Origin of the sequence: Paenibacillus selenitireducens (assembly GCF_002021565.1) — a bacterium.
Lineage (GTDB): Bacteria > Bacillota > Bacilli > Paenibacillales > Paenibacillaceae > Paenibacillus_K > Paenibacillus_K selenitireducens.
The window spans coordinates 1-57,671 of record NZ_MSZX01000010.1 but is presented as its reverse complement, the minus strand read 5'-3'; the positions used below and the strand labels follow the sequence as shown (position 1 = coordinate 57,671).

Below are 57,671 nucleotides of genomic sequence, written 5' to 3'. Positions count from 1 at the left end.
TGTCATTCCACTCTGCGTGCTCATTCTCGTTCCCCTCGGAAAACAAATGATGAAAATTTCACGTGGATTACAAGATGAGACGGCTTCTTTTACAGCTGTGCTTACGCAAGTGTTATCTGAAATTCGACTCGTGAAGTCTTCCAATTCTGAGGCAAGAGAGTACGACAATGGGAGTCAAGGAATTAATAATTTGTTCCGTTACGGACTAAAAGAAGGACGTGTACAGGCGATGATATCTCCGCTGGTGTCCTTCGTTATGATGCTCTTATTAGTCGTTATTATCGGATATGGTGGGATGCGCGTATCTTCTGGGGTATTGTCAGCGGGTGAATTGGTCGCTTTTATACTCTATCTGTTCCAGATCGTCATTCCAATGACACAGTTGACACAGTTTTTCACGCAGTTCCAGAAGGCCATTGGGGCTACGGAACGAATTATGGGCACACTTGAAGCGGATGAAGAAGACCATACGTCTGGTGAACAGGTATCTAGTGCAAATGAACCTATTGTATTGAATGATGTAGCTTTTGGATATGATCAAGAGGAAGCGGTGTTGAAGCGGGTTAGCTTTACGATTGAGCCCGGCAAAGTCACGGCAATCGTGGGTCCGAGTGGTGGCGGTAAAACAACGTTATTCTCGCTTGTCGAAAGGTTCTACCAACCTATATCGGGATCGATCAAGTTAGGTGCAAAATCGATTGAGCAATACTCTTTACAATCTTGGAGAAATCAGATTGGGTACGTCACACAGGAAAGTCCGTTAATTGGAGGGACGATCCGTGATAATATCTGTTACGGTGTGGACCGAGACGTGACTCCGGAACAATTAAAACATGCGGCTTCTATGGCATACGCGGATCAGTTTATTGAGGAGTTACCGCAAGGTTATGATACCGAAGTAGGGGAACGAGGCGTGAAATTATCTGGCGGGCAACGGCAACGAATTGCGATTGCGAGAGCTTTGTTACGGGACCCGCAAATTTTGATGCTGGATGAAGCGACTTCGAGTTTAGATAGTAAATCGGAGATCGTCGTTCAAGAAGCACTGGATAACCTGATGCAAGGCCGTACGACGCTAGTCATTGCGCACCGCTTGTCTACGGTTGTGGATGCCGACCAGATTGTCTTTATCGAAAAAGGGACGGTGACAGGGATAGGTACGCATGAAACCTTACTTCATTCGCATCCGATGTACCATGAGTTTGCGACCCAACAATTACGGATTCAGGAACAAAGTGCATAATTTAAGCCGAGAGGTTTCGAGAGCGTCAATCTTAAGAAAGAAATCTTTAGTATTTGAAAAGGAGGTTCAATTTGCCGTTGCCTAATGTAGATCAATTTACACAAGTATTTCAAGGGTTGAAGCTTATCCTGCAGCAATACGCGCCTGAAATGGATGTAAAAACAAATACCGATGAGGTGTATTACCTCAATACGCATCAAATCAACCCCATATATAAGCAAATTACCTTCTTCGGTTCTGTACAAGTAAAGAAGAACTATGTGAGTTATTACTTGATGCCGGTGTATGCTTGCCCTGATTTGTTACAAGGAATCTCAATAGGTTTGCAGAAACGCATGCAGGGGAAGTCATGCTTTAACTTCAAAGTCGTGGATGAGGAACTATTCAAGGAATTAGCGGTACTTACGGAGAAAGGTTATCAAGCTTATCTTGCACGTGGATGGGTATGAGCAAACCTCGATCGAGGCCTTTTGAAGATGTTATGCGGTAAAGAACACACAAGGGCAACCCTGAGCGGGTTGCCCTTGTCTTTTAAACATCGGAATTTATTCAGTAATCGATACTTTAACCGGTGAATATTCAGCAATAACCGTCTGTCCATGAACAGAGACGCTGCCTTCAGGCGTTAAATCTTTTTCGGTCATGATGCCGAGAGCAATCGTGAATTGATTGAATTTAATCGGAACGTTCTTCTCACGGCGAACTTCCTCGCCATTCAGATAAAATACGACTTCATCGTTAGCGCGATTGTAAGTAATTTTGTACGTGTTGAATTCTCTAGCTTTGAAGTTGGTATCTTCTTTAAAAATACAGAAATATTTTGTCTTGTCGACGATCGGCACCGTTACGCCAGGGAAGGGAAGGACGGCATATACACTGGCATATTTGTCGTTACCTGCGAAGAAGTCCAAAGCTGCACCCGTCGTGAAATCTAACAGATTCAAGGATACGTAACCATCATATAAATCGTTTGGTGCCGTACCTTGCGTGCGTGCACGGATTTGAAGCTCGAATGTGACTTCGCCTTTTTCCGGAACAACCACGTTTTCCACAGAATAGTACATATGCTTCGCATTATCGAGAATTTGAACTTTATCGTTCTGGCGGCTTAATGGGGCACGAACATATAGGATATCATTCCGAACAATGACGACCGCTTCCGGTTCACGGTATTCCCAGAACGTACCGTCAGGCAGCTTAAATCCGCCGATGGTCCATTTGTTGCCTTCATCTAAGATCGTATGGAAATCACCAAACGTTAATTGTTGTTCTTTGGCAGCTTTTTTCGCTGTTGTAACTTGTTTGTCCATGGATATAACCTCGTTTCTCATTCGATATTATTGTAAAATTCCTTCGATAATCAGGCAAAGGATCATAATGATCCCGCAGCGCATCGATGCTTTCAAGGAAGCGCCCATGAGCGGCAAGTAGGCGTACGATTGATTGGTACTGCTTAAACGACCGTACACGTTATAGATCGGAATGACCGTTACTAAGGCGATGAGTCCATATATAGGCAGAATACCAAGGATGACACATAGGATGAGCGAACCATAGGCTAAGAATAATAGTAGACGGGAGAACTTCAATGCTCTCATTTCGCCCCACACGACAACCAAGGTGTTTTTCCCCGTAGCTTTATCCGCTTGCCAATGCAAGAAATGATGATTGAACAGCAATAATGTCGTTAACAGACCTACAGGCAAGGATAGCAAAACGGCACGGTAGTCGAAATGGCCTGTCTGTACATAATAAGCACCCGCGATGGGTAAAATCCCGAAAGATAACAGGATGGCAATTTCACTGTACCCTTTGCCACGATATCCGAATTTCAGGGGAGGCGCGACATAGAAGTAAGCGATCAGACCGCCCAAGATACCTAAGACAAAGGCCCACCAACCGCTAATCATACTCAAGATGATCCCACAGGCAAATGCGAGGCCGAAAATGCTCCAGGTAAGTCTGGCAAACGTTTTTATGGATATTGTACCGTTGGCTAGAAATCCGGAATTCGTCGTAACTAACCCTTCGGTCTGATTGGCAACGACATCGACACCATTTTTATAATCCCACAAATCATTAATCAAATTGGAGAATAAGTGCGCTGCACCAGAGCCAACCAACGTAAGTATGAGCAGTAATGGATGGAACACACCATCCCAGACATAAGCTCCGAGAGCACCTAGTAATACAGGAATCAGCATGACCGGAATCACTCGAAACCGCGCAGCTTTCATAAATAATTTGAGCTTGTCCATGCAGACGCTCCTTTCTAATAAAATGTGCATGATAAGCAATCTCAATTATAATCCAATAAAATTGATTAATCTATCTAAAGATTGATGGCTAATTATCTCAATCTTTCCAGATAAATTAGATCATTGGACATCTAATGAAACCATTTGCATAGGTAGGGGGGCTATCGTATAATAGAAGTAACATAAAGAAGAAGAGAGGCGAGAGAGTCATGGAAAAGGAACAAGTTAATCAAGAATCACATTCCCATGAAGCTTGTGCAGACGGGCATGCTCGTAAAAGTCACCATTCGGATAAAACCAAAAGCAATTTAATCAGTCGATTAAATCGGATTGAAGGTCAGGTTCGCGGTGTGAAGGGGTTAATTGAGAAGGATACGTATTGCGACGATGTGTTAAACCAAATTTCTTCAATCCAATCCGCATTAAACGGTGTAGGGAAGCTGTTACTAGAGCATCATATGAAAAGCTGTGTCGTGGAACGGATTCAAGAGGGCGATCACGATGTTCTCGATGAATTGATCACGACGATGAATAAATTAATGAAATAAGAAGAAAATAGGTGGCAGCTGCCTCCTCATTTTTTTGGAGATATAAATAGGTACAGGGGGTATCCTATTTTTTGTTGACAAATATAGTATAGGGGGGTATACTAAGTTTGTGATCGAGATGAATCACAGGATCATCCAATAAATTTCAAAGGAGATAACGAACATGGAACATGTAACATTAAAGGTTGAAGGTATGTCTTGTAATCATTGCGTACAATCTGTAGAAGGTGCGTTAAAAAATATCGGAGCAAGCGGTAAAGTCGATCTTGCGAATGGGACGGTAGCTGTTGAGTTCGATGCTCAAAAAGTGACGCCGGAGCAAATTAAAGAAGCTATTACAGATCAAGGATATGACATTGTCTAATAGAAAGTGAGAAAAGGGAGAGGTGAACATCATGGAACCAGAGAAACGATCGGATACGCAAGTGAATTTGCAAATTACAGGGATGACCTGTGCTGCATGTGCCACGCGTATTGAGAAAGGACTTAATCGGTTGGAGGGTGTCGTCGTCGCCAACGTGAATCTTGCGATGGAGACAGCGCATGTAGAGTATCGCTCGGAGGATGTATCGATAACCTCCATTCAGGAGAAAGTGGAGAAGCTGGGGTATCATGCTATGGTGCAGGAAGACCAAGTGGATCCCTCCGCAATGAGACAACAAGCGATTACGAAGCAAAAAGTGAAACTGCTCGTCTCAGCCATTCTTTCTTTGCCGTTGCTATGGTCCATGGTGAGTCACTTTTCTTTCCTATCTTGGATTTGGATGCCTGATCTATTCATGAATCCTTGGTTTCAGCTTATCCTGGCAACGCCCGTACAATTTATCATCGGGGGCCAATTCTATATTAGTGCTTACAAGGCCTTAACGAATCGCAGCGCCAATATGGACGTATTGATCTCGTTAGGTACTTCGGCAGCGTACTTTTACAGTTTATACTTAACCATTCAATGGGCGATAGCAGGAGGTTCCGTACACCACGGACCTGAGATGTACTATGAGACGAGTGCAGTACTTATCACGCTTGTCATATTAGGTAAGTTATTCGAGGCGATTGCAAAAGGTCGTTCTTCCGAGGCAATCAAGACATTAATGGGATTGCAGGCGAAGACAGCTCTTGTCGTACGCGACGGATCTGAGCTTGTGATTCCGATCGAAGCTGTCGTTCAAGGCGATATTGTCATTGTGAAGCCGGGCGAGAAAATACCGGTGGATGGAGACGTGTTAGAGGGAACTTCGTCGGTAGATGAGTCCATGATCACGGGCGAGAGTATTCCAGTCGGCAAGAAGGCAGGAGACACGGTGATTGGAGCGACGATCAATAAGAATGGACGTCTACAGATCCGTGCAACCAAGGTGGGTAAGGATTCCGCTTTAGCACAGATTATCAAAGTGGTCGAAGAAGCCCAAGGCTCAAAAGCGCCCATACAACGGGTGGCAGACGTCATTTCCGGCGTATTCGTTCCCATCGTAGTTGGGTTAGCTGTCCTGGGATTTCTCGTGTGGTATTTTATAATTACACCAGGAGATTTCTCCGGTGCGTTAGAGAAGACCATCGCCATGCTTGTCATTGCATGCCCATGTGCTTTAGGTCTGGCAACACCGACTTCGATTATGGCAGGCTCGGGCCGAGCGGCTGAATTGGGTATACTGTTCAAAAGCGGAGAACATTTGGAATCTGCGCAAAAAATTGACACGGTCATTTTAGATAAAACGGGTACGGTGACCAAAGGGAAACCAGAATTAACAGATATCCTGCTTCATCACGTAGATGAACAGCGTTTCCTTCAGCTTGTAGGGTCAGCGGAACAGAATTCGGAACATCCGTTAGCAGAAGCGATTGTAGCGGGAATCCGCGCAAAAGAAGTAGAAATGCTTGCTGTGAATGAATTTGAAGCGATCCCAGGTTACGGCATTCGTGCTGTCGTTGAGGGTCAAGAAGTACTCGCAGGAACACGTAAATTAATGGCTCAATATGATATCGATGCTACCTCTGCATGGGATCAAATGTCTCAACTCGAGGAAGCAGGGAAGACCGTGATGTTGATTGCAATCGATCGAAGCTATGCGGGAATGGTAGCTGTTGCAGATACGATCAAAGAGACATCAAGGGAAGCCGTATCCCGTTTACGAGAGATGGGCTTGGAAGTCATCATGATAACAGGTGACAACAAGCGAACTGCGCAAGCAATTGCGGCGCAAGTCGGAATTACAAGTGTTCGTGCGGAAGTCTTGCCGGAAGGCAAGGCAGAGGAAGTGAAGATGCTGCAGGCGCAAGGCCGTAAGGTTGCCATGGTAGGTGACGGGATTAATGATGCACCAGCGCTTGCGATGGCGGATGTCGGGATTGCGATTGGTACAGGGACAGATGTAGCGATGGAAGCTGCGGATGTTACGTTAATGCAGGGTGATCTCAATCGACTTGCCGATGCACTGATCATGAGCCGTAAGACGATGTCGAACATCAAACAAAATCTGTTCTGGGCACTTGGTTATAATGCGCTTGGGATTCCTATTGCAGCCCTTGGACTTTTGGCACCATGGATTGCCGGGGCAGCGATGGCACTGAGTTCTGTATCCGTTGTTCTGAATGCTTTGCGTCTGCAACGAGTGAAATTATAAGGCGAAAGACTGAATCATCTGAAAAAGGTGATTCAGTCTTTTTTTTGTTTACAGGTTAAAAAAACTATTATCATATTCAATATATTTGTTCATAAGAATGTAAATGAAGTTAGTTTCTAGTAAAGCTTTCGAAATTTTTAGGGGGGGATTCCTGTGACATGACGATGGTTCTCAGGTGCACAAGATAAGTCGTACGAAATCAAAAACTTTATTTTAGGGCAGGAGGATCATTTATGTCTTTATTCAAGAAAAGGATCGCAGCTACTATCGTAGCGTTCACACTTCTTATGCCATTTGGTATGGCACATGCGGCAAGCAATGAATACAGCACAATTGGAAGCGCTATCGCTTCAGGGCTTCAAGGATGGTATAACGAGAATACCGGATTATGGGATAGTACCGGTTGGTGGAATTCTGCGAATGCACTCGAAGCGATTATCGATTACAGCTCACAGTCAGAAAGCACTGAATTTCTTCATGTCATTTCGAATACATATGAGAAACATAAAGCCGGGAATTTCTTGAATCATTACTACGATGATGAAGGATGGTGGGCCCTTGCATGGATTAAAGCCTATGATTTAACGCAAGAGCAGCGCTATCTGGATATGGCCAAAACGATTTTCGAAGATATGAAAGGTGCATGGGATTCGACCTGCAATGGCGGGGTTTGGTGGAACAAAGACAGATCGTATAAAAATGCGATCACGAATGAACTATTTCTGACCATCGCCGCCAGATTGCACCAGCGCACTCCTGAGGATACCGGTGAAGGAAGTTTTCTGGACTGGGCGGAAAAAGAATGGGCCTGGTTCCAGAGCAGCGGGATGATGAATTCGGATAATCTGGTGAATGACGGTCTGAACAATGCCTGCAAAAATAATGGAGGTACAACCTGGACTTATAATCAAGGCGTAGTTATTGGCGGATTGATTGAGCTTTACAAAATTAAAGGGGACGAACAATATATCAATACGGCCAAATCCATCGCCGATGCAGCAATAGCTACGCTTGTCAATGCGGATGGCATATTAAAGGAACCATGTGAAGAGAACGGTTGTGGTGCTGACGGGACGTCGTTTAAGGGAATATTTATGAGAAACCTGAATTATTTGTACGATACGACCCATGATATCACTTACAGAAAATTTACAGAGAAAAACGTGGATTCCCTATGGGCGAATAAGAACAGCATGAATCAGGTCGGTGCAAAATGGTACGCTCCTGCTGATGCAATAAGCGCGTCCACTCAACATTCCGCTTTGGATGCCGTGAACGGACTCGTTAAGAAGGTTCCCAAAGGGTCCAGCGCATTGCCGAATGTGGCCAGTAGCGGATCCGTAAGCAGTTCGGAACCTTGCGACGCTGCGCATGGCCCGGATATGGCGGTTGACGGGAAAGTAAAAAAGGAGAGCAAATTTTGCTCGCAAGCGGCAAATAAATGGCTGCAGGTCGACCTTGGCTCCCAGTATAAAATAGCTAAATTTACGATTCATCATGCGGGTTCCGCAGGAGAGGACCCTGCGATAAATACAAAAAGCTACAACATTCAAATCAGCCAAGACGGAACCCAATGGATCAAAGCCGCGGAAATCGCCGGGAATACGGAAAATGTCACGAACCACGACATCCTGCTGACTTCAGCCCGGTACGTGTTGTTGAATATCACGGATACCGATTCAAATCCAGCTATTATCTACGAATTTGAAATTTATGGCGAACAGAGCTCCGATGGACCCAACTTGGCTTTGAACAAAGCAGGAACCGGTTCCAAAGCCTGTGCTGCCTCAGAAGGACCGGACAAAGCATTTGATGGAGAGATTACTCGCAACAGTAAATTTTGTTCCAGCGGCGTTACCAACCCATGGCTTCAAGTTGATTTAGGTTCCATCGTTGCAGTATCTAAAGTGGTGATCAAGCATGCGGGATTCGGCGGGGAGAACCCGAATTGGAATACGAAAGACTTCAATATTCTCGTGAGTGAAGACGGAACAACCTGGACGACAGCCGCTCAAGTGACCGGAAACACCGGTAGCGAAACAACCCATCAAATTTCGCCAGTGAGCGCTCAGTATGTGAAGTTGGATATAACCAATGCCGGAAAAGATAACGTGGCACGCATTTACGAATTAGAAGTATACGGGAAACAATAACACTCGAATTCATTCTGACCCATTCGTACGAAGGAATACAGCATAACCCCTCCACGGGTAACAGAAAAAACACCGGCCCATTCATTCAAACCGGTGTTTTTTCTATTATGATTTATAATGGATCAGCATTGTGGATACCTGTTGGCAAAAAGTTTTATCGCATCTCATTTCCACTCTACATTTGGCAGGTCCAGTTAAATCACATCTTTTAACATCTTCATAATTGTATGGGTTAATTTTTTCATATCCACGTCATCTAACTGGTAAGCAGAGGTATCTTTACGAGCAGGCTTTGGGTTGGCCGGCAATAGGTCAGCGATATGCATATCGATAAATACTGCGGGGTCTACCCCTGTTCTTTTTCTAAGCTCGCCTGTCAGCTTCGGGTTTGTGCTGTCCGCTCCGCCGCTGATTGAAATGAAACCATACTTGTGCGGATGTGTTTTCAGATACTTGAAATGTGCACGGAGCGGCGCGGCCACTTGCCCCATCCAAACCGGCCCGAAAAAGAGGATGAAATCATAGTTCCCCAGTATATCCGGCGCTGGCTGTACCAGCGGTGTCCTGCTAAAAATCATGTCCAGTATAATCGTACCCATCGTCCGGGACTTTGGTTCTGAAATTCGAATATGTTCAGCCGGCAGCTCCTTCGCCACACAGCTCGCTAATGCCTCATTGTTTCCAGTGAATGAATACGAAATGACTATAATTTTCATATGCAACCTCCTTGAATGGAATTATTCTGTCTGCGCCTGCTCCAGTGCATTTTCAAGTGCCTTAAGATGTGCTTTGGAGGTAAGTGTTGCGCCGCTGATGACGTCCACCTGAAGTGATTGCGACTTCATCACATTGCTAAATAAATCACCAATGCTTAGACCACCATTCAGTTCCGCGGGCTTTCCCTTTTTATCCAAAGCGCCTTTGAGTATTTTGATATCTGAAATCTGCCCCGCAGCTATCGATACCTGAACCTTGGTATCTCTGGAATGATCCTTTGTGCCAATGTATTCTCCCACATAGGTACCGTCGCGCAGCTTTTTGAAATCTACGGCATCGATGGTAAGCTTCTGAACTTCACGCCGCCCCGGTGCACTGGAGAGAATCCCTCCCAACGATATGACGGCAATCACGCCTAAGATGATCAGTATAACAATCCACTTTTTGATTCCTTGTTTTCTTCTTACACCTTTGCTCATTTACACGCTCCTTTCATATCATGTTTGCTTGAATACCGCTAAATCAATAGACCGCCCAAGCTTTTTCAGTTAGTTCCCTCGTTGGGGTGATATCGAACAGCCCCTGAAAGATTTTGGGAAACTGTAAGACGCCGGACAGCACTTCGCAATTCTACTTGCTGATTCTGATAGATCTTTTTCCACGGATTTTTTTGAATGAATATTTTTATATTCATTCATTTCAGGTTAAAATTTAACTGCCTCACTAGTTTTGCTAGGGGCAGTCCGTCAGACCCTTCATAATTAGTTCCGTCATACAGTCCAGGAGCTGCGGAAAATACTCCAGTCCGATTTCTTCCTTGTGGGTGTCCACGTTGATAATCGCGGTGAAAACCATCATAATCATTTTGCTGTCAATATCGCTTCGCATTTTACCTTCAGCCTGCCACTGCGTTACAATTTCAAGAAAACTGTCATAAAGGAAGTCGGACGTCTGAACGCCATTCTCCTCCCGATAAAGCTGCTCGATTTTCCCGAAAACGCTTTTGTTATACCATTCCTTTAGAATAGGATTTGCTGTCATTCCTTCCACATTGAGTAGCATCATTTGCCGTACTACTGCCAGCGGGCTTTGGCTCATGTCGAGAGATTGCATACAGCTTTTTTTAAGCTTTGCGTTTTCTTCAAGATAAATGTCCATAAAAAGCTTTTCCTTGGAGGGATAGTAGTTGTAAAAAGTCCCTACGGCCATTCCGGCCTTTTTTGTAATGTCCGAAATGTTCGTATCTTTAAAGCCTTTATTACTAAACAGCTCTTTAGCGCAATCGTAAATCAGTGTTTTTTTTTCTTCCACGTTCAACATCCTCATGAATGAATAATTATTTTTTCATTCATATCATAGTGTCTATAGTAAGATTTGTCAATACTGTCAGCACTAGACGAGATGTAGAAGTTGCCACATGGAAGTGAAGTTGGAATAGCTTGTTCAAAAAAGTGAAGGCCATGAAGATCATACAAAGCAATCCGATGGGATGTGGATATGCAATTCGTGTGGAGACGTGAATTCAAAGTCAGATGAAATAAGTCCCGATGCCATGAGGCATCGGGACTTATTTCATTACTTATTATTTTTGGACATCGCGTAAGGAAGCTTCGCAATATCGCTGACTTCTGCCGGTGGTTCACTGCTCATCTCAAAGCGGATGGTCCCGCCATTCACCAATTGATCATGTGTCAGATACAAGTTGGCAACGGATTTTTCATTCATCTGTACACCCGATACGTATTTATGATCATCAGCATTGTTTGGGGCTTCGATATGGATTTGTTGTCCGTTCTCCAAATGTACCGTCATCTTCTTGAAGTACGGTGTACCAAGAACATATTCAGGAACACCTGGCGTTAGCGGATAGAAGCCCATGGCACCGAATACATACCATGCGCAGAGACTTCCGTTATCTTCGTCCCCAGGAAGACCGTTAGGATGTGAGCTGAACAGTTCATCCATGGTCTTGCGAACCCAATGCTGCGTTAATGCCGGATATCCTAACGCCGTATAGATATACGGGAAGTGGAAGCTCGGTTGGTTGCTGATCGCGAATTGTCCAAAGTCGATCATCGCCATTTCGGACATCTCATGGATCTCGAAGCCGTAAGAACCGACCTTGAAGGCAGGTTCTGCTGCGAACAGCGCATCAAGGCGCTCTTTAGCGGCTTGGCGGCCACCCATCACTTCAGATAGGCCTAGGAAGTCATGTTGAACGGCCCAACTGCTCTGATATGCGCCGCCTTCCGTATAGGGTCCGCCCCATAGGGTTGGATCGAATGGCTCCAGCCAACTGCCATCTTGAAGCTTGCCGCGCATGAAGCCGACAGCAGGGTCATACAAATGCTTGTAATTCTCTGCCCGTTCGATGAGTTTATTGTAGTCTTCCTCACGGCCTAGATGCTTCGCAATTTGCGCAATACAGAAGTCGCCGTATACATAGTCAAGTGTGTTGCATACACTCTCATGCGTATGAATGTCGGCAGGCATGTAGTTGTACTGCAGATATTCTGTCATCCCTTTACGGCCGTACCGATTATCTGCGGATACGGTTGTTGCATGCTTAAGGAGACCTTCGTAAGCCGACTCTACATCAAATCCGGTATTTCCCTTCGCGATCGCATCAGCAAAAGAAACATCGATTAACGTACCGGGCATCATGCTGCGTTCGCCAGGAGAAGCCCATTTCGGCATCCAACCTGTCTCCCGATACGCATTGACCCAACCTTGCATCATTTCGTTCATGAAGGAAGGATACAGCAAGTTGTATAGCGGGAAGGACGTACGATACGTATCCCAGAAACCAATATCCGCATAAAGAGGGCCTTGTTCAATGCGTCCATTATAAGGACTGTAATGAATCTGCTCTCCGGTTGCATCAAATTCATGGAGTGCATGCGGGAATAGGGACGTACGGTATAAGCTTGTATAGAAGGTTTTGAGTTTCTCTACATCATCGCTCTCGACCTCAATGACGCCTAATTGTTTCTCCCATACATCCGTTGCAGCCTGACGAATTTCATCGAAGGAACGTTGTCCGATCTCCCGGTTCAAATTCGTAAATGCTTGCTCTTGACTGATAAAAGAGGTGCTTACCCGTACTTCAACGATTCCATTATCCGGCAGGGTTAATCCCACATATGCACCTAAACGCTCATCTGTACCAGAGAGTTCCTGGAGAATCTGATGTTTTTGGTCGAAAAGACCGCTGTTTTCAGTTGCAATGGGACAGTTAAATTGAACGACGAAATACATGCGGTAGTTATCCGGGGTGCCGCCAGCTTTCGCTGTTGTATACCCCTGTAATGTGTTGTTCGTCGGGTCTATCGTCATGGCAGACTCACCAGGGAAAGGAGATAGAATGAAACGTGCTTCATCCCGGCGTTCAAATGTCAGACGTATGCTTGCGCAGCGTTCTGTCGGTGCAAGCTCCATCGTGGTTCCATACCGCAATAATTGAACTTTAAAGTAATCAGGACGGACGATCATATCTTTCTGACGGAAAGAGGATGAGCGCTCTGGTGCCCATACCTTAAGCGGTCCTGTTTGCGGCATGAAGGTCATATGACCGTAATCGCCGATCCAAGGGCTTGGCTGGTGCGTAACGCGAATACCTTCAAGCCGATTATGATGAGGGCTGAACCACCATCCGCCGCCAGCTTCTGTCGTTTGCGGTGCCCAAGCATTCATGGCGAACGGCAGGGAAATGAGCGGGAGAGTATTCCCGTTCGAATAAGGGTATATGGAATCCGTTCCTTGCAACGGGTTCACGTAATCAATCCAATTCATTATAAAATCGCTCCTTTAATTCATCTGTTGCATACATCTGTATTCTTATTGTATGGAATGATCAGGACTATTCTCCTATCAATATTTCAGGATATCTCTCACTTTTCATGATAAAATATGTCTAGTGGATTCATTCACAAGTAGATTGAGCATAGAAAGAGGCTATAGCATGTTCCCGTATTATCTGCAGGGCGATGACGAAATGTATGGAGAATATCCATTTACGTTGAAAATACATCATCTAGAGACGAACATTCCTGCTCACGTCCATCACTTTGTCGAATATACCTATGCAATAAAAGGAAGAGGGACGGAAATCATAAACGGTGTCAGCAAGGAGTTAATCCCTGGCACATTCACGTTGGTATTCCCACATCAAGTTCATGAAATCAAGATTGAGCCGGGTGAGGAGTTAGTCCTGTATGTTGGAGCGATCGGATTAAAGGCTTTTTTCGGCGGCGATAAGCTGTTCGATTTCCATCAGTTGCTGAAGGGAGCAGAATTTGACTTGAATACGACGTATAAGCTAGATGCAGGAACGGCATCAATCGTGCATTCGCTGCTCGAACAGATGTATGAGGAAATTCGTGAAGTGCAGCCATGGAGCCGCATGATGTTCGTATCCAAGTTGGTTCAAGTCTTTGTACTTTTTGATCGATTTCGTCAAGGACACTTATTGTCTGATCACGCGAGCGGGCATGAGGGGGGAACGGCGAAAGGCATTCGAGAGTTAATCTCCTATGTATATCAGAATTTCAAAGAAGACATTACGCTTGAGACACTAGCCAAGCAGTTTAACTATAGTGTTTCCTATATCAGTTCGGCCTTCAAACAAATGGTGGGAGAAAATTACTACACCGTTCTGGAACGGATTCGAATTGCTCATGCATGTAACTTACTCGTTGGGACCGATTTGAAAATTACCGATATTGCTTATGAAGCAGGGTTTAAATCATATCCTACGTTCGTGCGGGTATTTCAATCCCGCATGCAGATGTCGCCCACCTCATATCGGAAGAACAAAGGCATAGAAATGGTCTAGAGAAGCACTTCAATTTATCCATTGATGCACCTGAATCAAGCCTTAACAGGCTGCTGAAACAAGAAACCCACATTCGTTGACGAATGTGGGTTTCTTGTTTTTGTATGCAAGCTAACTTAAGACTTATTCGATTCATCCGAAGCTTTGGCCGGTGGCTGAGTAAGCTTGAATTTCGTGTCATTGATGATCACAGTACTATCCTGCGGGATGTCCGTTTTGGAACCCAGCTGAATTACGAGTTGGCCTGGATAGGAGGAAGAGTCGTCTTCCCCCGCAGCAGCTGTACCCTGCGTCGTACTTGTCGAATCGGTTCCATCTCCTGGAGTTGCGTTGTTTGCCGTACCATCGCTGTTTGCCGTACCATCGTTGTTCGCGGTATCCGTTGTAGGTTGATTCGTTACGGAATCTTCACAATTGTGGATTAATTTCATGGTCTCGGTAAAATCCGTCGTTGTACCATCTGGTTTTTCAACGCGTACGGAATTAGGCAGGAATGCCGCACACTCCTTGAGATCACGGAATTGGAATACCAGCTGGGTCTGCTCTTCTTGTGGCGTTTTCCCATCCACTTGGATATTCTCTGCATGAACAATAATGTTTGGAACCTCTGCGGTCGGTGGTGTTGTAGTGACAGGTTGTTCTGCCTGCACGGTCTGTTCGGGCGCTTTCTTGCTGAATACCCCGGACCCGATCATACCTGCAGCTGCAACGGCAATAAGAAACAGAACCAATCCGAGAAGACTTGCTTTCTTATGTTTTTTTAGAATACGAATGAGTAAAGATGAATTTTCAATTGCAGCTTTATCATATACCGCCTTCAGGGCCGGTCCAGCCGTATCGAAATACTGTTTGCGATTCGCACGGTTTTTAAAGGCAGTTGGATCGACTTTCTTAAAATAAGAGAGAATCGCTGCTGAATAAGCTGCATGAAGCTTCCGAGATCGCGTGAAATAACGATGCTTTTCCGACCAATTCATGAATTGATAGACGATGGTTTTGTCTTGTGCATGTTGATAGATATAATGCAATAAACCTTGATAATCGATCACGCTTGCACCAGATTCGCGGTAGAACGCCATGATCATGCGTCCGAATTGAGCCGGTTGAATATCGTCTTGCATCCATTTTCGTCCGAGCTGTTGCATGCGATCCATTTCAATCGCGGTGAGGCCTTCGAAGATGGATTCATCCGGATTCTGCTCATGGAACCATCGATACGCAGCGAGCATAACGTTCGTCTGGGATCGTACTTTTTGATTGAAGTGGGCAGCCCATTCTTTGATTTCATCGCCGTGTTCTAAGAAATCAATTTGAAGAAGCTGATCTAGTGTGATTTCATCCAGATTTAATTCTTTAAGTAAATAGAGCTGCGCCGAATAGATGAGTTGATCGATAAAATAAGTATCTTTACTGTCGAATTGCTTCTCCACCTGGATCGCGAGCTTATCAAGTTGATCCACGATCGAATAGACTGCGGAAACAGGCTCAGATTCAATCCGTAATTTCTCGGTTAGTTCTGTCTTTGCAACCTCCAGAAAGACGTTGCTGCTGAGTACTTGCGGATGATGAATCACCCAGTGTTGAATAGCATGAACGATATCTCTGACGGAGCTCATTTCTTGGAATTGATACTGAATATACGGGTCGAACAAAGTTCTCGCGAAATTGACCTGTAAAATCGTATCGAAAAAGAGTTGCCGTAGTGACGGTACGCTCTCCGCGATCGCATAGAACGCTAGTGCCAGATCTTGTCGTTGCTCGGCATTGGCGTTATTTATTGCCCGGATCAAGAAACCAGAGAGATCCTTTTCGATCGCAGCAGGGTTCAAGCGGTCATAATCCCGGAAGCATTCAACAACTGATGGATCCGGAATTTGTCTCTGTTTGACATGCGTGTATTCCCTTGAAAATAACGAAAGGAATAGGGTGTCTAACGGCTCTTTGTTCACAATGGCGTTAGGCGGCGTTAAGTATCCAATCAAAGCACGTAAGATAGCGATGTTATTCTTGTCATATTCATGATGCTGACCTAGGATCAGCTGCACAAACAGGGTTAATTCGTGATAACTCGCGATGGACGTCTGGCGAATGGGGTCCATATCCGCCAACATAGCCTCGGCAAAACGATAGAATTCTTCCATCGTATCGGATTGATTCAGGTGGTTCCACACATAATCCATGTAGGGCTGCTTGGACCAATCAACATCGACATTGTTCACGCGCTGTGCAGGAAGATCGAACGTATAATCTTTTTCGATATTTTTATCGTTCGCGCGCAAGCTTCCTTTTTCCACGAATGTGAGGTGGATGCCTTTTTTGCTGACAGGCTCTTTGGCATACGTCACGAAGCCGAATTGCTTGCGGTAGGCATAAGGCATACTGGCATACAAGATTTCGATCAATTTTACAGCATAGATAGAGAGGTCCTCGATAGGCACATCTAATGTGACATAAACCTTCTTTTTTCCTTGAATCGATGCCATCACGGCGAACAACAGCTGCTTAAACACAGACTCCTCGATGTTCATGTGGGCCAACTGCGTTCGATAAGGAATCGAAGGGATGGTAACAGACTTCAGCGGAAGTTCGTTCAATTCAGGTAAATCATGTCCTTGTTCAATATCATACGTGGTGGCGAAAGAAGCATTCAACCACGCAGTATAGTCATACACAACGTCTGCGGCACGCTCTGCAGGAATCACATAGTTATGCATGAAGAATGCACTGCGCATGCCAGTGAAATCGGCAGGCATATACACACCTGTACCGAGTACGACTTGTCCCGATTCCGTGCGAAATAAATGCATGGCCTGTGGATACGTACTGACGTCCTTTTCTCCCCGAATGGACAGCTCCGTCGGAGCATCGTAGAAGCAGGCAGGATGGAGCACTTTTTTGATGAAATTGCTATCCAACCCGTTGGAACGAGCTACAGTATCGTAACCTTCATTCGTACGAAAAATACCACGCCGCTCTCGCGTATACATTTGTTGTTGGATGGGTTTCTGTGACGGGGTATTCAACGTTCTTCTCTCCCTTCGATGTAATTCAATTTATATAGCAGCCAGATGAACGGTTCGTCCACGCGTATGGGACTGACAACGCCCTGCATCTTCTGATTTACGGGGTTGCTTCCAAGGGCAGAAACCGCGAAGTAGGCGGTATTGGAGAAATAGACATCCATGGTTCCCTTGAAAGGCCGATCGACTTTCTCTATGAAGCGTCGAATTTCGCCGTCAATGTTCTCGAATTCGGTCAGATCAAGCCATTTGCGATGGATCATGTTATTGAAAATATTACTGTTCGGCTTCACATAATCGCCGTCTTCGTCCTTGAGCGAGTGGAGCATATCACTCTTCGTCAACACGACAGCCGTTGGGATATTCGTCTTGGTCTTCTCCTCATACGCAATGAAATCTCCGAACATCGTCAGAACGACATCGCGCGGTTCATCGTATTGCGGAATCCAATCGCCTTCCGTATCCCCGTATTTCAACCGGATCTTTTCACGAATCGAACGGATCTGGAGAGGGTCGACCATGAATAAAATTCCGGCGGAATTCTTGATATGCTGTCCATGCAAACCCAGATAGTCTTGATCGACCATGCCTTCACCCGCAACATCAAAAAATACGAGCGTAAGCGGGGGCTTGGACTCATCCTTGAACACGAATTGGAAAATAAATGGTTCCTGCATTTTCTCTTTTTGGGTGGAAGCGAGTAGGTCGCCACGTTCAAAAAGCGGTTCTTCATACATCGTACGGAATTTCCGGCTTATTTCGGCATTAAGCGGCATGCAAGCTGCGTCAAAATGATCTGCTGTCATATGCTGCAAAGTATGGATCAAGGAGGTCATATAGACCGACTTCCCGACTTGCGAAGCCCCGATGATCGAGATAATATTGCTAGGGACTTTGCCAGCCGTAATCGGCAGCTCATTATGGCAGTGCGGGCATAGCCGGTGACGCGTGACAACGCCATATCGATCGTTCAACCCAATCAGAACATGATCGGAGTAGATATGATGCTCCTCAGGAATATCGTGCGGGAAGAGAATCGCTTCCATATCGTAGACAGAATCCAATCCGAATTGCTGCCTGTAGCGATTCAGAATGTCATCTTCCTGGAGTGCATAGTTCTCATCGTCTTCACGATGATGAGCTGCCCGGAAGACCACATCTTCCGGTGAATATTTACGGAAGCAATAGGGACATACAATATCATAAAACAGCGGTCTTGGCGCTGCTTGCGGTTTCTTTTTAAATAAATCGAAAAAACTCATGGGTGCTCCTCCTATTCCGGTATTAGTGCATAGATATGCCCGTATTTCCGGCCGTCTGTAAAAAATAACCGAATAAAATCGTTCTTGCCGATTTCAATGACAGGCAAGCTCGTCTTGCCTGCAGGAAACGACTCTACGAATGGATAGACGGTCCCATCCTCTTTATGCGTCGGATACCCGCCTTGTTTCTTGACATAACAGAGTACGTCTTTCGCAAGGGGGACTTCTGAGGTGACTTGAATCTGCGCGGATTTATATTTCTGGAATAATCCGCTTTTGAGACGAATCGTGTAATAAATATTCGCTTTTCCTGTACTTACTTCAATGCGATTCCCATACTCAGGTTGTCGAATTAGTCGAGTTTCTCCATCGACGGTCGTGCTGGCGTATATCGTATAGATCCATCGGCCAACACCGTCCAATCGATCCTGATAGCCATTATTCGCTTTGAATTCATCCTTGGTATACAGCTTTAAGGCGCGAGCGTCAGGCGTATCATCAACCTGCTCGCTCGCATGTACTTTATGAATATATACCGATTGGACGTCACTTGGCCACAGCCATCGAAGCGTACAACGGTTGTCATTCACGCTTGTATGAAGGTCCCTTATGATGGGGGATGTAGCATGGGCATCCATAAACTGCATGGTTATTGCGCCTCCCTAGGTGTTAACTAAAAGCCTTTGTTGCGTTGGTCTCGAGCCTGGTTTTCGAAGCTTTGGTTCGGACGACCGGCATGAATATTCCGATGACGATCCTGACGCAGCCGTTGATGTTCCTGAATGGGAATGATCCATGTGAATAAGCCGATCACGCCTGCCAATACCAGAGCGGCAAGGAATCGTGTCAATCCATCCGTAAATGGGTGTCCAGATAATCCAAACTCTAACAATAAACCAGCTAAAAGTCCTGCAACAGACCCGCCGATCATAAAGCTCCGGGCCAGATGACGATTGTCGAAGACGAGACCTAGCGACAAGCCGATTCCTGTACCGATGAGAAGGATTGCTATGATCCGCAAAATCATGTAATACGCGTTATCCTTGGTGTTGTCAGATCTTTCGGTGACAAGGGTGCGATTCCCTAGGTTATCGTAGATTTTCTGGAACACAAGCGATAGATCATCTGCTTTCGTAACATCGTAATATTGCCCGCCTGTGCGATCAGCAATTTGTTGCAAGAGGGCGGTGCCCTCTGGATTGACGAGACTTAAACCGATCGTATTGATCGCAATTTGGTTCTGCTCATATTTGGCAAGCACCTGATTCGTATCGATTTCGCTAAAGCCGTCGGAGAGAAGAATGACCATCGTTCCTCGCTGCGCGGTTCCTTTCTCCTGAATTTGCTTCATGGCTTCATCCAAGGAAAGTGCAATATTCGTTCCCCCGTTGGTCTGCTGCAGGGCATCGATTTTCGCCATGATCTCGTCTTTTGCAGCCTGATTGTTCACTGGGGTAAACGGCTGGATGACTTCAACTTGATCATTGAACACCAAGACCGAAAGTTGATTATCGCTGTCCATTTTTTGAATTAAACGTTTGGCAGCGGCGTAGCGATCCTGATTCGGGTCCGTCTCCGTCATACTCCCTGAGTTGTCGATCACAAGCACGATATCTTTGACGGGCTTGGCCCCGCCGACATTGATATGGTAAAGAGCTTCGAGCGCAAGCCCAACAATGAATAGCAGCACAAGGGTGACCGGAACAAGTAATTTCCAAGACGTTCCGACATACCGCTGCCGCCACGACGAGCCATTAAGCCGCGGTGCAATCATTTCTGCAATGAGACAGAATAGCCCGATGAAAAAGGCGAGGGAGCCAAAGTATAACCCGATCACAACGAACGTTGGCATCGAATCAAGCAAGGTATGAAGTATGAGTTCACCGACCGCAAAACCGATGGCGCCTCCTATGATGCTGAATAACACGAGTAGTAAGTTGATCTTACGCTGCATCGACAATCATCCTCTCTATGAAACCTCTATCGGTTTGATTTAGACAAGCTCTGACAACTGATGAACATCCACACCGTGAAATTCATACTCATTTTGCAAATAGCTTTCATAGTAGATTTTACCGTTTCGATAATACATTAAATCTTCGACGTGGAAGCCGCCCATCATATTTAATTTGTCAACGCCGCTGCTTCGTTTCTCATGCACACAACCTAATTTATAGATCCGCGTGGTCTCGTCCGCACCCAAAGCGAAGCGAATAAATTCGCTTGTGTAATCACCGAAGAAATATTTCTCTTCGTAGCGATGTTCATGCGTATAATCCAGCAGTCGAATATGAATTCCTGCATGATCCTCGAGTGTACGGTAGAGCTTCTTAAATAGTTCATCCTTAGACAGCACTTGTTTGTTCTCATAGGCAATGGTCACATTCGCACGCTGCAGCAGCTCTTCTTCGAAGGTTTGTTGGAACGGTTCGGCTGTTAGAATATGTTGCCGACAGACCGCCATCAGTTTCTTCACATAGGCTTCGTTGCCTTGAAGGAGCAGCGGAGAGATGCTGCCCATATAACGATCATCGAAGAAGATTTCCTGCCCGCGTTTTGCTTCCAGGTCTTCCATGACGTTCTGCGTTACACGTTCGTAGAACTCGATAATGTTCTGACCAATATAATCATCTGCTGTACGTATGCTTTCAAGCGCTGCTCCATGAAGCGAATCACGGAGCTCCTGGATCTGCTTGACCTGACGTTGATAGATGACATGCAACTGCTCTAATGCCGTTTCAACCCGTTTCATACATGCGATTTCCACTTCAAGACGAAGCTTCTCTAGCTTTTTGCGATAGATCTTCTCGAAGAAATAGCGGATGAAACTGCGCACGTTGTGCTTATCCATAAATGGCATTCGCTTAAATGTCTGGCTATCGACATTTTCTTGATAGAGCTGTTCCAGCTCAGAGATAACGAAGTCTTTCTCAGCTTCTCGTTGTCGAATCAGGTTGCGTATCACCGGCAGGATACTCTCATGCTCGACCCATGGATTCGTCCATTGGAACAACTGCATGAATCCGACCTGCGGGAATTGCAACGCTTGTTTCTCCATTGCACGCTGCAAAAAAATATTCATATCAAGTTGGTCAACGGCTAGATTCGCTTCCTGAACAAAGTTAGCATGAAAATAAGCTTGGCAGCCTTCCCCGAAAAGTGCTTGTTCCGCTTCCTGGATGGATAGGGACTTCAACTGTGAGTAACTCATCTCACGTGACATGATCCCGCTCATATCGGCAATTTTACCCTCATCTGGAATGAGAGAATTGAGAAGTCCATCGATCGTTGAAGGATCGAGACCGAAATAAATCAGCTTTTCCGCACTGCTCACATGAAGCTCTCTTTGCAATCGATGGATCAGTTCCTTATGGAAATGGTAGAGCACCGTCAATGCGATCGATTGATTCGGCCGCTTGATTTTGGAAATGCCTGCAGATACATAACCTTGCCGTCCCGATTCCGTCATTAAATTGTTCTTGAACGAAGTGTTGTTATAGCTGTTCTGGTTCAACTCGTATGCTGCTTCTTGCTGTTTGCGGTTCTTCAGCAAGCTGATATGGCAGATGATCTCATAATTATCCTGCATATCGTTGGGTGATGAAATCCCGCGCTCATTCTTATCCGATAAGATGTACACCAGATCGAATAAGGGGGAGGCTACATGCGTAACGGGAATAGAGATGCCATCCTCTGTCACTTGCAGCGGCGCAGAGAATGAATAGTCCTTGCGCTGCATCGTATCCAACTCACGGAGAAAGGCAACGCCGAGCGAACTGCTGTAGCCGAATGTTTCGACTTGATCCCGTTCGCTGATGAGCGCATACAAATCCATCTGTACGGATTTGAAAGACTGACTCAGAATGCTGTGCGCGAGCAAGGTTACCTCCGGAATAAACACATTAAGCGGGTCCTCGACCCGCGTAATGACAGACAGATGAATACGGTCAAATGATGCGTAAATTCGACCATAATCGGCGATATGGCGACTTACCTGGCGCAGCACCCGGTTCAGTTCGAACCAGGGCTGTGTTTGTCGGGTTACGTCTTGATAAATATGTTTGCGAAGCGATTTATCATTGCGCTTTTCTGTGCATACGGGCAACACGAGGCGGCTGACGCGGGAAGGGAGTTCCGTCCCCATACCCGATGCCTTGGCGCCATCTTCGGATGCGATATGCACATACATAATGCCGGCGCTATTGACCGATTTTTTCTCATGAATCCGCATCATCGGTTCCATGGCTTCTGCAGCTTTATCCCCGACATAAATAAATACAGTAGGGTAATGGAAGCTGCTCTGATCATCGCCTTTGCCCGAGAGACGTTCTTCTTCGTAGGCATATTGTGTTGCAAATTGTTGTAATAAAAGCTTCATACTAGGACTTCAACTTTCTGCGAATCGCATGGAGTTTCGTTGTCATTTGTTTGTAAAACTGATACGCTTCTTCACCGTTCGCAAGTTCAACTTTCTCATATTCAAGGCGATCGCGGGCATCCAGGAACACTTCATATAACTCTTCGAGCTTGGATAGGAGCGGTGCAATATCCTCCGATGCCGTCATCTCGGTGCTGCGGCGGGACGCTTTGCGCATGAGCGTACTGCGGTTCTTCTCATCCAACTGGCGGAACTGCTCAAAGATTTCGAATTCGACGAAATCACGGCTTTTCATCAAATTGGCGAACGGTTCCCAAGCTTCTTCTTCCGCGTCCCGGTCGTAAACGTAGAGCGCGCCCTTTTTGCAAATCGTACCGGTATAGAAGGCTTCGATAAATTGATCTTGCAATTTCTCTTCCCCTTGGAATTGGGCAAGCACCTTCTCCAGTTCAGTTACTTTGGCTTGAATCGCTTCATACTTGGCAATCTCTTCCCGAACAAGTGTAATCAATTGCGGCGAGCGAATAAAGTTCTCTTGGGCCATGTCCTCGTTGATGCTTCCGAATATATCCTTCGCAGCCTCTTGGACCAAACCTTCATCAAGCATACGGCGAAGCTCTGCGCGTGCTCGTTGAACCTCACCGAGGTTAGGCTTGGATGTATGCAATTGCATATCAAATCCCCCGAGGATATCTGCTAGATGCAGTGGTTTGGTGAACACGACAGTATACCGGCTGCTTGTTGTCTGATCGACGTCTTTCAGCTTAATGATGTTCAGTTCCACGGCTTTGGCGAATTCACTGCGAATACGTGCGTTGTAATCGCGAACGCGAGCATTGCTGTAAGTGTCGCCCCATGACTTCTGTGGAATAGGAGATGGAAGGTACGTCCAGTTCACTTTGTCGGTCTGCACGAGGTGACGCCCAATGCCTTCCTTATCCAGAATCGTTCTCTCGTAACTTTCTTCATACACTTTTAGCGGCGTATAAACGAAGAGAGGTACGCCATTGCGTGTGTTCAACCAGAAAATCCGGTTCTTCACTTCGCTTTCTTTGACCGTAAAATGGGACTTTCCGACCGCATTGTTCTGATAATTGCGAATCCCTTTAAGAATACTCGGCGCTTGCACAGGCACAGATACGAATCCCCAAGACGGGAAGTATAAATTGCCGGCGCTATTGCTCAAATGGAACACCGGTACGGCTTCTTCGTCTAATTTGCTTGCGATATTGCGTTCAACGAACTTCTCGATCGATTCTTCGTGCCCAAATTTCATCACGAGGAATTCTTCCATCGATTGCGTGATCAAATCCCCGAATTTCTCCGAAAGGAAGTCGGAGATGGAGCTGACGATATCGAGCTCTTGCTCCTTAATCCAATGATTGGAGTGGTTCAGAAGCTCGGATGCGAAATCGCGGATGAGGTCGTCGACTTCTTTTTGCTCCATAATCTTGCTGATGACTTTCGAAATGTCCGGCACACTGACAAGATTCCAGTAGTACGTTTTATTGCCTTTGTGGTCTGCTTGTTCGTCAGCGTTGATCAAGATATCGCCATTTTTCTCGAAAATCGATTTTAGCGCGTTCAAAATCTCGGTAAAGACATGGTAAATCCGATTATTCTCGACGTTCAGCAATTCATACAGATCTTCATAGAACTCGATCATTTGCTCGGTCCGTTCTAAATCTGCATGGAGCCAGTATTCACTGATTTTCGCATCGATATAGGCATTTTTCTTCTTGTCCTTGGAGATAAAAGCACTTCTAGCATCGCTTAATGTCTCTTCTGTAAAGTCACGGGCTGCCTCAATATCGCGAGGGATTCGGACGAGACTCTCACGCAAGGTCTCGATGTAAGAGAGCAGCATTTTAAGCAGGCAGAAACCTTTTTCCGTATAGATCAGTCGAGAGACATAAATCGGACCTTGTTCCGGATGGAGGAACATGCGACGAATTTGATCTGTGAACTGCGCTACGATTTCGCCCGGCAGCTGTTTCTTAACTTTAATGTATTCTTCGCGCGCACGGGTCAGGAAAGTCTGCTCTAACTCGGTATCCATGTTAATGACTTGATGTTTTACGACATTGTTGTAGCTCAGACGCTCGCTATTCTCATAACCAGGCAAGGGTTCAGGGATACGGGATTCGAAGGTCTTCACCATGGAATCCAGATCAACCCCGATTTTGCGTGCGAATTTCTCCGTTTCTTCTTGCGATGGGGATTTTTCGAACATTTTCTCCATCTTCGTAAATAGGCGGTAGCCTAAGTAAGTCGTCATTTCTTCAATGGGAAGCACGGCGGATGAAGCCCCGATAATGTTGTATTCATAGTTCGCCGGATAAGCCTTATTCATCTGGGCGATGTTCGTCCGGATGTTGCTGATATAGTCATGGATCGCGAATTCTTCGCCGGATTGTTTCTCCTCACTCGAAATAAAGTTCGTAATATTCTCGGCAGTGACATTCATGCAATAATCATAAGCATTCTCAAGCAGCTTGCCTTCGGTATTCGTCGCCGAAATCAGATGGCACAGATTAAATGGAGGCAGCGGTGAATTTACCGTCAAGATATTGCCATATTGCTGCTGGAATCGCTCTCCGCGGCTGTCTACGTTCATCCAGTAATCCAACTCTTTTAAAGCAGCATAACCATTTTTTTTGATATATTCCCGCGTATGTTCGCTCAAGCTTTTATTCGATAAGTTGATGTCCGGTGTGAACAGGTAACCTAGCGTATTGACGCGATCGATGCCGGCAGAGCCGTGGTCACGTTCAATAATACCTCGCACGATATACGAAATATCGAGGAAACAGCCGCTGCCTGTACCGCCGGAAAGACCCGTAAGCAGGAACACCATCAGTTTCTTGTTGGTGCCGACGGATAACGTTTTGATTTTTTTGTCGATGGCTTGGACGACTTGATTGATTTTGGTGAAGAGGAGTAGACGTCCGGCTTGGCGAACCCCTGCAGCCCCGTTCATGCCATCTGTGATAGATAGTTCCGGTGACAACCAGTCAGTAATGTAAGGCTCGAGTATGCTGCGATTCTGCAGCAATCCGCCAATTTCTGCATTAGACAGCAGGACGAACTCATTCAATGGATCCAGCCCGATGCCTTTATATTTCTTCCCGCGATCTTGTTCGTTGGTCTCGAACGCAAGAAATTCGACATTGTCGGGCTTGTCGCGTTTCTTCTTGGATAGCGGATCCTCCGGTAATCTAAACCTACGGTTGATTTGGTATTTCAGGCGAAGCAATGCGTCGATTCCTGTTCCGCCAAGTCCGATGATCAGAATGGGGTTGTCGATGGTATCGACACGGATCTTTTCACTGACGATACCGCCCCCTAGGCTTACGTCTAATTGCTGTATATGCTCTCTTACGATGGGTTTCATTTATTTTCCTCCTTAAGGATCGCTGGTACGGATTTATACGAGATATTCGATAAAAATGGTTTTATCAATGCTGCTCATCGTGATCGTGATGCGATCGGAGCTCTTCAATTCCAATCCCCGGCTCGCGTCTAACGTACGGCCTGACTTCTCGATTGAGCTAGAGCCTTGGTTCTTCAAGACGATGTGATCGTTCTTGGCAGGGATAAAGATAATATTCTCGGTTTCCTTCAGCTCAGGTGCGAGCTGTAAGAGTTGATGCAAGGTGAATTTCCCTTTAAAACCTTTCAACTTCTTATACTGCGGATAGCTTTTCTCTCCGGTATTCTCGTCACGGATTTCAACGACAAGTTGACCGACAAAGCCGCGATTGGCTTTTTTCACGGCTGCTAGAATGAAATAACCTCCGGTTGCAATAGCTGCCACGATGATAACGCCTAGAATAACGGGCCAAATCGGGAATGGTTTCTCGTCTTTGGGTTCCGGTTGGCTCGGTGTGACGGCAGTTCCGCCAGATGCTTTCGCATTAATTGTCACAGGATCTGACTCGCGATAGAAGCTCTTTTCTTCCGCTTTTACGGTTAACTCATAAGCTTTCTGATCCGCGACGGTATAGGTTCCTTTGAAATGATCACCCGCGTTGGTCAGAGGCATCTCCGTTACGTTCCCGGTTCCCAGGTCTTTGACTTTGAGGACGGCTGTCATATTGCTATAGAGACCGTTGTCTTGAAGCTTCTGTCCGTTGCTCATGAGATAGGCGCCAATGTCAATGGTATCTCCCTTTTTATACGTTTTCTGGGGGATCGGGTCTAGCGCCAGTTCCAAATCGTAGTTAAAGACGAGATTGATGTCGATTTTGTTCTTGTCCGCACCTTTAACTTGCAGCTTCCAATCTCCCTGAACAGGTTTGAGCATTTTCACCAGGGTGTAGCTCTTGGACTTCGATATCAGGACTTCATTGGAAGGAACAGGAATAGAATGTCCTGAAGGATCCGTTAATTTGATGTCAACCGGTTTGGATGACATAATGGAGATATTCGCTTCAAGCACGTTCGCATTCGGGACATTTACAGTAACATCCTGATAGCTTCCGTTCCCCGTTAGGGATTTTATAGGTACAATATTAAGCTTCAAATGGCTGGCAAATATTTCGCTCAGAATTTGAGGGAGATCATCCGCCGAGCTCGTTTCGAATGATTTGGCACCCGTTCGCTTCGACAGGTCTGCAAGAGCTTCCTTGTTCAGTTTACCATCCGCATTAAGCCCAATCGTATAGATCGGAATGTTCTTGTTCTTTGCGTCTTCTACGGCTTGATTCAATTCTTGGTCTGACTGTGCTTGCGTCCGATTCGATTTCTTGTTCAAGGCATTATTGCCGTCTGCAAGGACGACGATCATCGGTTCGTGGCTTGCATCCGCGCCATCTTCTAGCACTTTAACCGCTTCGCGAACCCCGACAGCGATATCGGTGTAGGTGCCGCGATTCAGTTGATCGATAAACTGCTTCAGATCTTGTTTGTCGGTGTTAGATTTGATTTCAAGAAGTGCTTTTTCACGCTCGATCCGATCGGTATAAGCAATGATGCCGACCTTATCGCCTTGAACGGATAACATGTCGATGAACATTTTCATGGCTTCATTGCCGATTTTATTTTTGTCGCTGCTATTCATCGAGTTACTGACATCCACGACCAGCACCGCGTCAATCTTGGACGATTGGGCAGCCGCGTGAGCAGCAGGTATGCTACCGGCCAAAGGAAGAAGCAGCATGGAGAATGTTAGCATCAGAATGATGAGGCCGATTTTATTTTTAAACATAGGTAAGGCTCCTTTTTCTGTGTGATCTTATTTGTATTCTACATAATCATACTTAACGATAGATGAAATTGGGTTACAGAAAAATAATGTAAAAAATTCTAGTTTTGTATAGTATCATACAAAAAAGAACGATGTTTGCTAGAATCCCGAATCTTTCATTATGATATAGTTAAAGGCATTGAACTTCAACTTTTCCGAAAATATTGCCCTCATAAATTGTTATAAAGGAAGGAACCAGATATGTTTGCATACGCATGTATTGGAATTTTGTTTCTCTTTGTTATTGTAAAATGTATTCAATATGGATGGCACCGTAAAAAATCATTAGACCCGGAGACCATCGATAAAGCACTGCTTGGTATGCTGAATTCAGAGCGTGATAAGGCATGAGCAAGAAAAATTCCAAAACCCCCGTTTATTTGAAACCTTTTCACAAAACTAAATATAGCTACGAAAAGCTTAAGGTATGCAAGAAATGCCATGCTTTTTCGATTCTAGGGGACAAGACCTGCCCGGATTGCGGCAAACCTGATCTGATCCCTGTCGAGGAGCAAGCTGCGCGTAACGCGAAGCATTCCATGCATACTGCCGTTCTCATTGCCGTGTGTATCGGTCTACTTAGTATTTTCTTGAGCAATTCGTTTCTGCAGATGGCCCTTTGCGGCATCGTCACCATCGTGCTGATCGGAGTCCTATGGATCGTTCAACGAAATGTATTGGACACGGAGAGCATTCGTGCGCTGGATAAGCTGTTCTATGCCAATCAGAAAAATGTCCAAGACGGCATCATTGAGGATTACAAAGCCGCAATCGATAACTGGGATACCGATAAACAGCGCTGCTACGAAATGCTGCGCGAGATCGGCACTTTATTGCACAATGATATGATGCGTTTACGGCAACTGACGCTGCTTCAGACATTTTTGCTACGCAAAGATATGGACTTAGAACTTGAACCGCTGCTTGTCCGCAAATATGAACCCGTGCTTGTCGATTATATCGGTGAACTGGCAAAGATCAAACGGGACTTGATTAAAGACCGTACGTTTCAATATATTATGGCATTCGAGCCAGAAATTATGGGACAGGAACAAGGTCTAGACATCTTAACGGCCGTTGCGGGAGCCGCTGTGCGCATGAAACATTACGTTCGCAGCTACGCTGGTTTTGTCAGACGTTATGCTTATAATCTGCCGAAAGATCGTTTCCTCCGCCTTTACCAAATGATCGAACAATATCCGAACGAAGATTGGGGGCGGCTGTCGGAAGAAGTGATGCGTATTTACACTGAAAAATATCAATGGGATCCTGACTTTCAACAAAAAAGCCAAAGGGGTCACTCTATATGACGATCATTCGGGCGATAACCCCTCGAAATGTGATGATTTTTTTGTGCGCGGTGGTTCTGGTCCTCATCGGGGTTAAAGGAGTTTATATCATTCTCAAAATAAATAACGTGTCTGAGGCCGATCGGTTGTGGGCGAGTAAGCAGCTGGTGGAAGCAGAAACGTTTTATACCAAAGCGATGAATAATCGATGGATTCGTTATCAGGAAGATAAGATATCTGCGCGTCTACAGGAACTTGCTCCGATCACAGAAATGAAGCAGACGCTGGCGATGCTGAGCACCGAATTGCAGCAAGTTGAGAAATCCAATGATTTCGAAGGTTTGATGAAAGCTTACGCGACCTACCAAAGCTTTAAAGCCCCGTATGCCAAAGCAGAACATCCAAATGCTGTCTACTATCAGCAAATTGCGAGATCAACGCAAGTCGCCGCGAAGTTGGATGAGGTTTTCCAGTATTTCATAGCGCGCTTCTATGCACAGATGTCATCGAATCTTGAGGATAAAAAATACGATGATGAGAGCTTTAAATCGAACTTGTGGAAGATTCCTGCGGCCTATTTCAATCGGGACGGCAAACGAGCGGATGATCTATCGGCAAAATTCAAGAAGTATGATGAACAGAAGATGGATCAAATCGCGAGTATGGGACAATACCAGATTTTATTGAATGAAGCTATGTCCATGCAGAAGACCTATGAAGACTTGAAATTGAAAGCTAGTTGGGTTCCCAAAAAAGTAGTCTCGTTAGTCGATGTATTCTTGCGGAACGATGTCGGTCAAGAGCGTTATGCTGATTTTGCCATGCATGCAAAGAGTTATGTTGAATATGCGAAATCGATGCAGGTGAAATCGGAGATTGAAGCTTATATCAAGAGCCAAATTCGGAAATGGATGAAAGACGCGAATGCGCTGATCCGCAACGGGGAATTTCAAAAAGCGATTCAGATCTACGAGGGCATTGGGGTCTATCAAGATACAAAGCAGGAAATGCAGGACGCGATGTCAGCATGGACGGCAGCCGATCCTGTACGGCTTCTGCAGAGCGTAGATAGCCGTGTGAACTATGAACAGGTAAGCGGCGGAAAAGATCGTTTCGGTGCCCAAGTCTATGCCATTGCGACGGATGCGATGAATAACCTCTATTACGGTACTTCGGATCGCGAAAACCATGTTTCGGTACGGAAATATGATGCGGTTCCGAAGGGGGTAAAGATTCGAAGCCTGAGGATTGAAGAGAAATTAAGTACGAGCAAAAAACCCGTCATTATTATAGAGATGGATTCCAATAGTCGCGGTGCATGGTATGGGGCTTTTGACGTGAGTAATGATCAATTGCACCCGTTATTTCAATTCGAGGCGGATGGGTATGAGGTACAGTCTGATGGTACACTTCACGTTAATAATCCGAATGTTGCCGAGGCTGAAGGGCAAATGGCAGTCTATGCACTTGTGAACGGTACCTATCAATACACAGGCATCGTACAACAGTTTACCGATATCGTGATTGAAGATTTGTGGCAATATCAGCACATGAAGGTCCGCTTCACTGCGAATATCGTCATGGTCGGAGAATCCGGCGTTTATGCCCAAATGGGGGATAGCTTCGTACAATTGCAGGGTGACTTCTCCTATTCAATCGGAACAGCGGTGATTATCGGAACCTTCGATCAGTCGAAAGAGGTGCAGGTCGGGGATCAAATGCTGAATATCCCGGTCGTAGAGGTGGAGACCATTACGAACTAGTTATGAATCAAACATGAATCAACTATTTTAGGGTTATGTATGATCCTCAACCCTAAGTGTGTTACTGGATTCAGGCATGAGCTTAAAGAGGCAACTCTTTTTGTTCATGCTTTTTTTGCGTTCTAAAATCTACGGCTCGCGCCTCCACCACCGGACGAGCCTCCACCGCCGCCACGGGATCCACCGCCTCCACCACGACCGCCACGACCTCCGCCTCGGCCGAGGACGGATATGAGAAGCATGGTGAACGTTCCACGGAAGAAAATGAAATCTATCGCCAGGAAAGCGACAATTACAAGGATCCAGCCGAGCGGCAGATCGCCTGATTGGTCACGAGCAGGATCCGGGACAGCGACCTTTTGCGGTGTGAGTTGATCTTCTACACCGTATTCCTTAGCAACTTCATTGTAGAGCGTTTTGTATGTCTCCAAAATCGCTGCACCGGGCTGGTTCTGGATGAGATAGGGGATGGTTACTTGATCCAAGATCCTCCCGATTTTGCCGTCGGGCAGCGCTCCTTCCAGACCATATCCGACTTCAATGCGCAGCGGACGATGCCCAGGTTCCCCATCCTCCATAGATAAAAGGAGAAGAACGCCGTTATTCAACTGCTTGTCACCAAGCTGATATTGCCGGAATGCTTGCAGCGCATATTCTTCGACGGAATAACCGCCTAGCGTGGGTACAGTTAGTACGGCAATCTGAGCTTTGGTTCTATCCTCTAATGTACGGCCAAGCTGGTTCAGTTCAAGGATTTGCTCGCGAGATAACAAATTTTCGAAATCTTGGACATAGATATCGCCTTTCGGTTTTGGAATGACAGGCTCAGCATAGGCAATCAGTCCATAGGGGTGAAGCAGAGAGAACATCACGAGCAGAAGCAGAACGGGCCGAAATACACTTCGGGAAGACCGCTTCAATGCCGCTGTCATGCCATGGCACCTGTCGCGTGATGTACGGTGCCATCATCCCAACGAAGTGATGTTACATCTGTACCAAAATTCACTTCCGGATTTTTTTTGGAATCTGCTGTCGTCTCGAAGTAATCTTTCTTGTGGAATCCCATCATACCCGCCAGCAGATTACCCGGAAACCGTTGGATGAGTTTGTTATAGTCGGCTACGGCATTGTTATAATCATTTCTCGCCACGGCGATCCGATTCTCCGTGCCGGCAAGTTCATCCATGAGCTGTGTAAATTGAGCATCGGCTTTAAGTGTCGGATAATTCTCGACGACAACAAGCAAGCGACTTAAAGCGCTTGAGAGCTGTTGGTCTGCCGCAGCCAGCTCATTCGGCGTACGGGCGCCACCTAATGCGGCACGCGCATCGGTGACGGATTTGATGACTTCCTTCTCGTGTGCGGCATACCCTTTTACCGTATTGACCAGATTGGGAATGAGATCATACCTGCGCTGCAGTTGAACATCGACTTTACTCCATTGTTGATTGACCGTTTCGGAGGCCGTAACGTATGTATTGTATTTACCCGAGAACATGACAACGAGAATAATGACTACCGCTACGACGATGACGATCGGAATTACGCAACCTTTTCCTTTGATATTCATATGCAGCGTCCTCCTCAATCAAAAAGTTATTTGTCAGCGTTATGGTTGGTTTGTCATTATATCCTTTGCTGTAGTCCTGGGAATTACTCATCCACGATATCATTTAAAAATTCTCTTCTTGATCTAATTCCTTCATTAATTCGATAAAATGCTGTGCCGGTTTCGTTAAATACCGCTCTTTCAACCAGATAAGACCTGTCGCGAAAGAAAGCTGGCTGTCTGCGATGGAGACGGCCTGAATATCATAACCCCGGTATAACTTGAGAATGGATGCAGGGACAATCGTCGTTCCGTTTCCTGAGGATACCCATTCCAGCAAGGTTACGATATCTGAACATTCACCGATCACATTGGCGTGCAACCCGCGCTCCGTAAATTGATTCAGGATACTTTGGTATAGCCCCAATCCCTCTGTACTTGGGAGGATGAGCGGGTAGGTCTGGATTTCCTGATACGTAAGAGGCTGCAAATCAGTCGCACAAGATTTTGAGGTGACAAAATAGAAGGGTTCGGCTTGGAGTTCTAGGACTTCAAATTCGCTTAAATCTAATGGGAGTCTAACAATGCCGAGTTCGATTGCGCGTTCTTTGATCAACCGCAGCACGAGTGCGGATTCGTTTTGTTGTATTTTGTAGGTGATCTGCGGATAACGCGCTTGGAAGATACGAAGCAGCTTGGGTAATACGGCAGACGATAACGTGTTGACGCCGATGGTCAATTTGCCTCGGGTACCGCTACCGATTTCTTTGACTTCGATCTGTGATTCTTCAAACAGATTTGTCAGATGTATCGCATGTTTATACAAAGCCTGACCAGCGTCCGTAAGCTCTAATGTTTTACCTGTCCGCTTCACGAGCTGCACGCCGAGTTCTTGCTCCATCGCTTTTAATTGCTGGCCGAGCGGCGGTTGTGCCATGTGTAGTACTTTGGCTGCAGCTGTAATTTGCTTCTGCTCCGCGATGGCAATAAAATATCGTAACTGACGAATATCCAAAATGACCTAACCTCCTCTACGAACGAAAAAAGTATGAAAAATGAACTTTTTAAATATTTTTCGTTTGTTAAGGGCTATGATACCATGAATGTATCAAGAAGTTGAACATCGTGAAGGAGAAGGGGTGACATCAATTATGAAGGAAGCATTCATTCAAGCCGCTGAGAACGGGAATACGGCTGAAGTACTCCGTCTGATCGCAGCAGGGGCGGATGTGAACGGCAGGGACGAAAGAGGGCGTACGCCCATCCTTGCTGCGACGCACGGGAACCACCCGGATACGGTGAAGTCACTGCTCGACGCCGGTGCAGATATGAATTTGCAGGATGATCGGCAAGATAACCCGTTTCTCTATGCTGGAGCGGAAGGGCTGATCGATATTGTGAAGCTGATGATAGAAGCTGGAGCTGATCCGACGCTTACCAACCGCTTTGGCGGCACAGCATTGATCCCAGCTTCTGAACGCGGGCATGTCGATGTGGTGCAAGCCCTGTTAGAGCATTCCGAGGTGGATGTAAATCACGTAAATAATCTGGGGTGGACAGCCTTGATGGAAGCGATCGTTCTGAGCGATGGCGGCGTGCGTCATCAGCAGATCATCCGTCTGTTGATTCAACATGGTGCTGATGTTCATATCCCGGATCGGAATGGAATGATGCCGTTGGAACACGCCAGATCGAGTCAATTCAAGGAAATTGAACGATTGTTAGTTGAAGCAGGAGCTTAACCTGATACCCAAATGAGATGAAGAGGATGTGTTTTTCATGGTGAATAGTTCATATTGGTTAACGAATGTGACATTAGAACAAGGTTATCTCGTTGAAAATGAACAAATCGTTGGAACAAAAACGGCAGTATATCATCTACGCATCGATCAAGGGAAAATTAATGACATTGTACAAGGAAATCTTCCTATGGCAAGTAATGCACCTCGATATGACGCGCGAGAGCTTCTTCTTCTGCCTTCGTTTGAAGAAGGGCATATTCATCTGGATAAGACGTATTACAGTGGTCCGTGGAAGGCTGTGAAGCCGATTCAGAGCATCTTCGATCGCATCGAAGAAGAGAAAGAGCTTCTCCCAAGAATATTACCCCAATCGAGAGAACAAGCAGAACGAATCTTATCGTTAATCCAAGGGTTTGGAACAACGCATGTTCGTACGCATTGCAACATTGAACCTACTAGCGGATTGCATCGGCTAGCTGCGACCAAAGAAGCTCTTCGGACTTTCTCAGGCAAATTATCTTCAGAAATTGTAGCTTTCCCGCAGCACGGGTTACTACACTCCGACGCCGTTCAATTGGTGAGGGAGGCAATGGATGAAGGGGCGACACTTGTAGGCGGGCTTGATCCCTTTACCGTTGACGGGGATATTGAACGTTCTCTGCAGGTCATGGTGGAGATTGCTGTAGAGAAAAATTCAGGAATCGATATCCATCTGCATGAAGGTGGAGAATCCGGTAAGCTCACGATAGCGCGATTAGCAGATCTAACAGAAGAGGCGGGATTGCAAGGTAAAGTAACTGTCAGCCATGCATTCTGGTTCGCATCCGCGCAGCCGGAAGAAGCGGAGGAACTCGCTGAGCGAATGGCTTCCTTACGTATGTCCGTAGCATCCAGCGTGCCCATTGGTCGGAATCCGATGCCGCTTCCTATGCTGAAAAAGAAAGGCGTAGGTGTGACGTTAGGAACGGATAGTTTAACGGATCATTGGTCGCCATTTGGTCTTGGGGATCAGCTGGAAAAGGTAGGCCGACTTGCTGAATTGAACCGTTATAACGATGAATTCTCGTTATCTCAAGCACTAGGTTATATTACCGGTGGAATTACGCCGTTAGATCACGAAGGAAATCAGGTCTGGCCAAAGGTAGGGGACCGTGCAAACTTCGTCTTGGTTCAAGCGAGTTGTGCAGCTGAAACGGTAGCCAGAAGATCGACACGCCAAGCGGTATGGTATCAAGGAAATCTGGTTAGAGGTTCCTTGTAAGAAACGGATCATCAAGATTGGAGATGTATGGTACATGAACGAACTTCAAAGACAATCGATGCAGCATGCCATTTCGTTGGCGTATCATAATGCCGCACATCAGCACGGTAAGCCATTCGGAGCCGTAATCATGAAAGATGATGACGTTGTTGCGACAGGCATCAATGAAGTATTAGCGTCACATGACCCTACGGCACATGCTGAAATGCAGGCGATACGAGAAGCTTGCCGAAAGCTGGGAACTTCCGATTTACAAGGCTATACCCTGTACGCTAGCGGCGAACCTTGTCCGATGTGTTTTAGCGCAATCTTTTGGGCCAATATCCGAGAGGTCTATTATGGTTATAGTAACGAGGATGCTGAATCCTTTGGGTTGAGCACGAAGTATCTGTATGATCAAATCGCTATATCGAAGGAAGAGCGCGATGTAAAGTTCGTTAAGCTGGACCCCAGCATCTCCGAATATAGACCGTTGGATATGTGGAAGGCCGTCAACGAAAAAGGGATCAACGAATAAGGTGTCTTATCAAAACGTCCATTTCTAAAAGGGAGGATAACCCTTTGAAGAAATGGACGTTTCTGTGTTAGGCTTCGGATGCGAGTTGGGCAATTCGTTGATTGGCTTGACCCTGATAGATGCCGCCATGGTAGCAGATCACATGTTCAATGTCATACCGTGTTAAGTTTTTGATGGAAGCTTGTGCGGTCGGTAGATCCAAAGTATAGCTTGGATCTGATCCATATAACTCGCCATCCTTGATCACCAAGGCATCTCCAGCAATAAGCGTTTTACTGGAAATATGGTATAGACTGATATGTCCAGGCGTATGTCCCGGTGTATCGATGACTGTGATGCCGCCGCAATAAGGAAGCACTTGTCCGTCTGTAACGAGCGTGTCAACCGTTGCCTTTGGAGGGTTCGCTATCAATCGTTTCAACGGTGCAGCATGTTCTTCGGGCCAGGAGTCCATCTGTGCGATGACTTCATCACTGAATTTAAGGATACGGCGTTCACCTTGAATATAAGGCTGCTCCAGGGGATGGCTGATGATTTCAACGTGCGATTGCGAGCCTTGGATCATGCCGGGTAATCCTCCGATATGGTCGATGTCTTGGTGGGTGATCATTATCTTTGTGAGCTGATCGAAGGATACACCTGCTTGGGCGAACGCTTGATGGAAGAGATCCAACTGGCCAGGATAACCGGCATCAACCAAAATCACCTCGTCCTGATCCCATAGAAGAGTCGGGTAAATAATGCGGAGTTCCCCTAGTAAGTTCGCTGTTATTTCTAATGCTTCTACACCTTTGACAATGTTCATCGTTATCCCTCCAGATTCATGTGTAACGTTATCCAGGGAATATCTTAACGCCAACAAAACTCCTGTGTCAAACAAAATATTTTATTATAACATATAATTAAGAAAAAGTCAATATGTAATTTTGGCGTCTTTTTGTATTATGATAAATGCAGGATATTGGGACGTGGGAAGGGGCAAAAAGGATGAAAAAAGCATTAGTACTGGGTGCGACAGGGCTTGTGGGACAGGAAGTGGTCAGGCTTTTATTGCAGGATGAGTCGTATGACCAAGTCACCTTGCTCGTACGAAGAAGGCTTCCTCTTCAACATCCAAAGGTCGAGCAACAAATTGTTGCGGATTTTGATCAGCTGCATGATGCAGCAACCTATTTTCAAGTTACCAATGTATTCTGCTGCCTCGGCACGACGATCAAGAAAGCGAAATCGAAGGATGCGTTTCGTAAAGTGGACTTTGACTATCCTCTAGTCGCAGCTAAACTTGCTGAGAAGCAGCAGGTGGAGCGGTTCATCATTATCTCTGCGATGGGAGCTAATGCGCAATCCTCCATATTCTATAATCAAGTGAAAGGGCAAATGGAAGAAGGGTTGCAGCAGTTAAACCTGACAGCGGTGCATATCTTACGTCCGTCCTTGTTGCTCGGGGAGCGGGAGGAGTTTCGCTTGGGCGAGAAGATGGCTTCGGTTATTAGTCCAGTATGGAACGCCCTTTGTATCGGACCATTACGCCAATATAGGGCTATTGATGCTAGGAATGTCGCCAAGGCGATGGTGCGCATCGGGGATTCCCCTTTAACCGGTGTACATACGTATCTCTCCCACGAGATAGAGAAGACCGCCATAGAAAAAAGTAATCATAAAAAAACGAAAAAATGAGGTGTGGAACATGCGTGGTGAGCATATCTATTTAAGAGCTTTGGAAGCGCGCGATGCGCAAGATTTATTGGATTTACGCGTTCGTAATCACAATTTTTTGCAACCCTTTGAACCGATACGTGATGCTAACTATTTGACTTTGGAATGGCAATTGCAAGACATTGAGAATCATCAACACGGGGCAGATACAGATACGTCTCATGCATTTGGTATTTTTCTGAACGAAACGGATGAACTGATCGGGAGAATTGCGATTACAGGCATTTCACGAGGACCGGCACAACATGCGAATATCGGTTATTTACTGGCTGAATCACAGAATGGAAAAGGGTATATGACCGAAGCGGTTAAGATGTGTGTTTCCTTCGCATTTAACGTGTTGCATCTGCACCGTATTCAAGCAGGCGTAATGCCTCGTAATTTGCGCTCGGGACGCGTTCTCGAAAAAACAGGTTTCCGACCAGAGGGGCTTGCCAAGCGTTATATTCGCATTAACGGCGTATGGGAAGATCATATTCTCTTTGCCATTACGACGGAAGATTTAGAAGGTCAAGCGTAGACAACCTATTTTTTAAGTTTATTTTAAGCAAAAGATGGTATGTTGAAGCCGCTGTGATTTTGAACGTGAGGGTGATTCATCTATGGAAAAACAAACTCGGTGGCGTCTTTATGCTTGTGGTGCAGCTGTCGCCCTAATGCTGGTTTGCGTTGCGCAGTTCGGACCGAATCATAAAAATAAGTTGATGCGTTACACGGCGTTTCAAAGTCCACCTGGACATTCCGTTCTGCCTCGTGTATCTGAGAAGTCGCCTCATTTGCAGCATGTGAAGGAACCTGGCTTAGATTATCATGATCAAGTAGCTGTCTTGATGTTCCATAATATCGATCCGGAGGCAAGAAATAACGACTCGATCACACCGGACCAATTTAGGGCTGATTTGGATGAGTTGCAACGCAATCATATTAATTTTATTACCTTGGAGCAGTTCCGTAAGTACATGCAGGGTGGGGAAATTCCTAACAATGCGGCATTAATCACATTTGATGATGGGTACGAGAGTTATTACAAATTTGCGTATCCCATTCTGAAAGAGCGGCAGCTGGGCGGCGTATGTTTTGTCATTACTGGTGATTTAAACGGGAGTGCAGTGGTCTACACGCCGCATATGACCAAGGAAGAAATCCAACACATGACTTTGGATGATCCGGATATGGAAGTCCAGCCGCATACGAATGCACTGCATTATAAAGTGGATCGCATCCACGATGCTCTAACGGGCTATGTAACAACGAAAGGGGTAAGAGAAACGAAGCAACAATATTTGGAGCGGATCGATAAAGATACCGAGCTGAGTATTGAGCAATTAAAGCCATTAAATATGCACCCGATTGATTCTTTTGCTTATCCTTACGGGCTTTATAATGTTGACGCCATTCGAACCTTGAAAAGTCACGGGATACGATATGCGTTCACGACTAAGAGCGGTGCGGTGAATCGAACGAGCAATCCTATGCTTTTACCGCGCATTAATGGAGGTTCTTCCAAAATTACCCCTGAGGCGCTATACCATTCGATCGAAGTAGCTGTATCCCCACCGACTTCTATCCTGAAATCTATTCTTAAGCAATTTCTTCCGGCATAACGCCGGTACATTCAAGAGAGGCCTCTGGTCTCTCTTTTTTTGATATGTAGCTATGGATGTTGATTATTGAATGTCGTTTTTGAGCCGAGTGATGAAGCTTTTGATAATACCGGAAAAATGTTTTGTTTCGGAACGAACCCAACCGAGATAGACAGGCTGTTGTTCCACGTCTTGGAGTTCTAAGGTAATCATCCCGGAATTGCTCTTGGTGATGCTCGGTGCAAACGAAAAATCGATCCCAATCGTCATGGCGCGATGATTGAAGACCGCCGACTGCAGCGCGTCTGTATTATTTGATGTGAAGATGATATTAGCGGAACCGTATTTCTTCTGGAATTCATCAATAAACCACTGAACGTAATCATCCTGATAGATCACTAGCATTTCTCGCTTGAATTGCTCTGCCGTAATTGATTTTTGTAATGCGTAAGGGGATTGACGATCGACCCCAACGACGATCTTTCCCTGGATTAAAGGTTCAAAGGTTAGCCCTGACATGTTCTGTTCAATATGTTCGGATTTGATCACCAGTCCGATATCCAGTCGGTTATGTCGAATATCGTCCAAGATTTCTTGGGAACCTTTCTCGGCAATCTCGGTATGGATATTCGGATAAGCTTGTTTGAACCCCATCAACGCATCCACCCATAAGGACATGGGGCCTGGAATCGATGCAATTCGTAGTTCCCCACTTGCAGGATTGTTGAAATCCAACGCCTCATCACGCAAGTCTTGCACTTTATTCAGTATTTCGTAAACTTTCTGCAGCATGACTTTACCTTCAGGCGTAGGTTCCGCACCTAATCGTGAGCGATTGAATAGGACAATGCCGATTTCCGCTTCGAAATGAGAAATCGCCTGGCTGATGGCAGATAGAGTTACGTGTTGATTTTGTGCCGCATTCGTGAGCGATCCTGTTTTTGCGACTTCTGCAATGTATTCTAACTGTTCGAGATTCAATGATAAGAGCCCCTATCCTTAATTAATACTTAACTAATAGTAATTATAATTAATTATTCATAAACAAACAACGGTGTTACAATGAACTCATAAGCACAAAACATTCATTTTGTAAACGAGATAAATCACATTATGAGGAGATGTTTTAGATGAGACTACAAGGAAAAGTTGCTCTTATTACAGGCGGAGGAACCGGAATCGGTAAAGCAACAGCCATTCGTTTTGCGCAAGAAGGTGCAAAAGTAGTCGTAACGGATATTAATCTTCAAGGTGCCCAAACTACCGCTCAGGAAATCAAGCAAGCGGGTGGACAAGGTTTGGCGTTACGTCAAGACGTAACCCAAGAAGCGGATTGGATCTCGGTAGTCGAACAGTCGAAAGAAGCGTTTGGCACGATAGATATTTTGTTCAATAATGCAGGGATTTATATCATTAAACCATTGGCTGAGATCACGCTGGAAGAATGGAATCGACTGATGGGAATCAATGTAACCGGCGTATTCCTTGGCATGAAACATGTGATGCCGCTTATGGCTGAGCAGCACAAAGGATCGGTCATTAACGCTTCATCAATCGCTGGTCTTACTGGGGCTGCTGGCCACGTGCTGTATGGCGCAAGTAAAGGTGCTGTTCGGATTATGTCAAAAGACGCTGCCATGGAATATGCGACAAAAGGTGTTCGTGTAAACTCCATTCACCCGGGGTACATCGATACGGGCATGGTTGATTATGCGGCGCAAGTGAACCATACATCAAAATCCAACTTGGCTGATATTTCGCCGAACGGACGTCTAGGCAGCGTGAATGATATCGCAAATATCGTATTGTTCCTTGCTTCGGATGAAGCCAATCATGTGACAGGTGCAGAGTTCGTGGTCGATGGCGGCGCAACAGCCAAATAATAAAACGGATATAAATCAATCATATGGGGGTATTACCATGAGACTATCTAATAAAGTGGCAATTATAACAGGCGGAGCAAGCGGCATTGGAGAAGCAACCGTACGTTTATTTGCTCAAGAGGGAGCAAAGGTGGTCATCGCAGACTTTTCTGAACAAGGCCAGGTATTATCGGATGCATTAAATGCGGAAGGGTTCGATACCTTATTCGTCAAAACAGACGTCACGCAAGAAGAGCAAGTAAAACACATGGTCGCAGCAACAGTCGAGAAGTATGGAAAATTGGATGTGCTCTTCGCGAATGCGGGCATAGCGCGGGACGGCAAAGCACACGCCTTGACCTACGAAGATTGGCAACGTACGATCGACATTAACTTGTCGGGTGTATTCCTTAGCGATAAATATGCCATTGAGCAAATGCTCGCGCAAGGCACAGGCGGTGCCATCGTCAACTGCGGTTCCATTCATAGCCATGTTGGGAAAGATGGCGTCACAGCTTATGCTGCAGCAAAAGGCGGCGTAAAATTGCTCACACAAACCTTAGGAATTACCTACGCCAAAGATGGCATCCGCGCCAATGCGGTATGTCCTGGCTATATTGATACGCCGCTAATTAAAGGACGTACGCAAGAAATCACGGATCACTTGGTTGCCCTTCATCCCATGGGCCGCCTAGGTAAACCTGAAGAAGTAGCCAAAGCGGCATTGTTCTTAGCCAGCGATGACGCTTCATTCGTGACAGGTACAAGCTTACTTGTGGATGGTGGATATACTGCGCAATAATGATTCAGATTCGATAGATAGCATGTGAAAAGCCCCTTCGAAAGAAGGGGCTTTTTCTGCTAGTATAAGCATCTCCAGAGATAAAAAGTCGCGTAAGCCTCCCAGCCTGCCCATGAGAGGGAGAATTCCTTGATCTGTTCGATCGATGGCTTCTTATCGAGACCTAGCACATGTTGTATCGCATTGTGCAGCCCGACATCTTGGATGGGAAAAGCAGAGGTATATCGTAGACAGCGCATCAGAACATAATTCGCCGTCCACGGACCGATGCCGCGAATCGCGATGAGCTGTTTCTCTGCAGCTCTGCAATCCATAAGATCCAGTAACCCCTGTTTCGTTAACGAACCCTCAACCATTAATTTCGCTACGCCGATTAAGTACTCGGACTTTTTGGTGGTCATCTGCAAAGGGAGAAGATCCTCGACTTGCAAGGCTGCAATTCGTTCAGCCTGAGGGAACTGCCAATAGGTGTGGCCCGCCCAATTCATCGAATGTCCATAGGATTCCACCAATCTTCGTTTTAACGTGTAGGCAAAGGGCAAATTGATCTGCTGCCCAATAATTCCCCAACATAAAGCCTCGAACAAATCGGGAATGCCTATCGTACGAAGACCGTAAAAGGAGGTCACCACGTGCTTGAGTAAAGGGTCGCCTGCTGCCATGGCATAGAAAGGCTGTAAGTTACGGTTCAAATCAAACATGTCCGATATATACGCAGCAATGGCTTGCTGATCATCTAGGCTTGGCTCTTTGGAGCCATGCATTACTTCAACATCTATGGTGTGGTCTTCCGTTCCTTCACGGATTTGGACGATAAAGGATTCAGATTCAACGGGGATGAGCTTCAACAGCGTATTCTCGACGATCTGATGCATACATTCATTGGATGCCCGGGAGAGGTACTTGATATTTTCAGCGAAGCTAAATTCAGTTGGAACGGGAATGATCATGAGAGAATGCTCCTTTGGTTTCAAAAAAGTTATGTATTCTTTATACCATAAGAGGTACTCTTGTGACTTTCGTAATCTTGCTTTTCTATTCGCAATCCCTTACGATCTTGCTTTTTGGCGGGTATACTATGCTTAGAGGTGATCAAGAATGACGAATACGATGTATGAGCCTAGACATGAACTGACGGAGGACAAATGGGAGGCAATTCTGAATAATGATACATCACGTGACGGGACTTTTTTCTATGCTGTAGCAACGACAGGAATCTTCTGCAGACCATCCTGTAAATCCAGACCGCCGTTAAAAGAACATGTTCGCATTTTTGATCATGCGTTCGAGGCGATGGAAGCAGCATTCCGTCCGTGCAAACGATGTAAACCAGACGGGTTACGGTTACCTGACGAGGAGTGGATGATTCAGATCATCCAGTGGATCGATCATCATTTCGCTGAATCTATCACCTTACAACGTCTTGCGGATCAGACCCACAGCAGTCCATATCATTTGCAACGCACATTTAAGCGGATCAAAGGCATCACGCCCGCCGAATATATTCAGGAGAAGCGGATGGATTACGCCATGCATGAATTGTTGACGACCCATGATCCGATTCTGGATATCGCGGTTCGTTCAGGAATCCCTAATGCTGCGCATTTCGCCACAACATTTCAGAAAAGAACAGGGCTTTCGCCATCAGCATACCGTAAAAAGCACATAATGGACAAGGGAGAGGATGATGAAATTGAAACGAAGTGAACAGGTAACCACAATCTATTGGACCGAGCTAATCCATCAGGACTGGAAGATCATTCTAGCTGCTACCGACAAGGGTTTGTGTTATGTCGGGGGAGTTGATCAATCCTTGGCGAACTTACAGCAGTGGGCGAGTTCGAAGATCGGCACGTGTGAAATGAAACAAGATGAGCAGTACATGGCAAATTACATGCAAGCCTTTAGAAGGTATTTAGCGGGGGAGTGTTCTACTTTCACTTGTTCGACAGATCTGTACGGAACCCCTTTTCAACAATCGGTCTGGCAAGCCTTGCTGCAAATTCCATATGGTTCGACATATAGCTATTCTGAACTTGCGGATCAATTGGGGCGTCGAGATGCCGTACGTGCCGTAAGTACGGCGATTGGTGCGAACCCCGTGCTTATCGCGATTCCTTGTCATCGGGTGATCGGGAAGAATGGCTCGCTTACCGGATTTCGCGGCGGATTACCGATGAAGGAAGCTTTGCTTCATCTGGAACAAGGTCATGTGCTCCAGCTGAACAAATGATCAGACTATGAAGAGCATTCCTTCGCTATGTAGGTCCTGAGGATTGCTGCGCTCCATATACTTTGTTGAGTGACAAAGGAACATGTGAGTTCGCTGTTAGATACGCCGACTGTGCATCATAGCTTGAAAATACAGATTCCCCTTAAGACGTTGACGTTTCGTCCGGAATAAACCTGACGAAACGTCGAGATTGATGGTCGAGCCTCCGATTTTTGAGTTCTAATCGCGGTCGCTCTCTTCGAAAGGCCTCGATAGAGATTTTTTCATTCCTTCTTTTTGCGATAAACCGATGGCGGCACCCCTTCTTTGTTCTTAAACGCTCGGCTAAACGTATGGATCCCCGTAAATCCGCAAAGCTCCGCGATTTTTTCAAGTGGCAAATCCGTAAATTGTACCATTTCCTTTGCTTTTTCGATCCGCATGTTCTGATGATATTGAATGGGGCTTACATGATATGCGCTTTTAAATAAACGGTTAAGATAAAATTTGCTGATGCAAAATTCCCGTGACAATTCATCCAGGCGCACTTCTTGATGAACCTGATTGTTCAGATACGCTTGCACCCGGTATAAAAGATTAGAATTCGACATAACTTGCGGCGTTTTATTCCAATTATGTTCTCTAAACAGATAGACCAACAGGTCAATAAGCAATCCTTTTAATCTTGTTTGATAGAGTGGGAGCTTTTGCTCAAATTCTTTAATAATGACAAAAAGCATGTTTTCAAAGATACGAGGATTATCAAGTCGAATATAGCTAGGCAAATGAAATGCGGGCGATGACAAATGGTCGGGACGAAACCATTGAAGTTCACGCTCATCCATATCAGATAGTGGTTTGAAAGAGATATCTACATGAGGGCTGTCCGGTTGTTCCAATAAATCAAAATGAATATGCGGCTGTCGCGCATCCTTATCGCCTGTGACATGAATGGAATGTCTTTGCTGCGGTTTAAATAGAAAAATATCCCCGCATTGTCCCTCGTAAATGATATCTTCCACGGTTATACGTAGTTTTCCCTGCATGACATACAATAATTCGTAATCCCATATCACACGTTCTCTAATGCCCCAATTGGGAGGAATGTAATTGTCCATCGCCCGCCGAATGTACGGAGAAATGTAATCTGAATTCATATTCAACCAACCTTTCATTGAAATGCATTCTAGAAGAAAGCTGCTTCAAGCGCATCAGAGAATGGGTGTAGTCTTCAGTGTGTAATCTTGTAATTGAAGGAGAGGGATAACATCGCAATTATTGTATAATATTCATTCGTTTGTGGTAAATACAGTTTTACTTCCATTTATTAAGATTAATAGTAGATATTGAAGAACTTGCAATCTCGGAGGTCGGCGAGATGAATACGGATTCCTGGCAGGAAGTGAGAGGACTTTCCGGTGGACATCATTTTCTTCTCAAAGAGGGGTTTACGGGATGGGAATACGAGGGGCTGCACTGGGGAATTACATGGACGGTCGAGAAGGTTTATGTGGAGGATGTGCTTTATTCCGGTTCGAGGAACTTCTTGTCCCTGTTGATCTAAAAATACATTTTGGAGGCATACAATGAACACATTCAATGGATTGGATATGGGATTAGGCAATTTGATGCGACTGTCGAATGCAAAAACGAGATCGATCAGTGCGGAAAATTTCACGGGTGAAAAAGGCAGGGCAGGCATGGCAACAGAAGGAACAGGGGCGAAGTGTGCTCGGGATCTTGGTCAAGGCTGGAAGGTATCCCCTTCCGTCGAAATCAAGGCGGGAACGGAGTTTACACTGGCGGAAATTACGGGTCCGGGTGCGTTTCAGCACATTTGGCTCACTTGTTCTCCAAACAGTTGGCGGCATATGATCCTCCGCATGTATTGGGACGGGGAAAACCAAGCTTCCATAGAAGTGCCGCTTGGAGATTTCTTCTGCAACGGTTGGTGTGAGAGAAGCAATGTCAATTCTTTGCCTGTCTCTGTCAACCCGGCCGGTGGAATGAACAGCTATTGGGTCATGCCATTTCGTAAAAGCGCAAAAATGACAGTGGAGAACCGGATGGCCGAAAACGTTGTGCTGTATTACCAGATCGATTACACGTTAACCGAGATTCCTGCGGATGCAGCTTATTTTCATGCACAATGGCGCCGCAGCAACCCCCTCAAGAATAAGGACGTACATACGATATTGGACGGGGTCAAGGGTAAAGGCCACTTTGTAGGTACCTATATTGGATGGCAAGTGAACAATACCGGATGGTGGGGTGAGGGTGAAATCAAATTTTATATGGATGGCGACAAGGAATTTCCGACCATCTGCGGGACCGGTACGGAGGATTATTTTGGCGGAGCGTGGAATTTTGAACAACCAAAAGGGGAATACGGCGTTTTTTCCACCCCGTTTCTTGGTTTGCATCAGGTCATAAAGCCGGATGGACTATATCGCAGTCAACAGCGGTTCGGCATGTACCGCTGGCACATCATGGATCCGATCCGCTTCGAGGAAGAGTTAAAAGTTACGATTCAAGCGCTTGGCTGGAGAAGCGGAGGCCGCTATTTGCCGCTTCAAGACGATATTGCCTCGACTGCTTTTTGGTATCAAGCCGAGCCGCATGCCGCATATACGCCGTTGCCGGATAACGACGGACTTGAAGTAATATAAGCATGACATTCAATGCATCCTTTTGAAGCGATATTTCAAGACATAAAAAAGCAGCTTCTGGAGCTGCTCAATGAAATCGGGATAAATGCGCATCCAGGTGCTGCGGGGGGATTTGAGCAATCAAATCTCCTTTTTGCTGCAGCCGTTCTTGAATGGTATGCAAGTTGAAATCACGCGGATCACATCCTTGCTCTACTTCCTTCCACAATAGCGGCGTAGAAAGCGTGGCGTGCTCACGTGCTCGCGGTGTATAGGGGGCAGAGAGCGTTTTCCCATGCCAATGCTGCAAATAATCGATATAGATTTTGTCCCCGCGGTCTTTCTTGAGGCGTTCGATCGTAAACAGCTTAGGGTACTTCTGAACCGCGAAAGAAGCAATAAAATGCCCTAATTTCCGCAGTTTTTCGAAGGTGTAATGCTTCTGCTCCGCTAAAGGGATATAGATCTGAACGCCCGTTGCACCCGACGTCTTCGGCACTGATGTAATACGGAGCGATTCCAATATTTCGCCTATCGCAAAAGCAGCTTCCATGATCCGGGGCTCACGCTCTAACGTTGGGTCGAGGTCAATGATCCATTCTGCGGGAAATGGGGATCCGATCCGATTCAACGAAGGATGGAACTCCAAGCAGGCTAGATTTCCTAACCACATTAACGTGGATAGTGAATCGAGATTGACGTAATGAATATCCTCAACGGTAGCCGTATGCACATATGGCGGTTGAGGTTTCGGGCAATTTTTCTGATAAAAGAGCTTATCATGAATACCATTAGGACAGCGGATCGTCGTTAAATACCTCCCTCCACAGTAGCGAAGGAGGTAAGGGGAGAGAAAAGCTAACTTCTGCAAATAATCAACCTTCGTAATGCCGGCTTCAGGATACAGAAGTTTATCCGGGTTCGAGATGGTTACTTCATTGCCTTCGATCATAATACTTTCCTTGACTGCCGTGCCCATATTTCAAACCTCCTTCATCTGGGGAATGACAGGCTTGCGAACTATAGATTAATATCTGTAGTTTTTTGTTGCTGTATTCAACCCAAATTATAAGGATCAGAAGAAGAAACGATCATTTGATGCAGGAGGTAACAATTCACTTTTCTTGTTAGGCGGAAGAAGAATGCTTTTATTGTTCAATAAACAGAATCAGGGGGTTCCTCTTCATTCACGGAACGGAGCGAGAAATGAACGGACACAGGAGACCTTAATTATGCCAAAAGCAATCAAAATGCAGGGTGAACGGACTCAGCAGCTCTTATCATGCTAAACATAAGCTATATACTCATGATTCGAATAGAATAAGGGTATCTGTGTCCACAAGAACGGCTAATCTATGAGATAGCCAACAATAAGGTCTCTCATGTCCGTAATACACAAAGAGCGTAATTAATTTGTTAAGATTTCGTATCTGTGTCAGAAACTTTCCTGTGTTTGTGCTCAGGTCACAGCGAGCCTTTCCTCGAAAGTCAAGGCAGGCTCGCTCACTTACAATTATGAAAGGACATCGTAGGTGGTTTTCTCAGTTGATCTCAACTTTTGATCGCTCCGGCGGCAATGTCCGAAATAAACTGCTTGCTGATGAACAAGAACAAAATAATCAGCGGCACTACAGCCAGCAGGGTTCCCGCAATGACCATGGAATAATCCGAGACGTAGATTCCGTTCAGTGAAGACAAGGCAACCTGCAGCGTGAATTTACTCTGGTCGTTCAGAATAATCAGGGGCCAGAGGTAATCGTTCCACGCCCCGATAAAGGTAAACGCGCCCAAAAAAGATAGGGCAGGCCGCAAGATCGGCAGAGATATATTCCAGTACAACCGGAAAAATCCACAGCCGTCAATCCGTCCCGCATCCAGCAGCTCGGAAGGCACGGAATCCTCCGCATACTGCCTGATCCAGAATATCCCGAAAGCGTTTGCCATTCCCGGGATGATTAGCGCCTTGAAGGTGCCGACCCAGCCGAATTTGGCCATGATCACGAAGGATGGGACCAAAGACAGCTGTGCAGGCGCCATCATCGTGGCCAACAGCAGCACAAACAACCATTTTTTGCCTGGGAATTTGAATTTCGCAAACGTAAAGCCTGCGAGTGAATCGAAGAACAGAACCAGGATGGTGATGGACAATGCCACGAATAACGTGTTCAGGAAAGCGCCGAAGAAATCGATATTGTTCAGCACTCTCGTAATATTATCTATCAGATGCGTACCGAACCAGAATTTAGGCGGGAAGCTGTAAATCTCGGCAGTCGTTCGTGTGGACATGACCAGAAGCCAATAAAAAGGAAAGACGGAAATAATCAGTCCAACGATCAGCCCCAAATATAACAGGAAAGACTTCCTTTTAGCCATACGATTCACCCCATTTATTCATCTTTTGCACCGCCACCCTGTACCATTCGCCAGTTGAAGATCGAGAACAGGGCAATTAGAATGAACATTCCCCAGCCAACTGCTGAGCCATAGCCGAAGTAATTATTCACAAAAGCCTCTCGGTATAAGTAGAGCACAATGGTCAAACCGCCGCCACTGACACCCCCGTCGTTGCCGACGAGTACCTGCGACTCGGTGAAAATCTGCATTCCGCCGATGGTGGATGTTATGACCGTGAATAAAATAATGGGGCGCAAATTCGGAATCGTAATGCGGAAGAAGGACTGCACGCCTGAGGCACCGTCAATTTTGGCTGCTTCGTACAGCACGGTTGGGATGCTCTGCAGACCTGCCAAATAAATGATGGCATTGTACCCGACCCAGCGCCAGATGACCATCATGGATACGGCCAGCTGAATGCCCCAGGTTTTGTTCAACCATTCCACAGGCGATATCCCGAACAGGGAGAATAAGTAGTTGAGGAGTCCGTAGTTGTTTGAAAATAAGGTGCTGAACACGATAGCGACAGCGACGAGTGAAGTGACATTCGGGAGAAAATAACCAATCCGGAAGAAGGTCCGGAACCTTACAAAGGTTGCGTTTAACAGAAATGCAACAATCAGCGCGAAGAACAGCATTGGAATCGTGGAATAGACCCAGATCAGGAGCGTATTTCCTACCGCTTTCCAGAACTCGGGATCTGTGACCATGAACTGGTAGTTGTTCAGACCATTGAAGGTCATCTCGCCGATTCCGTCCCATTTATGAAAGGACAGATACATGGAAAACACAATTGGGAACAATCCAAATATGGCAAACAAAATATAAAAGGGGGAGATGGCCAAGTATTCTTTCCGGTGCTTCCATATTTCGGATGCAAGTCCCCGCTTACGCTCCGGCAGTTGCATGGAGCTTCCTGGATCTAAATGAGTTCGCTTCTGTAAGGGTTCACCCATAAGACTCTACCTCCATATCGGGATGGAATGATCGTTTACCGCAGCAGCTCCTTTTTGACTCTTGCTAGCGCATCGTTCCAGGCCTTCTCGGGGTTCTTGCCTTCAATGGCAACAGATGAAAGCTCCCGGCCAACGATGCCGTTCAAATTGGCGTATTTGGTCCCAAAATAGGAGGGCTTCACATGGCGTGCGGACTCGGTAAATATTTCACCAGTGGCCTGACCACCGAAAAAGTCTTCTTTTTGCTGCATAACATCGGAATCAAGTGCCTTTTTCGCAGAAGGGAACAGATTGATATCTTTAAAGCTGGTGACCTGGTTCTCAGGATTTTGCACCCATTTGATGACGTCGAAGGCTTCCTGCGGATGTTGACTCGTTTTCATGATCGCGAGGAAAGACCCGCCGTTATTCCCATCGCCCCCCGGAGCCCTGGCTACACGCCACTTGCCGGCCGTATCCGGCGCCGACTGCATCAGAATCTCCTTGCACCATACCGCTCCGACAAATGAAGCGATTCTTCCATTATTCGCCGCAGCATTCCACTCGGAGGAGAAGGTGCTCGCATTGGCAAGCAGACCCATCTGGGATGCCTTCACGGCCAAGTCCCAGGCTGTTTTCATGGAGGAAGAAGGATCTTCACCAATGAAATTTTCATTTTTATCAAAATAGATTTTGTCCGACTGGGCATTAATCTGGGTATAAATGTTACCAATGTTATCCGTGAACTTAACTTTGTTGCCTAATGCATCCTGCAGCTTCTTGCCTCCTGCAAAATAGTCATCCCAAGTACCCATCAATTTGTGAACTTCTTCAGGGGCGCTTGGAAGTCCGGCTTGCTCAAACAGATCCGCCCGGTAAAATAATGCGGTAGGGCCGGTATCGATCGGCAAGGCGATCATCTTGCCCTCCGGCGTGACCCCCAGCTGCCATTTCCAGTCGAGGTAATCATTTTCAACATCCTTTGCGCCAAGATCGTACATATCATAGAAGCGGTCAGAGCTTGGGAACAGCTCGGTCACCCAGTCGTTAAAGGCAACTATATCTGGACCGCCAGAGCCGGCAGCCAGCGTCGTTTTTAACTTGGATTTGAAATCTCCGCCGATCTTTTGAGCATTGATGCGGATTCCTGGAAACTGCGTTTGAATCAAGTTGATTAGTTTGTCATCAAGGCTCCGGTTCCAGTACCACAGAGTAAGCGTTTTCATTTTGTCATTAGAAGAAGAACCGCTTGAACATCCGCTAACCATGAGAACAACAAGCAATAGACACGTAAACATAACCCGGAATTTTGCCAATCGGTTCGGCCTCCCATTGCGGCGATATGGTAATGCAGTTCCATCATCACTCCTTTTTGAACGATAGATTTGAATAGTTAATTCTACGCATCATAATAAACATTGATGTTAAATTTTGAACAGCTTGGTTAAAATTTTATGTAATCGTACGGCTTTTTATCTCCTATTGATGCAAGGTTTAGCATTAGATCATATCTTTGGACATCAAAGGCGCTCCGATGCCGATATTTTCGTTGGTTACTTTTTTGCGGAACTGAACTGGGGAAATGTTTTTAAACTGCTTAAACTGCTGAATGAAGTAGCTTGAGTTCGAAAAGCCGACTTCAAGCGCAATTTCGGTCATGCTCTTGTCCGTGGTTAGCAGCAGTTTTTCCGCTTCGGTGATGCGTATGTAGTTCAAATAATTGGTAAACGTCTTGCCCATGATCGCCTTGAATCTGCGTGAAAAATAGCTGTAACTCAGGTTGCAGATACGGGCGGCCGTCTGGGCGTTAATATCAAACCTATAGTTGTCGTCGATATATTCGAAAACCTTTTGCAGCATCTGAACATCCATTTCTTTGAGAGAATGGGCGACATCCCAATTCAGCCGCTGATCCTGCGATTCCCGCAAAAACCATAAAAAAACCCGGCAGATCAAAGTCCGCACAGCCAGCTCGAAGCCATAGTTTTTGGAGGTGAACTCATCATATATTTCCTGCACCAGATGGGGTACCAGCGTATCTTTAATTTTGGCCTCGGCAAACACACGCTGATTGTTGGATTTGGCCATCGTGAAGGGGAGAACATATTTGGACTCGAAAATCGTTCTTGAAGTGGAGAACAAAATTTCAGGATCAAACTTGGTGACGATGTAAGATACATTCTCCTCATCCATCGCATAGATGGAATGCGTCTCGTGGGAATGAATCAAGATCAAATCGCCTTTGCCGACGATATGGGATTCACCGCCCAGAAACACTTTCGCCCGGCCTGAGAGGAAGTACAGAATCTCAATATTGATATGCCAATGGGCATGAACAATCCAGCGGCTGCCGGCGCTCGAGTGAATCATACATTCAAATGGATAATGGATCGTTCCGACCGAAGGACGGTTCGACTCAAAATAAGGCTCCGTCATTTAAACACACTCCCGTTACGCAAATGACAAATATTTAATATATTCGAATAGGTTCATTGTATAACTTATCCAATGTTTTTGGTATCTTTTACTTGTATCAACGGAAGGGGTGCAAACGATGGAGAAGGTAGCTTTGCAGTTGTATTCAATAAAGGAATTAACAAGCACTGATTTTCTCGGTACGTTGAAAAATGTGGCTGACATCGGTTATGACGGTGTGGAGTTCGCCGGGTATTTTAATACTTCTGCGAAAGATTTGAGGATCGCATTGGACCAATACGGCCTGCAGGCCGCAGGAAGCCACATCGGCATTTCCGAGCTTGAGGCGAACCTGGAAAAAACAATTGAATATTCGCTTGAAATTAATAGCGCTTACATCATTTGTCCGGGGCTACCGGAAGAAATGCGCAACAGCACCGACAGCTATAAGCGGACGGCAGAACTGTTCAACCGGATTGGCGAGCGCTGCAAACACAGCGGGCTCCGGTTCGGTTATCACAATCACGGCATCGAATTTAAGCAATTTGACGGTGAGAATGGACTTGATCTCCTGGTTAATAACACAGATCCGGATCATCTGTTCATCGAGCTGGATACATATTGGGCAGAGTATGCTGGGCTCCGTTCGATCGACTTTATTCATAAATACAAGGAGCGCTGCTCCATTCTACATATCAAGGATATGAAGAGCGAGGCAGATAAGAGAAATACAGAAATCGGTTCCGGTATGATGGATTTCCGCGCCATCACGGCAGCAGGCAAGCAATATGGTGTTAACTGGTTCACGGTGGAGCAGGAGGAATTTGAAATTCCGCAGCTTCAGAGCATCGGGCAGAGCCTGAAGTATTTGAGAGAGATTTTATAGTCGAGGCTTGAATGAAACCAAAACCATAACAAAAGGAGCATGTAAAATGGCACAAAATACGGATAAAATTTTGAAAGTGGGCATTGTCGGCTGCGGAGGAATTGCAAATGGCAAGCATATTCCAAACCTGAGTGCACAGAAAAACGTGGAGATCGTAGCATTCTGCGACATTATCGAGGAGCGTGCGATAGAATCCGCCCGTAAGATCGGCAAAGAGGATACGATCAAAATCTATACCGATTACAAGGAATTGTTGAAGGATTCGAGCATTGATGTCGTGCATGTATGTACGCCGAATAAATCCCACTCTTTTATTACGATTGATGCGCTTGAATCCGGTAAACATGTGATGTGTGAAAAGCCGATGGCAAAGACGGCCAAGGAAGCCAGAGCGATGCTGGAAACTTCCAAGCGTACAGGCAAGAAGCTGACGATCGGTTATGACAACCGCTACCGTCCGGACTCCTTGACCTTGAAACAAATCACCGAAAGAGGCGATTTGGGAGACATTTATTTCGCCAAGGCGCATGCGATCCGCAGACGGGCCGTACCAACTTGGGGTGTATTCCTGAACGAAGAAGAACAAGGCGGCGGACCGCTTATTGATATCGGTACACACGCGCTTGACCTGACACTCTGGTTGATGGATAACTACAAAGTGGCAAGTGTAAAAGGCAATGTGTATCATAAGCTCGGCAGCAAGGAGAATGCGGCAAACGCCTTTGGCCCATGGGATCCTAAAGAGTTCACGGTGGAAGACTCCGCATTTGGTTTTATCACGATGGAGAACGGAGCTACGGTGACACTCGAAGCGAGCTGGGCGCTGAATACGCTTGATATTGGTGAAGCCCAGGCTACATTATGCGGTACGGAAGGTGGAGCAGACATGAAGGACGGTCTGCGTATTAATGGCGAAGACCTCGGAACCCTGTACACGAAAAAGCCGGAGCTGCAAACAGGTGGCGTTGCTTATTTTGCCGGCAATTCCGAAAGCCAGGCCGGTAGAGAATGCCGGATGTGGATCGAGAGCATTCTGAATGACACGGAGCCGATGGTTAAACCGGAGCAGGCTCTAGTCGTAACCGAGGTCCTGGAGGCGATTTATGAATCGGCACGTACCGGAAAAACGGTATATTTTGATAACAAATTGGTAGCATCTTTAGGCTAGGAAAGGCTCAAGCAGCAGATTAGCCTGTTGCAGCTAAGAAGCCGATAGGATGAGATCCGTAAATGTGACCCATAGGAAGGACACTTTGAAAAAAGTGACCCTCTTGTGGGTCATTTGTGTTTTAGAAACGGTCATTTGTTAGATATGCAAAAAGTAAATCGTTATTTGTTTTACAGTTATTGTGCACAATATAAAAGTGCGTATCAATACATGGATCAACAAAAATCATTTAATTTTGGAGAAGAATCATGATAATCGAGCCAATAATTCCCTTTGAACCCGTTTCAACGAATGAAATCCCAACAGGTAAAGAATGGATTGCCCAGATCAAATGGGATGGAGTGAGAATGCTTATCTATTTTGATGGGGAAGAAACAAGGTTATATAATAGAAAACGGAATGAAAGAACCATGCAATATCCGGAGTTAACGACGCCATCAACATTCAGTAAAGCGCAGAGCTTTATTCTTGATGGTGAAATCATCGCGATAGAAAACGGTGTACCTTCGTTTCATGAAGTAATGAAAAGGGATAGTATAAGAAGATTAGATCGAATATCATCCGTAGCCAAAAAAATCCCAATTACTTTTATGATTTTTGATATCTTATATCTAAATGGTAATTGGGTAACAGATGAAAAGCTTAGCTACAGACAATCGTTAATAAATGACATGATTATTCCAAATCAGCATATTCAAATTGTTCCTAATTTTACTGATATTTCTGCCTTATACAACGTAGCTGAACAGCACCATCTTGAAGGTATTGTAATAAAGAATATCAACAGCAGCTATGTAATAAATGGCAAGGATCAGAGATGGAAAAAGAAAAAAAATTACCTGGATGTTAATGCAGTTGTTGGCGGTGTTACGTATAAAGATGGGGCTATGAATGCTTTAATGCTCGGACTTTATGATAACAATGGGCAGCTATGGTGTATTGGAAATGCCGGTAGCGGGAAATTAAAAGCAGATGAATGGAGATCATTATCCATATTAGCCAAAAAACTTGAGATAACAACGATGCCATTCATGAATACCAAGAGGACCTCTAACGCACATTGGTTACAACCCCAATTAACTGTTAAAGTGAATTTTTTGGAATGGACATCAAATCATACACTTCGCCAACCCACGATTCAAGCTGTTATTGATGTTTCGCCAAATGAGTGCGTATTCCCATAAGATGTCTTATTTTACCGCGATAGAATTGGACCGAGGGTAGAGGTTTTTCTCAAGATTATTGAATTTATATATTTTCGAGAGATTACTGAAAATCAAAAAAGGGTGCAGGGAACGGTGCGAGAAATGAACGGACACAGTGCTCTTCTGTCAATAAAGTGGACACAAAATTAAGCTGAATTTCGCTCATAATAGAGCTGCTCGAAGCGAACCGGCGACATGTATCCCAGCGTGCTATTGGAGCGTTTCCGGTTATAAAAGAATTCTAAGTATCGATATAGTTTCTCTTGCGCTTCTTGCTTGGTTTTAAACTTTGGTTTGCAGTAGATCAACTCGCGCTTCAAAATGCTGTGAAACGCCTCAATACAAGCGTTATCGTAGCAGTTTCCTTTCCGACTCATACTGGGTTTCATATCGTACTTTTTAAGTTGTTCACGGTAATCTTTTGACGCATACTGCGAACCGCGATCAGAGTGGTGGATTAGTCCCTTTCCCGGTCTTTTCGCTGTATGGGCTTGCTTCAGCGCATCCAAAACCAAATCTGTTGTCATATAGTCGCCCAATTTCCATCCTACGATCTGTTTCGTGTACAGATCCAAGATACTGGCTAGATACAGCTTTCCTTGGCGACAAGGAATGTAAGTGATGTCCGCCACCCATTTTTCATTCGGCTTAGTTGCTGAAAAATCTTGTTGCAGCTCATTGGGTGCGATAGGTAGTTCGTGTTTGGAATCTGTCGTGCTTATTCTGAATTTACGTGACATACAGGAACGAAGCCCTTCTTCGCGCATAATGAGGCCAACCGTTCGTTCCGATACGGTCCAGCCTTCCTTCTTAAGATCCCGATGAATTCTTGGGCTTCCATAGCGTTCTTCGGAGTCATGGAAGTGCCAAATAATACGCTTTTTGAGCTTCTCCTTTCGTTGGAGCTGCTCAGAAGGCGCTGCCGTACGCCATTTGTAATAACCACTCCTGGATACGCGTAGTACGCTGCACATCTTCTCCACGCGAAACTCGGAGAGATGATCTTCAATAAATTGAAATCTTAGTTCTTTTCTTTGCTGAAGATGTGCAGCGCCTTTTTTAGAATGGCTAACTCTTCTTTTAATTCATTAATTTCACGCTCTTTACGGCGGTTCTCCTCCTCATTGTTCTTTAGCACTTGCTCGAGTTGTTTAATCTTCTCCGGATGATTGACCGCTTCCTGATCGAATTGCCGATATTGCGCGATCCATTGGTGTACGGTGCTTTTCGGAATGCTAAGTTCATCACATATTTCGGATAGAGACTTCGTTTGCTCTTGAATGTATTTCACTGTTTGCATTTTAAATTCTTCGTTATACCTTTGCCGTTGTTCCCCCACAATTGGACACCTCTTCTTTCGTTAAGTTTATTATCTTTTGTTCCTTAACGTCGTGTCCACTTTTTATTCTAGTTGCAHGCTNDGRYANAGTATHNATSSGYAS

Annotated in this window: 52 protein-coding genes (1 of these 52 running past the window's edge); 25 read left to right on the top strand and 27 right to left on the bottom strand. The window is 45.6% G+C overall.

Annotated elements, in window-relative coordinates; all coding sequences use genetic code 11:
• Both BVG16_RS22815 and BVG16_RS22810 read left to right on the top strand, forming a co-directional pair.
• Positions 1–1,243, top strand: the 3' portion of a protein-coding gene (locus tag BVG16_RS22815; protein ID WP_078501510.1) for an ABC transporter ATP-binding protein. It extends 515 nt beyond the left edge of the window; only the last 1,243 of its 1,758 coding nucleotides appear in the window; the start codon falls outside the window, past its left edge; the stop codon is at positions 1,241–1,243.
• A gap of 71 nt (positions 1,244–1,314) precedes the next feature.
• Positions 1,315–1,692, top strand: a complete 378-nt coding sequence (locus BVG16_RS22810; protein ID WP_198957524.1) for a hypothetical protein — start codon at positions 1,315–1,317, stop codon at positions 1,690–1,692.
• 96 nt (positions 1,693–1,788) lie between these two features.
• On the opposite strand, the gene BVG16_RS22805 is transcribed toward BVG16_RS22810, so the two are convergent.
• Positions 1,789–2,553, bottom strand: coding sequence for a DUF6081 family protein (locus BVG16_RS22805; RefSeq protein WP_078501509.1), 765 nt, complete (start codon positions 2,551–2,553; stop codon positions 1,789–1,791).
• A 27-nt stretch (positions 2,554–2,580) separates the two neighbouring features.
• The gene (locus BVG16_RS22800; RefSeq protein WP_078501508.1) at positions 2,581–3,501 is read right to left on the bottom strand and encodes a prenyltransferase; all 921 of its coding nucleotides are present in this window, start codon (positions 3,499–3,501) and stop codon (positions 2,581–2,583) included.
• A 209-nt stretch (positions 3,502–3,710) separates the two neighbouring features.
• Here BVG16_RS22800 and BVG16_RS22795 point away from each other — a divergent pair, with 209 nt between their 5' ends.
• The 4 genes from BVG16_RS22795 (at position 3,711) to BVG16_RS22780 (ending at position 8,823) form a co-directional block, all read left to right on the top strand.
• Positions 3,711–4,049, top strand: coding sequence for a metal-sensitive transcriptional regulator (locus BVG16_RS22795; protein WP_078501507.1), 339 nt, complete (start codon positions 3,711–3,713; stop codon positions 4,047–4,049).
• 163 nt (positions 4,050–4,212) lie between these two features.
• Positions 4,213–4,413, top strand: a complete 201-nt coding sequence (locus tag BVG16_RS22790; RefSeq protein WP_078501506.1) for a copper ion binding protein — start codon at positions 4,213–4,215, stop codon at positions 4,411–4,413.
• 31 nt (positions 4,414–4,444) lie between these two features.
• On the top strand, positions 4,445–6,670 hold the full coding sequence (locus BVG16_RS22785) for a heavy metal translocating P-type ATPase (protein ID WP_078501505.1): 2,226 nt from the start codon (positions 4,445–4,447) through the stop codon (positions 6,668–6,670).
• 233 nt (positions 6,671–6,903) lie between these two features.
• On the top strand, positions 6,904–8,823 hold the full coding sequence (locus tag BVG16_RS22780; protein WP_078501504.1) for a glycoside hydrolase family 76 protein: 1,920 nt from the start codon (positions 6,904–6,906) through the stop codon (positions 8,821–8,823).
• 194 nt (positions 8,824–9,017) lie between these two features.
• Here the strand turns inward: BVG16_RS22780 and BVG16_RS22775 are convergent, their stop codons facing one another.
• The 4 genes from BVG16_RS22775 to BVG16_RS22760 form a co-directional block, all read right to left on the bottom strand.
• Positions 9,018–9,539: a flavodoxin family protein gene (locus BVG16_RS22775; protein WP_078501503.1), complete on the bottom strand. Its 522-nt coding sequence runs from the start codon at positions 9,537–9,539 to the stop codon at positions 9,018–9,020.
• Between the two features lie 21 nt (positions 9,540–9,560).
• The gene (locus tag BVG16_RS22770; RefSeq protein ID WP_078501502.1) at positions 9,561–10,019 is read right to left on the bottom strand and encodes an FMN-binding protein; all 459 of its coding nucleotides are present in this window, start codon (positions 10,017–10,019) and stop codon (positions 9,561–9,563) included.
• Positions 10,020–10,272: 253 nt separating this feature from the next.
• Positions 10,273–10,851, bottom strand: coding sequence for a TetR/AcrR family transcriptional regulator (locus BVG16_RS22765; RefSeq protein ID WP_078501501.1), 579 nt, complete (start codon positions 10,849–10,851; stop codon positions 10,273–10,275).
• Positions 10,852–11,115: 264 nt separating this feature from the next.
• A complete protein-coding gene (locus BVG16_RS22760; protein WP_078501500.1) occupies positions 11,116–13,332 on the bottom strand; it encodes a GH92 family glycosyl hydrolase in 2,217 nt (738 codons plus the stop codon).
• Positions 13,333–13,501: 169 nt separating this feature from the next.
• On the opposite strand from BVG16_RS22760, the gene BVG16_RS22755 reads away from it, so the two are divergent.
• On the top strand, positions 13,502–14,374 hold the full coding sequence (locus BVG16_RS22755; RefSeq protein WP_078501499.1) for an AraC family transcriptional regulator: 873 nt from the start codon (positions 13,502–13,504) through the stop codon (positions 14,372–14,374).
• 116 nt (positions 14,375–14,490) lie between these two features.
• Here BVG16_RS22755 and BVG16_RS22750 read toward each other — a convergent pair whose 3' ends face one another.
• Genes BVG16_RS22750 through BVG16_RS22720 form a run of 7 tightly spaced genes read right to left on the bottom strand, consistent with a single transcriptional unit; the run spans position 14,491 to position 28,243 of the window.
• Complete coding sequence (locus tag BVG16_RS22750) at positions 14,491–17,397, bottom strand: GAP1-N2 domain-containing protein (protein ID WP_078501498.1); 2,907 nt, start codon at positions 17,395–17,397, stop codon at positions 14,491–14,493.
• Entirely contained in the window at positions 17,394–18,656 is a 1,263-nt protein-coding gene (locus BVG16_RS22745) for a hypothetical protein (RefSeq protein ID WP_078501497.1), read from the bottom strand. The genes BVG16_RS22750 and BVG16_RS22745 overlap by 4 nt, the downstream gene beginning before the upstream one ends.
• 11 nt (positions 18,657–18,667) lie before the next feature.
• Positions 18,668–19,303, bottom strand: a complete 636-nt coding sequence (locus BVG16_RS22740) for a beta-mannanase (RefSeq protein ID WP_078501496.1) — start codon at positions 19,301–19,303, stop codon at positions 18,668–18,670.
• Positions 19,304–19,329: 26 nt separating this feature from the next.
• Positions 19,330–20,610 carry a vWA domain-containing protein gene (locus tag BVG16_RS22735; protein ID WP_078501495.1) on the bottom strand — a complete coding sequence of 427 codons (1,281 nt, stop codon included), beginning with the start codon at positions 20,608–20,610 and terminating at the stop codon, positions 19,330–19,332.
• Positions 20,611–20,649: 39 nt separating this feature from the next.
• Positions 20,650–23,034, bottom strand: coding sequence for a transcription initiation factor TFIID (locus tag BVG16_RS22730; RefSeq protein WP_078501494.1), 2,385 nt, complete (start codon positions 23,032–23,034; stop codon positions 20,650–20,652).
• 1 nt (position 23,035) lies between these two features.
• Entirely contained in the window at positions 23,036–26,428 is a 3,393-nt protein-coding gene (locus BVG16_RS22725) for a tubulin-like doman-containing protein (RefSeq protein ID WP_078501493.1), read from the bottom strand.
• 33 nt (positions 26,429–26,461) lie between these two features.
• Positions 26,462–28,243: a vWA domain-containing protein gene (locus BVG16_RS22720; RefSeq protein WP_078501492.1), complete on the bottom strand. Its 1,782-nt coding sequence runs from the start codon at positions 28,241–28,243 to the stop codon at positions 26,462–26,464.
• A gap of 240 nt (positions 28,244–28,483) precedes the next feature.
• Here BVG16_RS22720 and BVG16_RS32920 point away from each other — a divergent pair, with 240 nt between their 5' ends.
• Genes BVG16_RS32920 through BVG16_RS22710 form a run of 3 tightly spaced genes read left to right on the top strand, consistent with a single transcriptional unit; the run spans position 28,484 to position 31,334 of the window.
• On the top strand, positions 28,484–28,633 hold the full coding sequence (locus BVG16_RS32920) for a hypothetical protein (protein WP_158081759.1): 150 nt from the start codon (positions 28,484–28,486) through the stop codon (positions 28,631–28,633).
• Positions 28,630–29,592 (top strand): hypothetical protein, encoded by a 963-nt coding sequence (locus BVG16_RS22715; RefSeq protein WP_078501491.1) that lies wholly within the window; start codon positions 28,630–28,632, stop codon positions 29,590–29,592. The genes BVG16_RS32920 and BVG16_RS22715 overlap by 4 nt, the downstream gene beginning before the upstream one ends.
• On the top strand, positions 29,589–31,334 hold the full coding sequence (locus BVG16_RS22710; protein WP_078501490.1) for a hypothetical protein: 1,746 nt from the start codon (positions 29,589–29,591) through the stop codon (positions 31,332–31,334). The genes BVG16_RS22715 and BVG16_RS22710 overlap by 4 nt, the downstream gene beginning before the upstream one ends.
• Positions 31,335–31,456: 122 nt before the next feature.
• Here the strand turns inward: BVG16_RS22710 and BVG16_RS22705 are convergent, their stop codons facing one another.
• The 3 genes from BVG16_RS22705 to BVG16_RS22695 all read right to left on the bottom strand — a co-directional run bounded on the left by BVG16_RS22705 (position 31,457) and on the right by BVG16_RS22695 (position 33,898).
• Positions 31,457–32,266, bottom strand: coding sequence for a TPM domain-containing protein (locus tag BVG16_RS22705; protein ID WP_078501489.1), 810 nt, complete (start codon positions 32,264–32,266; stop codon positions 31,457–31,459).
• Positions 32,263–32,904, bottom strand: a complete 642-nt coding sequence (locus BVG16_RS22700) for a LemA family protein (protein ID WP_078501488.1) — start codon at positions 32,902–32,904, stop codon at positions 32,263–32,265. The genes BVG16_RS22705 and BVG16_RS22700 overlap by 4 nt, the downstream gene beginning before the upstream one ends.
• Positions 32,905–33,007: 103 nt before the next feature.
• On the bottom strand, positions 33,008–33,898 hold the full coding sequence (locus BVG16_RS22695; protein ID WP_078501487.1) for a LysR family transcriptional regulator: 891 nt from the start codon (positions 33,896–33,898) through the stop codon (positions 33,008–33,010).
• A gap of 136 nt (positions 33,899–34,034) precedes the next feature.
• Between BVG16_RS22695 and BVG16_RS22690 the strand changes: the two genes are divergently transcribed.
• From BVG16_RS22690 to BVG16_RS22680, 3 genes are read left to right on the top strand one after another with little or no spacing between them, the layout of a single operon-like run.
• Positions 34,035–34,625 carry an ankyrin repeat domain-containing protein gene (locus tag BVG16_RS22690; RefSeq protein ID WP_078501703.1) on the top strand — a complete coding sequence of 197 codons (591 nt, stop codon included), beginning with the start codon at positions 34,035–34,037 and terminating at the stop codon, positions 34,623–34,625.
• Between the two features lie 40 nt (positions 34,626–34,665).
• The gene (locus tag BVG16_RS22685; RefSeq protein WP_144027472.1) at positions 34,666–35,886 is read left to right on the top strand and encodes an amidohydrolase; all 1,221 of its coding nucleotides are present in this window, start codon (positions 34,666–34,668) and stop codon (positions 35,884–35,886) included.
• A gap of 34 nt (positions 35,887–35,920) precedes the next feature.
• Positions 35,921–36,403: a nucleoside deaminase gene (locus BVG16_RS22680; RefSeq protein ID WP_078501485.1), complete on the top strand. Its 483-nt coding sequence runs from the start codon at positions 35,921–35,923 to the stop codon at positions 36,401–36,403.
• A 67-nt stretch (positions 36,404–36,470) separates the two neighbouring features.
• On the opposite strand, the gene BVG16_RS22675 is transcribed toward BVG16_RS22680, so the two are convergent.
• On the bottom strand, positions 36,471–37,208 hold the full coding sequence (locus BVG16_RS22675) for an MBL fold metallo-hydrolase (protein ID WP_078501484.1): 738 nt from the start codon (positions 37,206–37,208) through the stop codon (positions 36,471–36,473).
• A gap of 182 nt (positions 37,209–37,390) precedes the next feature.
• Between BVG16_RS22675 and BVG16_RS22670 the strand changes: the two genes are divergently transcribed.
• The 3 genes from BVG16_RS22670 (at position 37,391) to BVG16_RS22660 (ending at position 39,723) form a co-directional block, all read left to right on the top strand.
• Positions 37,391–38,080 carry an oxidoreductase gene (locus BVG16_RS22670; RefSeq protein ID WP_078501483.1) on the top strand — a complete coding sequence of 230 codons (690 nt, stop codon included), beginning with the start codon at positions 37,391–37,393 and terminating at the stop codon, positions 38,078–38,080.
• A 10-nt stretch (positions 38,081–38,090) separates the two neighbouring features.
• Positions 38,091–38,639 (top strand): GNAT family N-acetyltransferase, encoded by a 549-nt coding sequence (locus tag BVG16_RS22665; protein WP_078501482.1) that lies wholly within the window; start codon positions 38,091–38,093, stop codon positions 38,637–38,639.
• Between the two features lie 82 nt (positions 38,640–38,721).
• Entirely contained in the window at positions 38,722–39,723 is a 1,002-nt protein-coding gene (locus tag BVG16_RS22660; protein ID WP_078501481.1) for a polysaccharide deacetylase family protein, read from the top strand.
• Positions 39,724–39,786: 63 nt separating this feature from the next.
• On the opposite strand, the gene BVG16_RS22655 is transcribed toward BVG16_RS22660, so the two are convergent.
• Positions 39,787–40,683 carry a LysR family transcriptional regulator gene (locus BVG16_RS22655; protein ID WP_078501480.1) on the bottom strand — a complete coding sequence of 299 codons (897 nt, stop codon included), beginning with the start codon at positions 40,681–40,683 and terminating at the stop codon, positions 39,787–39,789.
• 149 nt (positions 40,684–40,832) lie between these two features.
• Between BVG16_RS22655 and BVG16_RS22650 the strand changes: the two genes are divergently transcribed.
• Positions 40,833–41,585 carry an SDR family NAD(P)-dependent oxidoreductase gene (locus BVG16_RS22650; RefSeq protein WP_078501479.1) on the top strand — a complete coding sequence of 251 codons (753 nt, stop codon included), beginning with the start codon at positions 40,833–40,835 and terminating at the stop codon, positions 41,583–41,585.
• 37 nt (positions 41,586–41,622) lie between these two features.
• Complete coding sequence (locus BVG16_RS22645) at positions 41,623–42,366, top strand: SDR family NAD(P)-dependent oxidoreductase (RefSeq protein WP_078501478.1); 744 nt, start codon at positions 41,623–41,625, stop codon at positions 42,364–42,366.
• Positions 42,367–42,425: 59 nt separating this feature from the next.
• Here BVG16_RS22645 and BVG16_RS22640 read toward each other — a convergent pair whose 3' ends face one another.
• Positions 42,426–43,316, bottom strand: coding sequence for a DNA-3-methyladenine glycosylase family protein (locus tag BVG16_RS22640; protein ID WP_078501477.1), 891 nt, complete (start codon positions 43,314–43,316; stop codon positions 42,426–42,428).
• 160 nt (positions 43,317–43,476) lie between these two features.
• On the opposite strand from BVG16_RS22640, the gene BVG16_RS22635 reads away from it, so the two are divergent.
• Both BVG16_RS22635 and BVG16_RS22630 read left to right on the top strand, forming a co-directional pair.
• A complete protein-coding gene (locus BVG16_RS22635) occupies positions 43,477–44,073 on the top strand; it encodes a bifunctional transcriptional activator/DNA repair enzyme AdaA (protein ID WP_078501702.1) in 597 nt (198 codons plus the stop codon).
• Positions 44,054–44,599 (top strand): methylated-DNA--[protein]-cysteine S-methyltransferase, encoded by a 546-nt coding sequence (locus BVG16_RS22630; protein WP_078501476.1) that lies wholly within the window; start codon positions 44,054–44,056, stop codon positions 44,597–44,599. The genes BVG16_RS22635 and BVG16_RS22630 overlap by 20 nt, the downstream gene beginning before the upstream one ends.
• 263 nt (positions 44,600–44,862) lie before the next feature.
• Here BVG16_RS22630 and BVG16_RS22625 read toward each other — a convergent pair whose 3' ends face one another.
• On the bottom strand, positions 44,863–45,735 hold the full coding sequence (locus BVG16_RS22625; protein WP_078501701.1) for an AraC family transcriptional regulator: 873 nt from the start codon (positions 45,733–45,735) through the stop codon (positions 44,863–44,865).
• A 221-nt stretch (positions 45,736–45,956) separates the two neighbouring features.
• Here BVG16_RS22625 and BVG16_RS22620 point away from each other — a divergent pair, with 221 nt between their 5' ends.
• Together BVG16_RS22620 and BVG16_RS22615 are read left to right on the top strand one after the other, a co-directional pair.
• On the top strand, positions 45,957–46,142 hold the full coding sequence (locus BVG16_RS22620) for a hypothetical protein (RefSeq protein ID WP_078501475.1): 186 nt from the start codon (positions 45,957–45,959) through the stop codon (positions 46,140–46,142).
• A gap of 22 nt (positions 46,143–46,164) precedes the next feature.
• The gene (locus BVG16_RS22615) at positions 46,165–47,247 is read left to right on the top strand and encodes a glycoside hydrolase family 172 protein (protein ID WP_078501474.1); all 1,083 of its coding nucleotides are present in this window, start codon (positions 46,165–46,167) and stop codon (positions 47,245–47,247) included.
• Positions 47,248–47,314: 67 nt separating this feature from the next.
• Here the strand turns inward: BVG16_RS22615 and ligD are convergent, their stop codons facing one another.
• From ligD to BVG16_RS22590, 5 genes are all read right to left on the bottom strand, one after another.
• Positions 47,315–48,205, bottom strand: a complete 891-nt coding sequence (gene ligD / locus BVG16_RS22610; protein WP_078501473.1) for a non-homologous end-joining DNA ligase — start codon at positions 48,203–48,205, stop codon at positions 47,315–47,317.
• Between the two features lie 572 nt (positions 48,206–48,777).
• Complete coding sequence (locus BVG16_RS22605) at positions 48,778–49,599, bottom strand: carbohydrate ABC transporter permease (RefSeq protein ID WP_078501472.1); 822 nt, start codon at positions 49,597–49,599, stop codon at positions 48,778–48,780.
• Between the two features lie 14 nt (positions 49,600–49,613).
• The gene (locus BVG16_RS22600) at positions 49,614–50,528 is read right to left on the bottom strand and encodes a carbohydrate ABC transporter permease (protein ID WP_078501700.1); all 915 of its coding nucleotides are present in this window, start codon (positions 50,526–50,528) and stop codon (positions 49,614–49,616) included.
• Between the two features lie 83 nt (positions 50,529–50,611).
• Positions 50,612–51,871: an ABC transporter substrate-binding protein gene (locus BVG16_RS22595; protein ID WP_144027463.1), complete on the bottom strand. Its 1,260-nt coding sequence runs from the start codon at positions 51,869–51,871 to the stop codon at positions 50,612–50,614.
• A 184-nt stretch (positions 51,872–52,055) separates the two neighbouring features.
• A complete protein-coding gene (locus BVG16_RS22590) occupies positions 52,056–52,991 on the bottom strand; it encodes an AraC family transcriptional regulator (RefSeq protein ID WP_078501471.1) in 936 nt (311 codons plus the stop codon).
• Between the two features lie 118 nt (positions 52,992–53,109).
• Here BVG16_RS22590 and BVG16_RS22585 point away from each other — a divergent pair, with 118 nt between their 5' ends.
• The 3 genes from BVG16_RS22585 to BVG16_RS22575 all read left to right on the top strand — a co-directional run bounded on the left by BVG16_RS22585 (position 53,110) and on the right by BVG16_RS22575 (position 56,208).
• The gene (locus BVG16_RS22585) at positions 53,110–53,856 is read left to right on the top strand and encodes a sugar phosphate isomerase/epimerase family protein (RefSeq protein WP_078501470.1); all 747 of its coding nucleotides are present in this window, start codon (positions 53,110–53,112) and stop codon (positions 53,854–53,856) included.
• Between the two features lie 46 nt (positions 53,857–53,902).
• Positions 53,903–55,024 carry a Gfo/Idh/MocA family protein gene (locus BVG16_RS22580; protein WP_078501469.1) on the top strand — a complete coding sequence of 374 codons (1,122 nt, stop codon included), beginning with the start codon at positions 53,903–53,905 and terminating at the stop codon, positions 55,022–55,024.
• Between the two features lie 248 nt (positions 55,025–55,272).
• On the top strand, positions 55,273–56,208 hold the full coding sequence (locus BVG16_RS22575; protein ID WP_078501468.1) for an ATP-dependent DNA ligase: 936 nt from the start codon (positions 55,273–55,275) through the stop codon (positions 56,206–56,208).
• Positions 56,209–56,375: 167 nt separating this feature from the next.
• Here BVG16_RS22575 and BVG16_RS22570 read toward each other — a convergent pair whose 3' ends face one another.
• Positions 56,376–57,239 carry an IS3 family transposase gene (locus BVG16_RS22570; RefSeq protein WP_233146885.1) on the bottom strand — a complete coding sequence of 288 codons (864 nt, stop codon included), beginning with the start codon at positions 57,237–57,239 and terminating at the stop codon, positions 56,376–56,378.
• A gap of 11 nt (positions 57,240–57,250) precedes the next feature.
• Positions 57,251–57,568 (bottom strand): transposase, encoded by a 318-nt coding sequence (locus BVG16_RS22565; RefSeq protein ID WP_078497227.1) that lies wholly within the window; start codon positions 57,566–57,568, stop codon positions 57,251–57,253.
• Between the last annotated feature and the right edge of the window lie 103 nt (positions 57,569–57,671).

What these genes read in the sequence shown, in the direction of transcription:
- BVG16_RS22805 (WP_078501509.1), bottom strand. Translation starts at nt 2,553, where the DNA reads ATGGACAAACAAGTTACAACAGCGAAAAAAGCTGCCAAAGAACAACAA.
- BVG16_RS22800 (WP_078501508.1), bottom strand. Translation starts at nt 3,501, where the DNA reads ATGGACAAGCTCAAATTATTTATGAAAGCTGCGCGGTTTCGAGTGATT.
- BVG16_RS22795 (WP_078501507.1), top strand. Translation starts at nt 3,711, where the DNA reads ATGGAAAAGGAACAAGTTAATCAAGAATCACATTCCCATGAAGCTTGT.
- BVG16_RS22790 (WP_078501506.1), top strand. Translation starts at nt 4,213, where the DNA reads ATGGAACATGTAACATTAAAGGTTGAAGGTATGTCTTGTAATCATTGC.
- BVG16_RS22785 (WP_078501505.1), top strand. Translation starts at nt 4,445, where the DNA reads ATGGAACCAGAGAAACGATCGGATACGCAAGTGAATTTGCAAATTACA.
- BVG16_RS22780 (WP_078501504.1), top strand. Translation starts at nt 6,904, where the DNA reads ATGTCTTTATTCAAGAAAAGGATCGCAGCTACTATCGTAGCGTTCACA.
- BVG16_RS22775 (WP_078501503.1), bottom strand. Translation starts at nt 9,539, where the DNA reads ATGAAAATTATAGTCATTTCGTATTCATTCACTGGAAACAATGAGGCA.
- BVG16_RS22770 (WP_078501502.1), bottom strand. Translation starts at nt 10,019, where the DNA reads ATGAGCAAAGGTGTAAGAAGAAAACAAGGAATCAAAAAGTGGATTGTT.
- BVG16_RS22760 (WP_078501500.1), bottom strand. Translation starts at nt 13,332, where the DNA reads ATGAATTGGATTGATTACGTGAACCCGTTGCAAGGAACGGATTCCATA.
- BVG16_RS22755 (WP_078501499.1), top strand. Translation starts at nt 13,502, where the DNA reads ATGTTCCCGTATTATCTGCAGGGCGATGACGAAATGTATGGAGAATAT.
- BVG16_RS22745 (WP_078501497.1), bottom strand. Translation starts at nt 18,656, where the DNA reads ATGAGTTTTTTCGATTTATTTAAAAAGAAACCGCAAGCAGCGCCAAGA.
- BVG16_RS22740 (WP_078501496.1), bottom strand. Translation starts at nt 19,303, where the DNA reads ATGCAGTTTATGGATGCCCATGCTACATCCCCCATCATAAGGGACCTT.
- BVG16_RS22735 (WP_078501495.1), bottom strand. Translation starts at nt 20,610, where the DNA reads ATGCAGCGTAAGATCAACTTACTACTCGTGTTATTCAGCATCATAGGA.
- BVG16_RS22730 (WP_078501494.1), bottom strand. Translation starts at nt 23,034, where the DNA reads ATGAAGCTTTTATTACAACAATTTGCAACACAATATGCCTACGAAGAA.
- BVG16_RS22725 (WP_078501493.1), bottom strand. Translation starts at nt 26,428, where the DNA reads ATGAAACCCATCGTAAGAGAGCATATACAGCAATTAGACGTAAGCCTA.
- BVG16_RS22720 (WP_078501492.1), bottom strand. Translation starts at nt 28,243, where the DNA reads ATGTTTAAAAATAAAATCGGCCTCATCATTCTGATGCTAACATTCTCC.
- BVG16_RS32920 (WP_158081759.1), top strand. Translation starts at nt 28,484, where the DNA reads ATGTTTGCATACGCATGTATTGGAATTTTGTTTCTCTTTGTTATTGTA.
- BVG16_RS22715 (WP_078501491.1), top strand. Translation starts at nt 28,630, where the DNA reads ATGAGCAAGAAAAATTCCAAAACCCCCGTTTATTTGAAACCTTTTCAC.
- BVG16_RS22710 (WP_078501490.1), top strand. Translation starts at nt 29,589, where the DNA reads ATGACGATCATTCGGGCGATAACCCCTCGAAATGTGATGATTTTTTTG.
- BVG16_RS22705 (WP_078501489.1), bottom strand. Translation starts at nt 32,266, where the DNA reads ATGACAGCGGCATTGAAGCGGTCTTCCCGAAGTGTATTTCGGCCCGTT.
- BVG16_RS22700 (WP_078501488.1), bottom strand. Translation starts at nt 32,904, where the DNA reads ATGAATATCAAAGGAAAAGGTTGCGTAATTCCGATCGTCATCGTCGTA.
- BVG16_RS22690 (WP_078501703.1), top strand. Translation starts at nt 34,035, where the DNA reads ATGAAGGAAGCATTCATTCAAGCCGCTGAGAACGGGAATACGGCTGAA.
- BVG16_RS22680 (WP_078501485.1), top strand. Translation starts at nt 35,921, where the DNA reads ATGAACGAACTTCAAAGACAATCGATGCAGCATGCCATTTCGTTGGCG.
- BVG16_RS22675 (WP_078501484.1), bottom strand. Translation starts at nt 37,208, where the DNA reads ATGAACATTGTCAAAGGTGTAGAAGCATTAGAAATAACAGCGAACTTA.
- BVG16_RS22670 (WP_078501483.1), top strand. Translation starts at nt 37,391, where the DNA reads ATGAAAAAAGCATTAGTACTGGGTGCGACAGGGCTTGTGGGACAGGAA.
- BVG16_RS22665 (WP_078501482.1), top strand. Translation starts at nt 38,091, where the DNA reads ATGCGTGGTGAGCATATCTATTTAAGAGCTTTGGAAGCGCGCGATGCG.
- BVG16_RS22660 (WP_078501481.1), top strand. Translation starts at nt 38,722, where the DNA reads ATGGAAAAACAAACTCGGTGGCGTCTTTATGCTTGTGGTGCAGCTGTC.
- BVG16_RS22650 (WP_078501479.1), top strand. Translation starts at nt 40,833, where the DNA reads ATGAGACTACAAGGAAAAGTTGCTCTTATTACAGGCGGAGGAACCGGA.
- BVG16_RS22645 (WP_078501478.1), top strand. Translation starts at nt 41,623, where the DNA reads ATGAGACTATCTAATAAAGTGGCAATTATAACAGGCGGAGCAAGCGGC.
- BVG16_RS22640 (WP_078501477.1), bottom strand. Translation starts at nt 43,316, where the DNA reads ATGATCATTCCCGTTCCAACTGAATTTAGCTTCGCTGAAAATATCAAG.
- BVG16_RS22635 (WP_078501702.1), top strand. Translation starts at nt 43,477, where the DNA reads ATGTATGAGCCTAGACATGAACTGACGGAGGACAAATGGGAGGCAATT.
- BVG16_RS22630 (WP_078501476.1), top strand. Translation starts at nt 44,054, where the DNA reads ATGAAATTGAAACGAAGTGAACAGGTAACCACAATCTATTGGACCGAG.
- BVG16_RS22625 (WP_078501701.1), bottom strand. Translation starts at nt 45,735, where the DNA reads ATGAATTCAGATTACATTTCTCCGTACATTCGGCGGGCGATGGACAAT.
- BVG16_RS22620 (WP_078501475.1), top strand. Translation starts at nt 45,957, where the DNA reads ATGAATACGGATTCCTGGCAGGAAGTGAGAGGACTTTCCGGTGGACAT.
- BVG16_RS22615 (WP_078501474.1), top strand. Translation starts at nt 46,165, where the DNA reads ATGAACACATTCAATGGATTGGATATGGGATTAGGCAATTTGATGCGA.
- ligD (WP_078501473.1), bottom strand. Translation starts at nt 48,205, where the DNA reads ATGGGCACGGCAGTCAAGGAAAGTATTATGATCGAAGGCAATGAAGTA.
- BVG16_RS22605 (WP_078501472.1), bottom strand. Translation starts at nt 49,599, where the DNA reads ATGGCTAAAAGGAAGTCTTTCCTGTTATATTTGGGGCTGATCGTTGGA.
- BVG16_RS22600 (WP_078501700.1), bottom strand. Translation starts at nt 50,528, where the DNA reads ATGCAACTGCCGGAGCGTAAGCGGGGACTTGCATCCGAAATATGGAAG.
- BVG16_RS22590 (WP_078501471.1), bottom strand. Translation starts at nt 52,991, where the DNA reads ATGACGGAGCCTTATTTTGAGTCGAACCGTCCTTCGGTCGGAACGATC.
- BVG16_RS22585 (WP_078501470.1), top strand. Translation starts at nt 53,110, where the DNA reads ATGGAGAAGGTAGCTTTGCAGTTGTATTCAATAAAGGAATTAACAAGC.
- BVG16_RS22580 (WP_078501469.1), top strand. Translation starts at nt 53,903, where the DNA reads ATGGCACAAAATACGGATAAAATTTTGAAAGTGGGCATTGTCGGCTGC.
- BVG16_RS22575 (WP_078501468.1), top strand. Translation starts at nt 55,273, where the DNA reads ATGATAATCGAGCCAATAATTCCCTTTGAACCCGTTTCAACGAATGAA.